At 52.6% G+C, this 44,284-nt stretch carries 30 protein-coding genes; 18 read left to right on the plus strand and 12 right to left on the minus strand.

All coding sequences use genetic code 11. The features are described 5' to 3' along the window. Window positions 1-625: 625 nt before the first annotated feature. The 5 genes from J0A68_RS22065 to J0A68_RS22085 all read left to right on the plus strand — a co-directional run bounded on the left by J0A68_RS22065 (window position 626) and on the right by J0A68_RS22085 (window position 8,424). Window positions 626-2,365, plus strand: a complete 1,740-nt coding sequence (locus tag J0A68_RS22065) for a 3-keto-disaccharide hydrolase (protein ID WP_206580431.1) — start codon at window positions 626-628, stop codon at window positions 2,363-2,365. A 37-nt stretch (window positions 2,366-2,402) separates the two neighbouring features. Continuing rightward, window positions 2,403-4,319: a c-type cytochrome gene (locus J0A68_RS22070; RefSeq protein ID WP_236025723.1), complete on the plus strand. Its 1,917-nt coding sequence runs from the start codon at window positions 2,403-2,405 to the stop codon at window positions 4,317-4,319. 1,277 nt (window positions 4,320-5,596) lie between these two features. Beyond that, on the plus strand, window positions 5,597-6,385 hold the full coding sequence (map, locus tag J0A68_RS22075; RefSeq protein WP_206580433.1) for a type I methionyl aminopeptidase: 789 nt from the start codon (window positions 5,597-5,599) through the stop codon (window positions 6,383-6,385). Between the two features lie 168 nt (window positions 6,386-6,553). Next, the gene (locus tag J0A68_RS22080) at window positions 6,554-7,534 is read left to right on the plus strand and encodes a helix-turn-helix domain-containing protein (RefSeq protein WP_206580434.1); all 981 of its coding nucleotides are present in this window, start codon (window positions 6,554-6,556) and stop codon (window positions 7,532-7,534) included. A gap of 182 nt (window positions 7,535-7,716) precedes the next feature. Then, complete coding sequence (locus J0A68_RS22085; protein WP_206580435.1) at window positions 7,717-8,424, plus strand: DUF4386 domain-containing protein; 708 nt, start codon at window positions 7,717-7,719, stop codon at window positions 8,422-8,424. Window positions 8,425-8,462: 38 nt separating this feature from the next. Here the strand turns inward: J0A68_RS22085 and J0A68_RS22090 are convergent, their stop codons facing one another. The 8 genes from J0A68_RS22090 to J0A68_RS22125 all read right to left on the minus strand — a co-directional run bounded on the left by J0A68_RS22090 (window position 8,463) and on the right by J0A68_RS22125 (window position 21,148). Then, window positions 8,463-9,806 (minus strand): hypothetical protein, encoded by a 1,344-nt coding sequence (locus J0A68_RS22090; RefSeq protein WP_206580436.1) that lies wholly within the window; start codon window positions 9,804-9,806, stop codon window positions 8,463-8,465. Window positions 9,807-9,818: 12 nt separating this feature from the next. Next, a complete protein-coding gene (locus J0A68_RS22095) occupies window positions 9,819-10,574 on the minus strand; it encodes an HAD family hydrolase (protein ID WP_206580437.1) in 756 nt (251 codons plus the stop codon). An 85-nt stretch (window positions 10,575-10,659) separates the two neighbouring features. Next, window positions 10,660-11,994: a glutamate-cysteine ligase family protein gene (locus J0A68_RS22100; RefSeq protein ID WP_206580438.1), complete on the minus strand. Its 1,335-nt coding sequence runs from the start codon at window positions 11,992-11,994 to the stop codon at window positions 10,660-10,662. 22 nt (window positions 11,995-12,016) lie between these two features. Then, entirely contained in the window at window positions 12,017-13,087 is a 1,071-nt protein-coding gene (locus J0A68_RS22105) for a deoxyribonuclease II family protein (protein ID WP_206580439.1), read from the minus strand. After that, window positions 13,084-14,058, minus strand: a complete 975-nt coding sequence (gene gshB / locus J0A68_RS22110) for a glutathione synthase (RefSeq protein WP_206580440.1) — start codon at window positions 14,056-14,058, stop codon at window positions 13,084-13,086. The genes J0A68_RS22105 and gshB overlap by 4 nt, the downstream gene beginning before the upstream one ends. Window positions 14,059-14,152: 94 nt before the next feature. Continuing rightward, window positions 14,153-19,573, minus strand: a complete 5,421-nt coding sequence (locus J0A68_RS22115; protein WP_206580441.1) for an AAA family ATPase — start codon at window positions 19,571-19,573, stop codon at window positions 14,153-14,155. A gap of 3 nt (window positions 19,574-19,576) precedes the next feature. Next, window positions 19,577-20,293, minus strand: a complete 717-nt coding sequence (locus J0A68_RS22120; RefSeq protein ID WP_206580442.1) for a hypothetical protein — start codon at window positions 20,291-20,293, stop codon at window positions 19,577-19,579. A gap of 60 nt (window positions 20,294-20,353) precedes the next feature. Beyond that, window positions 20,354-21,148, minus strand: coding sequence for a gamma-glutamylcyclotransferase family protein (locus tag J0A68_RS22125; RefSeq protein WP_206580443.1), 795 nt, complete (start codon window positions 21,146-21,148; stop codon window positions 20,354-20,356). A 357-nt stretch (window positions 21,149-21,505) separates the two neighbouring features. On the opposite strand from J0A68_RS22125, the gene J0A68_RS22130 reads away from it, so the two are divergent. After that, window positions 21,506-23,656, plus strand: a complete 2,151-nt coding sequence (locus J0A68_RS22130; protein WP_206580444.1) for an alkaline phosphatase family protein — start codon at window positions 21,506-21,508, stop codon at window positions 23,654-23,656. A gap of 118 nt (window positions 23,657-23,774) precedes the next feature. On the opposite strand, the gene J0A68_RS22135 is transcribed toward J0A68_RS22130, so the two are convergent. The 4 genes from J0A68_RS22135 to J0A68_RS22150 form a co-directional block, all read right to left on the minus strand. Further along, on the minus strand, window positions 23,775-24,305 hold the full coding sequence (locus tag J0A68_RS22135; RefSeq protein WP_206580445.1) for an RNA polymerase sigma factor: 531 nt from the start codon (window positions 24,303-24,305) through the stop codon (window positions 23,775-23,777). Between the two features lie 423 nt (window positions 24,306-24,728). Continuing rightward, the gene (locus J0A68_RS22140; protein ID WP_206580446.1) at window positions 24,729-26,948 is read right to left on the minus strand and encodes a hypothetical protein; all 2,220 of its coding nucleotides are present in this window, start codon (window positions 26,946-26,948) and stop codon (window positions 24,729-24,731) included. A gap of 1 nt (window position 26,949) precedes the next feature. After that, window positions 26,950-28,143: a sialidase family protein gene (locus J0A68_RS22145; RefSeq protein ID WP_206580447.1), complete on the minus strand. Its 1,194-nt coding sequence runs from the start codon at window positions 28,141-28,143 to the stop codon at window positions 26,950-26,952. 112 nt (window positions 28,144-28,255) lie between these two features. After that, window positions 28,256-29,362, minus strand: a complete 1,107-nt coding sequence (locus J0A68_RS22150) for a sialidase family protein (protein ID WP_206580448.1) — start codon at window positions 29,360-29,362, stop codon at window positions 28,256-28,258. Between the two features lie 314 nt (window positions 29,363-29,676). On the opposite strand from J0A68_RS22150, the gene J0A68_RS22155 reads away from it, so the two are divergent. From J0A68_RS22155 to J0A68_RS22210, 12 genes are all read left to right on the plus strand, one after another. After that, window positions 29,677-30,927, plus strand: coding sequence for an MFS transporter (locus J0A68_RS22155; RefSeq protein WP_206580449.1), 1,251 nt, complete (start codon window positions 29,677-29,679; stop codon window positions 30,925-30,927). Between the two features lie 6 nt (window positions 30,928-30,933). Next, window positions 30,934-32,109: an AraC family transcriptional regulator gene (locus tag J0A68_RS22160; RefSeq protein ID WP_206580450.1), complete on the plus strand. Its 1,176-nt coding sequence runs from the start codon at window positions 30,934-30,936 to the stop codon at window positions 32,107-32,109. 194 nt (window positions 32,110-32,303) lie between these two features. Beyond that, complete coding sequence (locus J0A68_RS22165; RefSeq protein ID WP_206580451.1) at window positions 32,304-33,248, plus strand: hypothetical protein; 945 nt, start codon at window positions 32,304-32,306, stop codon at window positions 33,246-33,248. Window positions 33,249-33,634: 386 nt separating this feature from the next. Further along, window positions 33,635-33,835, plus strand: coding sequence for a hypothetical protein (locus tag J0A68_RS22170; protein ID WP_206580452.1), 201 nt, complete (start codon window positions 33,635-33,637; stop codon window positions 33,833-33,835). Window positions 33,836-33,916: 81 nt separating this feature from the next. Further along, window positions 33,917-37,300, plus strand: coding sequence for a SusC/RagA family TonB-linked outer membrane protein (locus tag J0A68_RS22175; protein ID WP_206580453.1), 3,384 nt, complete (start codon window positions 33,917-33,919; stop codon window positions 37,298-37,300). A 29-nt stretch (window positions 37,301-37,329) separates the two neighbouring features. Then, window positions 37,330-39,021 (plus strand): SusD/RagB family nutrient-binding outer membrane lipoprotein, encoded by a 1,692-nt coding sequence (locus J0A68_RS22180; protein WP_206580454.1) that lies wholly within the window; start codon window positions 37,330-37,332, stop codon window positions 39,019-39,021. Window positions 39,022-39,361: 340 nt separating this feature from the next. Then, window positions 39,362-40,756, plus strand: a complete 1,395-nt coding sequence (locus J0A68_RS22185; protein ID WP_206580455.1) for a vWA domain-containing protein — start codon at window positions 39,362-39,364, stop codon at window positions 40,754-40,756. A 2-nt stretch (window positions 40,757-40,758) separates the two neighbouring features. Beyond that, a complete protein-coding gene (locus tag J0A68_RS22190; protein WP_206580456.1) occupies window positions 40,759-41,166 on the plus strand; it encodes a hypothetical protein in 408 nt (135 codons plus the stop codon). A gap of 323 nt (window positions 41,167-41,489) precedes the next feature. Next, window positions 41,490-42,065 carry a 2OG-Fe(II) oxygenase gene (locus tag J0A68_RS22195; RefSeq protein ID WP_206580457.1) on the plus strand — a complete coding sequence of 192 codons (576 nt, stop codon included), beginning with the start codon at window positions 41,490-41,492 and terminating at the stop codon, window positions 42,063-42,065. A 91-nt stretch (window positions 42,066-42,156) separates the two neighbouring features. Further along, on the plus strand, window positions 42,157-42,336 hold the full coding sequence (locus J0A68_RS22200; RefSeq protein WP_206580458.1) for a hypothetical protein: 180 nt from the start codon (window positions 42,157-42,159) through the stop codon (window positions 42,334-42,336). Between the two features lie 75 nt (window positions 42,337-42,411). After that, window positions 42,412-43,545 carry an FxsB family cyclophane-forming radical SAM/SPASM peptide maturase gene (locus J0A68_RS22205; RefSeq protein WP_206580459.1) on the plus strand — a complete coding sequence of 378 codons (1,134 nt, stop codon included), beginning with the start codon at window positions 42,412-42,414 and terminating at the stop codon, window positions 43,543-43,545. 118 nt (window positions 43,546-43,663) lie between these two features. Then, window positions 43,664-44,125: a class I SAM-dependent methyltransferase gene (locus J0A68_RS22210; protein WP_206580460.1), complete on the plus strand. Its 462-nt coding sequence runs from the start codon at window positions 43,664-43,666 to the stop codon at window positions 44,123-44,125. Window positions 44,126-44,284: the final 159 nt, after the last annotated feature.

Genomic DNA, 44,284 nt, shown 5'->3' on the forward strand with positions numbered 1-44,284 from the left:
ATCACCGGTTATACATTGGAATTGAAACCAAGAATACCTGAACAACCAAAGAAGAAGAATCCATTGAAAACAGAAATTCTAACTCGATAATTGACAGAATAGTGACAACCATTTTCAGGCATAGTCATAGTATCAAGACGCAAGTATCAAGAAGCTAGAAGCAAGAGCATTGATTTTTGATTTGTGAATTACGTCCCGATGGCTATCCGGATACGAGAGCGAAACAAGGAAAGACTCTTTCTGGTAATTCTTCCGTATTATTTTTTACCGCTTGAGACGAAACCCAAGTCCCCCCAACCCCCTTTTTCAGGAATCCTGCATTCCACTGTATTCGGAATCAAAGGGGGAGTTGCCCACGGATGCTTCCAACCTCCCAACTTCCAACTTCCCAACTTCCAACTTCCCGACTTCCTACCTCCCAACTTCCTGCCTACCGGCGGGCAGGCGCTCAGCCTGACGCCTCGACTTCCAGAACATCGGACATCCGACACCGGACATCGGTCATCCCAACCTCCCCACTTCCCTCACATTTCCTTTGCCGCTCTGGGCTTTCCGAGTTAATTTCCGCCCCAATTAATATACCCAACGATTTATGTTCTCAAACCGAAAACCGACTTGGATGGGAATGGCCCTGATTTTTACGGCCGTATCCGTCCAGGCGCAAACCAAGCTTCAGCTGGCGTCCTTCGAAAACAACAAGGGCAGCTGGTCTGAAGTCGCCAAGGTCTGGGCTGATCCTACGCAGTCCAGTCACGAGCTTCATTCCGAAGGAAAAGGAAGCATCCTCCTCAACGCCCCGACCAAAAAGAAACCCGGGACAGACATCGTCTCTACCGAGAAGTTTGGTGACGGCGAATACACGCTGGTGTACATGATGGCGCCCGGCTCCAACTCCGGGCTCTACCTTCAGGGCCAGTACGAGATTCAGCTCCTCGACAGCTGGGCCAAAACCCAGGTCAAAGCTGGGGACAACGGCGGCATCTACGAGCGCTGGGATGAGTCCAAGCCAGACGGCCAAAAAGGCTACCAAGGCTACGCGCCCCGCATCAACGCCAGCAAGGCGCCCGGCGTGTGGCAAACCCTCAAGGTGCAGTTTAAGGCACCGCGGTTTTCCGCTTCCGGCCAAAAAATCGAAAATGCCCGCATCGTGTCCGCCACGCTCAACGGCGTGACCATCCACGAAGATCTGGAGCTGTTTGGCCCTACCCGTGGCGCAATGCCGGGCGGAGAAGTGGCCGAGGGCCCGATCCGAATTCAAGGAGACCATGGCGCCGTGGCCATCCAGTCTCTGGAAGTGAAGCGCTACGAGACCGAAGCTCCTGTATTTGGAGAGATCTCCTACGAGGTGTATCCGGGTTCTTTCCGCGAATTTCCACAAGTGGATACCTTGAAGGCCGCTTCCTCTGGCAAGATCGCGTCTTTCGACGAGTTTGTAGCCGGCGTGACCAGCTCCTCCCTGAGCAAGTTTGAGGGAAAAATCAACGTGAAAGCTGCCGGGAATTACACCTTCCGCATGTCTGTGCCCAACGGCATGGGAGCCATCCAGATCGGCAACACCACCGAACCAGTGGAGCTTCGAGGCGGCAACATCGTCGTGGAGAAATCCCTGCAGGCAGGGGAGGTTCCCTACGTGATCTGGGTATCCAAGCCGACTGACTGGACTGCACAGGGCTTTGGCCTGACCGCTTCCGCCGACGGCATGTGGGAACAAACCTACAGCATGCCGGCCGGAGCTACTTTCTGGTCTACCGATCCCATCTTGGTGGATACCCGCGAGACTCCCGTATTGCGGTCTTTCATCGAGCTGCCGAGCCGCAAGAAGATCTCCCATGGCATCTCCGTGTCCTCCGCCACCGGAGCGAGCTATTCCTATGACCTCAACAGCAACCAGCTGATCCGCGTATGGAGAGGTGGTTTCCTTGATGCCACTCCGATGTGGGACAGCCGTGGCAATGGCGTCTCCAGACCCGTGGGTGTGGTGACCGAGCTGAGCGAAGGCACTCCTTTGCTCCATAATGCCGACTACAGCGCGGCTTCCAAAGAGTGGCAGGCCAAAGGCTACCAGGTCCTCGGGGACGGAGCCCTGAAGTTTATGTCCGAGTCCAAGGACGGCATCCGACTCAATGACCAGGTCAAGGTGAAGGCCGATGGAAAAGGCATTGACCGTATCCTCGAGCTCAGCGGCAACAGCACCTCCATGCTGGTCTGCGTCGCGCCAGGCAAAACCCTGACCAAAGTGTCGGACAACAGCTATCTGATCGAAGAGACGGGAATGTTCCTTGTTTCTGGCCAGACTCCCCAGGTGGGTGCCGAGGGCATCTTCCTGCCTGTCACCACTTCGCTGACCTATAGCCTGCTGTTTTAATCCTGTATAGAAAGAAAAAGATATGTTTCGATTGAATATGAATTTGAAATCCTTGGCTCTGGGCGCAGCGGCGCTCGGAATGAGCTTTTCTTTGCTGGCTCAGGAGTCTCCCAAGGAAGAGGACTTCTTCAAGATCCTCAAAGTCCCCGCCCCGGAAGGCACCTTGCTGGAAGTGGGCGGCTTGACTATGATGCCCAATGGCAACCTGGCCGTATCCACCCGACGTGGGGATGTTTTCATCGTAGAAAATCCCACTTCCCAGCGTCCTTACTTCAACAAGTTTGCCTCCGGTCTCCATGAGATCCTGGGCTTGGCTTATCACGAAGGCTCCCTCTACATGGTGCAGCGCGGGGAACTCACCAAGCTGACCGACCTCAACTCCGACGGCAAGGCAGATTGGTACGAGACCATTGCCAGCTGGCCGCTTTCCGCCCACTACCACGAGTATAGCTTTGGGCCAAAGATCGCCCCCGACGGCAATTTCATCGTGACTACCAACGTCGCCTTTGGCGATCAGGAATGGTGGAGAGGCGAGAGCAAGGTGCCTTTCAGAGGCTGGACGCTGAAGATCCATCCCGACGGTACCATCGAACCTTATGCCACCGGGATGAGATCTCCTGCCGGCCCGGGTATTCTCCATGGCGAGGTGTTTTACACCGAAAACCAAGGAGACTACATGGGATCCGGAGGTCTTTGGCACCTGGAAAAAGGCGACTTCTCCGGTCACCCTGCGGGACTTCGCTGGTCAGGCTTGGAGGGTTCGCCGATCAAGATCACCCAGACGGAGTTTGATGCCGTGGTTGACCCAATGAAGATTCCACGTCCACAAGGTGGATTTGCCAAGCCGGAAAATGTCGTCGACGCTCCGTTTATCACTTTGGCGGAAGCCGAAAAATCTCTGCCAGCCATCAAGCTTCCGGCAGTTTGGTTGCCTCACGGTATTCATGGTATCTCCAACTCCGAGCCGATCATGATCCCAGACAACTACTGGGGGCCCTTTGGTGGACAGATTCTGGTAGGGGATCAGGGACAAAGCAAGATCATGCGTATCATGCTGGAAAAAGTAAACGGCGTGTACCAGGGTGCTTCCATCGATTTCAGAAGCGGATTCCAGTCCGGGGTGTTGAGACTTGTATTTGCCGAGGACCAGTCGCTGTTTGTCGGCGAGACTAACCGAGGTTGGGGCTCTGCCGGTGACGCAAACGAAGGCTTGCAGCGCCTGGTGTGGAACCGTGAGGTTTCCTTCGAAATGCGCACCGTGAAGGCGAAGCCTGACGGATTCGAGATCGAATTCACCAAGCCAGTGGACAAAAAGTCCGCCGAGGACTTGGCCTCCTACATGGTGTCCAGCTTTACCTACAAGTACTTCCCAGTCTATGGTAGCCCTCCTGTGAAGGCGATGGATCACGAGATCCTGGGCGTGGAAGTGTCCGAGGATGGCCGCAAAGTTCGCATCGCGATCAACAATCCGCAGCAGTACCATATCCACAAAATCAGCCTTCCTGGCATCCGCGAGGCGGTCAACTCCCACGAGCTGGTACACATGGATGCGTACTACACGCTGAACCAGATTCCTTCTGGCGACAAAATGGTGATCAAGCCCAAGCCGGTTCCTGCTCCTGAGCCGGTGAAAGCTGCCGCAGCTGCGCCAAAGAAGCCTGCGACTACGACGGCCGCCAAGCCAGTAGCCAATGCGGTGCCTACCGAGGCGGAGATCAAGACTTTGTTGGCCAAAAACACCTGTACGGCTTGCCACACCAAAGACAAAAAGGTGGTAGGACCTCCCTTTGTGGAGATCGCCAAGCGGGGCTACTCTGCGGAAAAGATCGTGGAGCTGATCTACAATCCCCAGCCTCAAAACTGGCCTGACTATGCAACCCCGATGGCTCCTATGCCGCAGGTGAAGCGTGAGGAAGCGATGAAGATCGCCCAGTGGATCAACAGCTTGAAATAAGCGGCGCAACTCATCAATGATAAAAAGACCGAAGTGGATACGCTTCGTTTTTTTTTTTTTCGGGGTGGACGTAGTTTTCTAGTTTTTGGACCTTTCATGAATTGTGTAATGCCTTGGCCCCCAGTTTGGCTGACAAATCCCCCTAACCCCCTTTTCAAGGGGGAATGCGTCTCTCGGTACTTCATTCGTCCAAAGGCAATTTCCAACGTCACTATTTGAAAACCCTTAGCTGACCTTTTGGACAGACTCCCCCTTTCCCAAAGGGGGCCGGGGGCTTTTTCTCCGCCTGCGCCACAACCGCTTTTTTTTTTGCTGGGGGATCATCCAGGGGCGTAGAGCAAAGGGTTTACCGAAAAGACCACGGAGTGGTCAAACCTTTCAATAGCCTCCGGTGCAACCGGTGGCCCCAAGTGGTTCCAGACGCATCCCAACCCCAACGGGGTTGAACCAATGGTGAATGGTGTAAAAAGTCTTACCCGCAAGTTCGACACCCTTCGGGGTCGGGACGACTGGAGCTGCCTAGATCCATGGGTTGCACCCATGGTTAATCAAGGTTTGACCCCTCTCGGGGTCGGTGATGAGCGAGCATGGGAGGATGTGTGGTTGGCAGCTAAAACTCAACAGTGTGAAGTCGAATCTGGTTTGTATTCCAAAACCGACCCGGAACGGGTCACATGTTCATAGGGTGATTGAGCCTATGATAGGATAGGTGCGACCCCATCGGGGTCGAATGGCTCGGTAATGTCTGCTCCTATAAACATGGCATCCCTTCGGGATGGGACTAGGCCAACTGCGAACTGGAAAGGGTATTGGAGCGGGATCCAGGGGCGTAGCTCTTCGAACTTCGTAGCGGAATTTTAAGGCATTTCCCGGTAGGAGCGTAGCTCTGCCATCTTTCCCTTGTTTGCATCAGTAAAATTATGGCGGATGTCAGGGCTACGCCCCTTGGTTTTCTCAAAACGCAGATTTCCTACCAAGAATGCAGGGCTACGCACCTAAAGCAAGCTAGACTCAGATCTGAGTCCAAGATTGCGCCTCGGAATCGCAAATTCCGAAGATCTGTGCCAAGGCTTTACCGAAAAGACCACAAAGTGGTCAAACTTTTCAATAGCCGCCTGTGCAACCGGTGGCTGGAGTTTCTTAAGTCCGTGGCATCCCTTCGGGGTGAGGCTAGGCCAATTTCAAATTCCGAAAAGCAGAGGTACGGGGATTGGCGGGAGAATTTCTATTTTCATGCTTGAAACTCCTTTTCCCGACGAGAAAAAAACACAAAAAACATGTCCATCACCAAAGAATCCGAACTCCAAGGAATGCAGCAGGTGAGCGAAGCGGTCGCCTATACGCAAAGGGAAATGCAGCGCTACGCCCAGCCGGGAATGACGACCCAGGAGCTGGATGAGTTCGGGGCGCAGTTGCTTTCCTCCTTTGGCGCCAAGTCGGCTCCCTATCTGACCTACGGTTTTCCGGGCTGGACCTGCATCAGCGTCAACCATGAGTTTTGCCATGGAATCCCCTCTCGCAAGAGAATCCTGAAGGAGGGAGATTTGACCAATATCGACGTCTCCGCGGAGCTGGGTGGGTTTTGGTCGGACAACGGCAGCTCCTTTGTACTCGGCGCAGACCGCTATGGCCATCAAGGGCTGGTGGATGCTTCCAAGGAAATCCTGCGTAAAACGATTGACAATATCAGAGCAGGGGTGAAAATCGCCGACATCGGTCAATTGATGGAGAGTGAAGCCAAAAAAAGAGGATACAAGGTGATCAAAAACCTCGGCGGCCACGGCATTGGCAGAGCGCTGCACGAGCAGCCCGACGAGCTGCTCAACTTCAAAAACCGATTTGACCAGCGTCGCTTTAAGAAAAATTCAGTCGTTGCGATTGAGACCTTTATCGCTACCCAGTCTAGCTATGCTGACACCCTCTCGGATGGATGGACCATGGTAGGAGACCGGGGAGGATTCATGGCCCAGCACGAGCATACCTTGGTGGTGACCTCGGGAAAACCCCTCATTCTGACCTCGGGAAAACCCCTCATTCTGACTGAGGGAAATGGCGTTTGGAACTAGTTTTTTCTGACTGGTTTTCCTTCCTGTTTTTTCTAAACTTGCTTTAGACGGCAGCTTGGATTGGCGGATATACCTAGCATTTCTTGTTTTTTCGGGGAAAAGGGTGGTAGCTTAAAAGCTCCGCTCTCAATCGCTGTGTCCCACAGCTGTCCTCTTGACCCGCTTGTCATGCACTTCGTCAGCTCCAATATTTACCGCAAAGCCGTCCGCCTCGCCGAGAGGGAGGGGGTGGAACCCGGGCAATTGGCACATCATCAACCGGAGCTTCGGCGCGGGGAGACCTATGTTCCCATTTCCCTGCTTTTTGAGGTGTATGAACTGGCCGATCGGTTTCTAAAGCCCGGTTTTGGACTGAGGCAGGGGACGCAGCTGGACTCAGAGGACTATGGGACGCTGGGACTTTCCTGGAAAACATGTTGGCAAGCCAAAGAGGTGCTGGAGCGTATCGAGCGGTTCATGGTCTTGGTGACGGATCACGGAAGCGTTTGCTTGGAAGAGAGCGGGGGAGTCACCTCGGTCTACCTCTATCGCGACGCGCATCGCAGGGGAATCGCCGTATCCAACGAAGCTACCCTGGTCATGCTCGTCTCCGTGCTCCGTGAGGTGACTGGACAGCGCATAGATCCGATCAAGGTCCACTTCAAGCATGATTGTGGCCATGCGGACGAGTTGAAAGTTTTTTTTCGATGCCCCGTTTCCTGTGGGCAAAAAGACAATTTGATCCAGTTTCGTAGCAGCGACCTCGCAATTCCCACGCTGAAGGCCGACCGGAGTATTCAGCAATTCCTGCTGTTGCGGATGGATGAGGAGAAACGGGGGATTTATTCCAACGCCGACAGCTTCATACGACAGCTTCAGGAACTGATCGTGGAGGCGCTTCCCAGTGGGATTCCCGGTTTGCAGCAGGTGGCCGAATGGCTGGGCATGAGCCCACGCACGCTGAAGCGACGCCTTGCTGAGAAAGGCCACAGCTTTCGCAGTCTGGTCCATCAAAAGCAGCAGGAGCTCGCAGAGGACTTGTTACGAACTACCAGCCAGTCAATCGGCGAAATATCCTTTCAGACCGGATTTTCCGAGCAAAGTGCCTTCAATCGGGCATTCAAACGCTGGACGGGAAAAGCTCCCCTTGATTTCAGAAAAAACTCCTAAGCGGCTCCTTTGGCCCCAAATGTCAAAACTCTGGCAGCTGCTGTCAAAAAAGCCAGCCAGCCAAGCGCCAACTTTACTCCATAGTTCTTTCCGGGCGGAAGCCAGCGCGCGCAAGGCTTCTTCCTTTTTGGCAAAAATTCTCAGACTTAAACTACGATCCAATGAGACAGACTGAACAACCCATGAGTAAAGGAACACTGCGCCTGATAGGTCTTTTGTACGTTTTGGTGATTGTCTGCGCTGGATTCAGCCAGGGCTATGTGCGCGCCAATCTGGTGGTGCCGGGCGATGCCTCGGCTACCGCTTCGAATATCTTGGGAAGTGAAGGGCTCTTTCGCCTAGGTTTGGCCGCGGACCTGCTCGCCTTCATCATGGACGCGGTCATTTCGGTGTTGTTTTACCAGCTGCTCAAGCCCTTTGGGAAAATCCTCGCCATGACCTCTTCAGCCCTCAGGCTGCTCGCCCATCCCGCCATCGGTTCCCTCAATCTGCTCAACCACTACCTGGCGCTCTATGTCTTGGGCGGGTCGGGGCTCCTTGCTTCCTTCGAGGCGGGGCAGTTGGAGTCCCTGAGCCTGCTGTTCATGCATGCCCACCAATACGGTTATCTCATTGCCGGAGCCTTTTTTGGAGTCCATTGTTTTTTGCTGGGAATCCTGCTCTACCGCTCGCAGGTCGTCCCGCCATTCTTCGCCTGGATGATGGGACTAGCCGCCATCGGATATTTGATGGAGAGCTTTGGAAACTTCCTTTTTCCGGGAAATGAGACTTGGCTTGCATGGGTCGTGGGCCTCTCCGCAGCCTTGGGAGAAGTGGAGCTCGCACTTTTCCTACTGATCAAAGGAGACAGAAGATGGGCAAGCAGGGAGCCAAAAGCGGCTCTGGCATAGGTGCTCTTCCTGCTTTTTCCATCCAAATCCCCAATTCCTCAGCTGCCGATCTTGTTTGGGTCGGTGGGGCCGATGGGGCTGGCACAGGGGTCGTTTTTCACCTTGGCTTCTTGGCAGCGCTTGCAGGCTTCCTCGAAGTTGTAGAGCGGGCTGGGTGGGTTTGGTTTGAAAAACAAATCCATTTGGGCCAAGGCACAGAGTGTCAGCGCATCCTTGGGATCGGGGGGATTCGGTACGCCAGTGCCGCTTTCGTTGCCAAACCACCGCTTGCTGGCCTGGGCTTTGGCATCTTCGGGCTCAAGGTTGGGATTTTCGGTGTAAAGCTTCAGGAAGGTCGCCGCTACCAGATCTTGCGCTTCGTATTGGCGGATATCGGGGATCTGTGACGCATCGGGAGTGCATTTTCCGGTGACCCCGGCAGCGATCATGTGGTTGCCGATCAGGTAGGGCGTTTCGCGTTTGGAATCGGGCCGGACTTTGAATTTGCCCGTCTGCATCACATCGACCAGGGGAATCGAATAGGGAACGCCACTGCTTTCGCCCTTGAGCGTGGGCAGGATGTCGGTGTAGGCCGTCCTAAACCATCCCGGAGCCTGGGGGTCGTAGAGGGGAGAGCCGCAGATCAGCAGAGGCAGGGTGTACTTGCTGTCCTCTGGCCAACCTGGAGGCGTGAGGTATAGCTCCAGCATGGATTTGATGTAGTCCCGGTCACTGGGCCCGTCAAAAAAGGCCGAGGCCATCATGATCGGCATGTAGTCGTTGGGGTACTCGCTTTCCCCGGAGCCCGGTGCCGCCACTGGATTCACGTCGATGAAGGTCTTGTACAGATCCACCTCAGCGGCTGGCACGCCCGCTGCGGCGAGCATCCTTCCCCAGCGCTGCATGGTCATCGCGTTTTCAAACGTGCCCGCCTGCAGCACCGCCCAAGGCGGGTAGTGGAGCAGGAGCAGGCCTTTTTGGCCGATCACGTTTAGCCCGAGTGGGGGGAAAAGCGTCCACTTTGAGGGGCCGTCATAAGGGTTCTTGTTGACCGAATAGTTTGCCATGGGGTTCCAAACCCCAAAGCGTTTCATCAGCCTTTTGCCGCGGATGGCCTTGCGGGAATTGTCCGCGTCGAAAATTTTGACGTGGCGGGCGGCAAAGGTTTTGAGCAGCTCAGTCGGCGTGCTGCCGCTGAGCTCGATGTAATAGTCCCCAGCTTCCTTATACACCCTGACCTCTTCGATCCCGGAGACCCGGTCGGCCGATAGGGAGTTTTGGGTGTAGTGGCGGATCACATCCGCCCTGGTTCGGAAGTTGAGATTTTTGTTGGCGAATTTGGCCGCGGGGAAAAGCTCGTTGAGGGTTCTGACCGGGCCGAGGGAATAGCGAAAAGTGCTCATGGGTTTTGGGGTTTAGCAGTTGGTGGGGGATTTCCATTCCGAGAAATCGGGGATCACGTTCAATCCGGCGGTACTCACCGTATCGCCGGGATTCCAAGTCGTCTTCACCCAAAAATTCAAGGCGTTTGGGAAGTTTTGCAGGAAGAGTGCGGCGTTGCCCGGCTCATTGTCAAAGGTGGCGACGACCTCGCCGTTCAGGGATTTGATCTCCTGCAGGGCCTCCCGTTTGTAGTCCACGTCTGTTTGCGTTTTTACCTTTTTGAGCTTCAGCTCACATCTTCCTTTCCAGAAAGGGAAACCGCGGTTGGTGAAGTCTAGTGCCGTGCCCAAGCCCATCCCGTTTTTCAGTCCGGGATCGCCGATGTGCCTTCCTGTGAGGTAAAAAAGCATCGCTCCGGCTTCCCAGCAGGCGTTGGCAAAGTCCACCGCGCCGGGATTGGGGAGATCGACTGCCGCGTAGTCGTCGGAGAAGAAAGTACTGCCCCAATAGTCGGTGAAAGGCTTCAGGGAGGCCGAGTTGGGATCCAGGCCGGCTTGGGTCAGGGCGGCTGAAACGCTCCAATTCATGTCGGAGAGCTTGAGGCCCGAGGCAATTTTGGCAAAGTCCGGATAGGCATCGCCTTGGTCTGCGGCGAAGTTTTGGATGATGACGAGGTTTCTCCGCGCGGTGGAAAACAGCGTGTCGTCGAGGTCAAAGACGACGATGGGCAGTTTGTCTTGGGAAGTGATGGCGGGGATGACTTGCTGAAGTGGGGATGGATCGGTCATGGGGATGGGGTTTATTTTAAAAAGAAAGTTTACTACAGGTTTAGAATTTACGGGAATCATCCAATAAATCAATGGGATAGCGCGTCTAAATCAAGGGCTCCAAGTCTGCTGGAGATCTGCCTCGTGCGGTGAAAGTCGCTAAAAACGCCTGCAACTTTGCGATCGCTGCCTCCCCGACAAAGGCCGGAGGCAAGGCCCCAAGGCCATCAATCGCCAGCTGCATGAGACTTTGGGAAAGCTCCAATAGTTCCGGGGACGCAAAACCAAAGGACGCTTTTCGCCAGAGCGATTCTATAGCTTCGCCCTTGGGCAAAAGCAGGTCCAGCGTCCGTGCCAGGGCTTGGTCCGAGTAGAGCAGCCCCGTGTAGAAAAAAGCGGGTGCCAATTGCCATTCCTTCGAAAGGGCATCGGAGGTTCGGATCTCCAGAAATCCCTTTGGACGTATTTCGGGATAGAGTAGGGAAAGGTGGTTTTTCAAGTCCGGAAGGCCGGGGTAGAGGCCTTCGATGGGGTTTTCCAGCCAAGATTCAAACGTCGTTTCCTTGGGGAATATACGGTCGCCGAGTCGCTCGATGTGGAGGACGGGCGCTTGCAGCGTAAAGTCCAGATAGGCGTTGACCAGCGCTTCCTTGCTGGGTAGGCTGCTCTTTTTCCCAATCCAAATCCCGGAGCGCTTGGGATCCAGCTGCTGCCAGATGAAACTTCGGTGGGATTTTTTTTCGGTAGGCCTACCTTCCAGCACGGATGAATTGGCGAAGATGGCTGTCGCAAAAGGCACGAGCAAGTTGGCCGCGACAAGACGCTTGATTTGGGTTTGCTCCTCCTTCCCGAAGTCGAGGTTGACATGCAGGGAGCAGGTCTGGCGCATCATCTGGATGCCGTAGGGCCCGATTTCGGAAAAATACTCCTGCAGGGCCCGATATCTGGGTTTGTCCAGCTGCAGCCCGATTTGCTCGGCCCCAAACCAAGGGTTGGTGCCGACTTGGGCGAAGTGGATGCCATGTTTTTCGGTGGTATCTGCCAGGATCTTCTGCTGAAAGTCCAGTTGGGCGATGAGCGCCGGTAGGGAAGAGCAGGGAGGGGTGACCAGCTCGATCTGGCCTCCGGGCTCGTATTGGAAAGAGGCGCCGTAGGGGAATCGGATAGGGGAGAGGGGCTCCTGTGCGAGCGGGCTTTTTCCCCAATCTATGGAAAGGCCCTGCAAGACCTCCTTCAGGCACGAGATCGTCTCTTCGAGGGACACGGGCTTAGCCAGTGTTTTTTCGGCATTGCCAAAGCGGAGAGGAAAAGTCTCCAGCTCCACACCTACCAGCCCGGGGGAAGTGGCAGGCGCTACGGGATAGTCTTTGGGCTCAAAGAGTTCCTTTTGGATGTAGGCTCTGCAGCTTTCAATGGTGAGTTGGTGGAGTTTTTTAACCATGGTTTTCCGAAAAAGTGAAAGCTTAGGATTGGTCGTGATGGGGTGAGGACTCGACGTTTTTCTCTTTGACTTGGATCTGGTCAAGCGCCTGCCACAGCGTCGGGCTTTGGAAGGCCAGTCCTCCGCCACCTCGTTTGTCTTGGCTCAGCTGTCGGTTGATGTCCGAGATCACAATCACGCCAGGCGGCTGCACGGTGGCGATCCCCCACTTGGCATGATCTTTTTCGAAGGGCCAGCTATAGCCTGTCAGGCCGATTTTTCCAAGGTCTATATCCACGATGTCTTCTGTGATCGCTGCGTTTTGCTGGTCGAGGTCGCCAAAGACGGTGCCGCGGCGCCAGGATTCCACATCGATGTCGCAGTTGAGTGTGGGGCCGATGAGGTCTTTCCAAAAGTCCCTGCCCACGTTGCTGCCCCGCGGCGGCTCGCTCCACGATTTGTTTTTGGCGATCAGGTGAAATGGACTCCCCTGCGAAGTAAGAAAACGGAGGTTTGCAGGCTGGGGAGCAGGAGATGGAGCCTCCTTGTTAGCGAATTTACAGAGCGGTTCATCGCTGCTGGATTCGGGCAAGTGGCTGGCGTACACTTGTGCTTCATTTTGGCAATGCAGGATAGCGGCGATTTGGTTGGCTGTGTCGTAGTCTTTGAGACTTACGCAGAGGTAGGTCTGGCCAAACTGCCGCTCGTAGTCCGGAAGGGTTTTTTCGCCAACTACTGGAAATCTTGGCGTGGAATGGAGGAGGTAAAATCCGCAGTCGTTTTTCTTCGAAAAAGCCAGTACTCCCTTGCTGTGTCCCAACGAACCGTTGTTTTGGGGATTGGGATTGGCCTGCGTCGGGGGGATTTCGTCGTTCCAGAGTACATAGCCGCATTCCGGGCCTCCGGAGAAAACTTGGTCCAAAGTCAATCCTAGGGCTGACTGGGAATGGTCCAGTTGGATGGGGGAGAGTGAAAGCTGGCTGGCAGGGGAGGAGTCGGCATAAAGAAACTCAAAGCCTGTGGTGTTTTTTTGAGGGCCGATCTTGACCGGAAGCTTGTAGCTGAGCCACCACTCTACGGCTTCGCCGTTTTGGTTGCTGAGGGGAGCGATCATGTGTCCTTTGGTTTTGCGGCAGCCAATCTCTCCTCCAAAACATCAAACAGTCTCGCAGCGGCGCTGACTTGGAAGATCTTCTCGATCTCCCTCGCTCCGGTGGGACTGGTCACGTTGATCTCGGTGAGGTAGTCTCCGATCACGTCGATGCCGACGAAGAGCAGCCCTCTCTCTTTGAGTTCGGGGCCGATTTGGGCGCAGATCCACTGCTCCCTTTCGCCGAGCTCAAATCCCTCCGCCCGAGCGCCCACGGCCAGGTTGCCCCGATGGTCATCGCCGCCGGGAATTCTCGCAATGCCATATTCCAGCGGGATACCATCGATGAGGAAGATGCGTTTGTCGCCTTTCTCCGCAATCTCGGGGATGTAGGCCTGCGCTTGCACATAGACCGATTCACGGTGGGTCATTTCCTCCAGGATCACATTGGTGTTTGGATCTCCTTCGGAAATGACAAAAATCGACTGTCCACCCATTTTGGAGGTAGGCTTGACGACGATCTTGTGGTGGTGTTCCAAAAATTCGCGGAGCGCGCCGGTCGAGCGGCTCAAAAGGCTGGGGGGACAGCACTGTGGAAACCAGGCCGTAAACACCTTTTCGTTGGCATCACGGAGTCCCTGGGGACTGTTGACGACCATCACGCCCTCCGCTTCGGCTCTTTCGAGGATATAAGTAGCCATGATGTACTCGATGTCAAAGGGCGGATCCTTGCGCATCAGGATGAGGTCGAGCTCTGCCAAGTTTCCGAAGGTCAGTTTTTCGATATCAAACCAAAAGTTAGGATCGTCGGCCACGCGCAGTTTTCGCATCCTGGCTTCCGTACGTCCGTCTCTCAGGGAGAGGTCGTTCAGCTCCATGTACTCGATCTGCCAGCCTCTGGTCTGGGCCTCCAGGAGAAGTGCGAGGGAGGTGTCCTTTTTGGGGTTGATGGATTGGATGGGGTCCATCACTATTCCGAGACGTTTTTGCTTCATATCGCTTAGGTTAAAATGGGCTAGGTTTGCAGTCAAAATTTTACCACTGCAATGCCCTGTTCTGATGTACTCGGTATTCAAAAGGCGAAATCCACTATTTGCTGCTGAGGCTTTCGTAGCCTTTCCAGTCCTGTTGCGGGGGAGTTTTGAGGTAGCGGTGGGCCCGATTGGCAAAAATCTCAAAGACCGGATCGCCTGCCGCTTTCTCCACCCCTTCCGAAAATATGTCCAAAGCCCTGGCGAAGTCCCTTTTGAAATAAGCTTCCATTCCCTGGTCAAGGAGGGTTTGGACGGCTTCTTTCGCCTCCCGTATCGCTGGCTCTTCCGCGTCCAAAACCTCATAGAGGCTCACCGCCAGCGCTTTTCCTTTTACCGCCACCCGATCCACCATACGAATCGAATAGCGCTTGGGATCTTCCAGGGATCGGAAGGTGTTTTCCCCGATCAAAAGCTGCGCTCCATACACCTTGGTCAGCTGCTCGATGCGCGAGGCGAGGTTGACCGTGTCGCCAAGCACGGAGCACTGCATGCGGTCGTAGGCTCCCATGGTGCCCAAGACGAGCGGGCCGGTATTGATGCCGATGCCCATTTTCAGCAGGGGATGGCCTTTTGCAGCCGAGTCGCGGTTGAAAGCCCAGAGTGACTTGGCCATGGAGATCCCAGCATCCACTGCCTGGTGCGCGGGTACGGCAAAAAGCGCGAGGATTTCGTCCCCAGAGTAGGAGTCGATGAATCCTCCAAACTCGGAAATATGCCTTCCCAGACGGCTGAAATACTCATTGAGCAGCTCAATCACCGACTGGGGGCTGAGCAGCTCGACCAGCGGGGTGAAGTTGCGGATGTCCGAAAACAGCACCGTCATGTCCATTGCCACCGACTCTCCCAGCTTGACCTTGGCAATGTCGTCATGGCCCAGATGCTTGAGAAACTGGATCGGCACAAAGTGCTGCTGGGCCTTGAGGAGCTTTTCCTGTTGCTCGTAGATGCGGGCGTTTTCTATGGAAATCGCCGCCTGCGTGGCGAGCAGCTTGATGACTTTCACGCGCTCCTCGGTGAAGGCGCTGTGGGTCAGGTTGTTTTCCAGATAGACGGCCACATTTCCCTGATTGTGGGTGGACAGGGGCACGCACATGATCGAGAGTGGTTTTTGTCCGATGATGTAGGGGTCGGAGGAAAAAGGGTTTTGCTCCCGTGCATTGCCGATGACGATGGCTTTCTTGGTGCGAAGGGCGGTGTTGATCAGTGTGATGGGCAAGAAGGCGGGATCGGCATTTTTGGAGACATGGGCAGGGTGAAACTCCTCCGGATGCTCCTCGTCGTCTTGGGCGACGATCATCAGGCGGTTTTCCTTCTGCTCCACCAGCAGGCCTGTCTTGGCCCCGGCGTTTTCGATGAGGATTTGCAGGGTGGCTTTCAGCAGCTTTCCCAATACCAGCTCCCCGGAGATCACCTGTGAGGCCCGAAAGACGGAGCTCATGTCGAGGAAGTCCGCCTTCAACGTATCGGAAGACAAGGTTCCCTCGGCATTGAGGGTAGATTGGGAAGATTTGGAGCCGCCGTAGGAGCTGGAGCCGCGGAAGATGGAATAGTGCTTTTCCATCTCTTGGGTCTTCCGATAGGCTCCCCATCGGTAGTAGAGGTAATGGGAGGCCAGGAGATAGCCCTCGGCGGCTTTGCCAAGGCCACTTCTGGTCAGGAATCGCGCAGCCATCTCGTTGGCCATGGCTTCGTCCCGGATGAACCCGTTTTGGTTGGCCAGTCGAATAGCCTGCTCGTACAGTGCGAGCGTGTCTCCTACGCTGCCGCTGATTCCGGAAAGCTCTGCTTCCATCAGCAGTAGCAGGTGCTCGAAATTTTCCGGGCAGTTTTCCGCCCACTTGCCCATCTTCTCCAGCGCTTCGTGCATTTTCAGGATCACGGGCTCCCGCTCCTCAAACTCCAGGGAGGGGAGAAACATGGCCCTGACCAAAAAGGAAACAATGTAGAAGCGCACAGACTGGGGCAGGGACATGACGGAAGCCATGAGCTTTTCCTGCTCGATGATGTGGGGCAAGGCTCCCTCAGGATCGTTGTACAGCAGATGAATTTCGGCCTTGTAGATGTGGTAGTTTGCTATTCCGGTCATGAAGTGCCTTTCCAGCATGCCGCTGACGCATTCCATCTCGTCAAAGCCATCGTCGGTGAGGGAAAACTGACCGTGCGTCAATCCCTGGAAGTTTTGCTGCATCTGCAGGAAAAGCGTGCCCGAGTCATAGGAGTCTTGGTATTCGCATTCCTTGACGATCAGCAGGAGCTTGCGCTGCTCACAGGAGGCTGTCTCCAGATCCAGTTTGGGATCCCAAATGATGCAGTCCTGCGCGCTGTAGGCCAGGTACAGCAAGTCTCCCGACTGGTAGCCGGCCTTGATGGCTTTTTGGAACCAGGGCGTCATGCTCGACCAGTGCTCACTCCAATGGTGTACAAACATGGTGTACACATAGATGATCCTGGAGCGGAGGGAGATGTCGTCAAATTTTTCGATCAGGCTCACCGCCAACTCCCCGTATTTGAAGCCTTCGGCGGGATTTTCAAAATATCCGGAAAGCAGCATCGCATAGCCCGCGTAGGCAAAGGCGGTCTCTGGACTATTACCATAGACCAAGGCGATATTGACTGATTTCAACACCAAATAGGGAAACATCCGGCCCGTGCCGGACAAGAAGGCGGCGGGAAAGATCTCCATCAGGAGCTGGCTGGCAATGCGTGCCTTTTCGTCGCTGACGGGTGGGTTGTGGATCAGCTCCGAGACGGGTCTTCCGTTCAGGTTTTTGGCCACCTGCCGGACTTCCTCTGCCACGTCCTCCAGCTCGGGCACTTGGATCAGGTCAAAACCGAGAATGCGGAGTCCCTGGTAGGCTGCTTTGATGGATTCGGGCAGTTTGCCGATGGTGGCGTATTGGCGGGTTCTGACTGCCAGCACCAGCCCCTGCTCCACGGGTGTTTTGGCGTGGCGGAGCATGATTTCGGTCCAGTCGTCCGCATTTTTCCAGTCTCCGGTGAGGTAAAAGCAGCTTTGCAGCTCTTCGCTAAGCCGCCACATCAGCGCATAGTCGCTGGCCCAGGTGTCGGGATCCAGCATTTCGAGGCTGATCTTGAGATAGCCCAAAGCGGCCTCGTAAGCCGAGGAATGTCGGGCTTTGACACCTGCGTCAAGGTTGAGGCGGGCGAGTTCTTTTCTTTCCTTTGGATCGGAGACGAGCCGACGGCCTTCATTGAGGTGACCGACGACGTCGATCAGGGTTTCGTCCAGCTCCTTGGGACTGCTGTGAGCCAGGATGAGCCGGCCGATGGAGAGGTGCAGGGCTTGCTTTTTCTCCTGCGGAATCATGGAGTAAGCCGCCTGCTGGACCCGGTCATGCTGAAAGCGATAGCTGGGGTTTAGCAAGTCTGACAGTCCGTCGTCTTGGGGCTGGGAGGTGTCGGCCCAGTCTCTCTCCGCCACACCGACGAACTTGTAGTCCTCGTTTAGGGGAATGATCATGTTGGCGCGGATGGCCTCGTACAGCTCTGCGGCGGTGGTTTCCATGCTGGCCTCCCGGATGATGGACAGGGTCCGCAGGTCAAAGGACGCGCCGATGCAGGCGGCTAGCTGGAGGATGTGTTGGGTGGATTCGCTGAGTCTATGCTGCCCGGACACCAGGAAGTCAATCACGCTGTCGCTGTTTTCGGAGCTTTTCACCGCCTCCAGATCCCAATCCCAGCGGCCGTTTTTGAGATCGAAAAAGACCACTCCCCGCTCGTGGAGATCCTTTAGAAGTTCGATGGTGAAAAAGGGGTTGCCTCCGGTTTTTTTATACAGAATCGTGCTGAGCTCTTTGGATCTTCCGTTTTCACAGCTCAGCGTATCCTGCACGATTTGGTTCACGGCGTACTGGCTGAGCGGCTCCAGCTGCAGCTGCCTGACCTCGCGCTTCTTTTTGATCTCCTCCAAAGTCAGGGTCAGGGGATGGGTGGCATCTACCGCATTGTCCCTAAACGCTCCGATCAGCAGGACATGGCGAAGCTCGATGGCAGTGACCAGGCGATGGATCAGGTTTAGTGTAGGGATGTCACTCCACTGGAGGTCGTCGAGGAAAATGACCAAAGGATGCTCCTCGGAAGCAAAAACCTTGACGAAATTCAGAAAGAGGATCAAAAACCGGTTTTGCGTCTCCGCCGGGGAAAGCTCCTGTACAGGGGGCTGCTTGCCGATGACAAGCTCCAGCTCGGGAATGAGCTCGATGATCAGCTGTCCATTGGTGTCGAGGGCGGCGGTGATTTTCTTTGACCATTCGTCCAGACGCTCTTTGGGCTCTCCCAAAAGCTGTCGGATCAGGTCTCGGAAGGCGCTCGCCAATGCGATGTAGGGGGCGTTTTGGCGAAACTGGTCAAACTTGCCATGGATGAGGTAGCCCCGTTTTTTTGCAATGGATCGGCCCAGCTCCTGGACCAAGACGGACTTTCCCACTCCCGAATATCCTGATACCAGGCAAAACTCCACCGAGCCATAGCTGGTGTTTTCGAAGTAGGTTTCGAGGCGATTCAGCTCCTCCGATCTTCCGTAGAGTTTTTGGGGTACTTGGAATAGCCTTGAGACGTCCGACTCGGCAAGGGTGACGCTGCTGGCAGTGGCCCCCTTTTGGAAGAGCTCTTGGGCTTTTGCGAGATCCGCTGCCAGCCCAAAACTGCTCTGGTAGCGATCTTCGGCATTTTTTGCCATCATTTTTTCCACGATATCCGAGACCATCTTGGGTACCTTGGGATTGACGGATGAGGGAGCCGGAGGCTGGCGGCTGATATGGCAATGCACCCACTCCAGGGCGTCTTTGGCCTCAAAAGGGAGCCTGCCGCAGAGCAGCTCGAAAAAGGAAATGCCGAGTGTGTAGCAGTCGGTGCGGTAGTCTATGTCCCGGTTCATGCGGCCGGTCTGTTCCGGGGCCATGTAGGGGAGCGAGCCCTCGATATTGTTGAGCAGGGCGACGTCCTGATGCTCTCGGGAGAGCTCGGAGGCGGCGCTGAAGTCGATCAGTCTAATTTCCAGAGTTTTGGGATCGACCAGGATGTTTCTGGGGACGAGGTCTTTGTGGATGACGCCCTTCTCGTGCATTTTGCCGATGCAGTGGACTAGGGGGATAGCGATGGCAAAAAACTGCTCGGCGGGTAGCATGCGCTGCGGCTGCGCCTCGATGTATTCTGCCAGCGAGATGCCAAAGAGCTCTAGGGACATGGCAAGCTTGCCGTTTCCGTATTCGACGAGGGAATGGGCCTGGATGATGCCCTCGTCTTGGAGTTTGCTGATGATTTGGTATTCCCTTCGGAGGCTGGCAAGGTGTTCTTTTTTGGGGTAGGGCTCGCTCAGGGTCTTGAGCGCGACGAGAGCGCCGTCTTTTTCCCTCCGCGCCGAATAGAGGAGGTGGGGGAAAAACTCCCCCAAAACTCCCTCCACGATATACCCTGGAATGGTCTCAGTCTGTAGTCTATCGTGGAGGTTTTTCACAAATCAAACGTTGAAAAATTGAGCGATGGTCCTGTGGTATTCTTCCTGCGCGTCACCCTTCAGCGGATAGCCGTGCCCACAGAGGGCGTGCTCGAAGGGGATCTGCTTCAGTCGGACGAAGTCCTCGGGCTTGGGCTGGCTTTCGTGCAGCCATGCTAGCCCCAGGCCGGCTTTTTTGAAGAAATTCATCTTCTCCATGGTAGGGACGGTGTCCTCGTCGAAAAACTGGTCTGGCTCTATCCAGTTTTGCAGCGAGTCGCAGGCGATCATGATGCCGCCCTCCCGGTCGATGCGAATGATTCCTTCGGGCCGGGCCACCGTCTTGAATTCAAAGAAGGAGGCATTGCCAAAAGGCAGTTCGCCCCCTTCTTTGAGTTTCTTGTCCACGGTCAGCCCCTCCTGCACACGCATGCCCGGCATGGCCCAAAATGTCGCTCCGTAGCGATCCACATAGAAGGGGTCGTCCACCCCGTGCATGTCGCCGATGCGCACCACGTGGGTCACTTTCCCCAGCGTGTCGAGCTCCGCAAGGGCCTCTTCTTTGAGCCGAACGGAATTGATGATGGTCAGTGCTCCGTTTTCCCGGACTATGGTCATGTTGCGACTAAACTGCCACATCGAGCCGAAAAACTCGTTTTTCATCGTTCCGGTGACGAAAAAAACGTCTTCGAATACCTCTTGTATCGGCCCGTGGGGCATGGCTGGGTGGTATTGTTTCATCTTAAAGTCAAGCTAGGGTTTGTTTGGTACTGCTTTTATAAATATCCACATTTTTTTGGGCTAAACCGTATCAAAACTGTATTTGCCTGCATATTCAAACTCCTTTGCATACTCGTTGAGGTAGGCGTTGAGATAGCGTTTGCCCGGCTCGGAGATCTGGCCTTTTTTGATCTCTTCCAGCGTTTCGGTGCCGGTGCTGGTGTCGTGTCTTTTGAGGAAAAAGAGCGTCATGTCCTTTCCCCCAAAAAGCTTGGCGATCACTTGGAGCTTGGGTCGGGCTTTTCCCATGTCAAAAACGAATCCCCACAGCGCGGTCAGGCTGGCATGCGCCGCCAAAGTCGTAGCGCTGTAGTTGGGGAATTCGCCTGCCGGAGGCTGGAAAATCGGATAGTCGTAGTCCGGGAGGAGCTCATGGCGCTCTAGGTCCCGGATGTAGGATTTGCTGAGACCCGCGGCTTTGGCACCCTTGAGGATGATGTTTAGGTAGCGACTGGTGGGAAGACAGGAGTCGTCTATGAAGTCAGGCAGCCCGACGTAGGCCAGCGCTTTGGTCGGGCCAGACGCAGTGTCTACCTCGACTTCGACCCGATCATAGGCCGCTCCGTAGGACTCCATCAGGTCTAGGGACACTAGATCCGCGTCCTGGCAGAGGTGCACGACTCCCTCGACTTGGTCAGTGGGCCGATCCGAAGGCTCGATGTTTCCCATTCCCCCTTCATGCCTAAACCAATGCTGCACGTTGAAGCGCAGGCGCCAGCCGGGAAGTTTTGCTTTGACAGACTGGAGCGGCTCCACTCCCTTGGCACGGAGTGAAATCATGTTGATGTTTGATCCGTAGCCGAAATAGTAAAACATAACAGTGCTGGCTTGTAGTGATCCCCTTGTCAAGTTGTTTGCATTTGGCCGGTTCTGACGATTGCACAGGAGTTTCTATAAAAGTTGCAAGTCTTGAGGCGAAATGGCTGGTCTGTTTTCTTGGACTGGTTAGGCTTTACTGGGTCTATGTACTGTTAAAAGGCTTGTTTTCAAAGGCTAATTGATACGATGACAACCTTGTGGTCAAGTACTGGTAAATTGTATGACTTGGTTTTTAATATAGGATTTTATCCGGATAATTTTACTTAATTTAAGATAATAATAGTTGCCGATGCGGACTTTGCATCGATTTGACTTTGGATTTTTCTCTCATTTTTCACTTAAAATATTTTCCCAATGGCCACTTACCTTGTCAGCAGAAGCGATTCAAACAGCAATTACCAAGTCTGGAGCTTCGACCCATCCCAGCGCGATGCCTTTACCCAAGTCCCTATCTCCAAAAGTGCCAGTTTTGATTCTGGCCTAAACCTGGCTCCCATAGGAGGCTATCTGCTTTCATGGGGAGCGGGGCAGCCGGCCGGCAAAGGGACGGCTTTTCCCTACCGGCTCTTTGAATTTGACCCCAGCTCCCAAGACCCCCTGGCCGGGAATACCGTGCAGCAGGGAAGCTGGTCTTCGGGGAAGTTTTGGGGCTATCGAGGCCACTACTCGAGCAATCCCAATGAGCAGAAGGAGCTCCCGCTGATCTCCATGGGCAACTTCATGTTGTTTTTTGTCGCGGGCGAGGGTAGGGGCACTTACATGCTGTACAATTTTGACCCAAACTTTGTCAACCCGATGAGTTCTGACCCCCTGCCGAGCACCTACACTCCCCAGGGCGGATTTCCTTCCATAGAGGCGGGCCACGAGCTGATTTGTGTCAACAACTATGTGATCGACCGCTACGGCGATGGATCGGATGTGAGGATCTGGAGCTTTGATCCGCAAAACACGGTGCCACTGTCCATTCCCGAAGTGTGGTGCGGCAATTGGGATGGGATAGACTCTCGGCATCAGATCGTGCCGGTGGGGGAAAAGATACTGACCTGGATTCCGGGCAAGCCGACTTTCCACCTTTGGGAGTTTCAGCCCGGGAGCGATCAGCCATTTCGAAAGGTCATCAACCGAGGTACTTTGCCTGACGCGATCAAGGACAGCTCTTCGCTGCTGGCGGTCTTGACCAAGACCCAAAACGTGACGGTGGGCGATCCCCAGCCGGGCACGATCGAGTACATGAGATCCAAGATCAAGCATGTGGTCTACTACACGTTGGAAAGCCGTTCTTTTGACAATGTGTGTGGCTGGCTGTATGAAAAAGACAAGTCGCCAATCAACTTTATCGGTTCCAACAGGCCTTTTGATGGAGCGAGCACCAAGTATTTCAACAAAGACGGCAGCAAGAAAATCTACCAGTCCAAGTTCCAGAATGGACAGCTGAGCAACGACTGGGATCTCTCCGACCAGAGACAGGATCCTTTCCACGACAATTCGGACGGCTTGCACCAGATGTTCTATGACAAGCGACCGGGCTATGCGGGCCGCGCCAAGCCCGACATGGGAGGCTTTGTGAAAAACAACTCCACTGATGATGTGATGCTGACCCTGACGCCGGAGCAGCTGCCGGTCCTCAACGGCCTGGCGGCAAACTACGCCATCAGCGATGAGTGGTTTTGCTCCGTGCCAGGCGGGACGGACATCAATAGGGCCTTTGCGGTGACGGGATCGGGGATGAACCGCCTCGATACGTGGGAAGGCGGGAGCATCTATGCCAATTGGCCCCAGTATCCGCGTCGGCAGTCGCTCTGGAAGCTGCTCTGGAACAACGGTATCAAGGACTGGTCTATCTATAACTCCATCGCCTGGGCGGACAATCCCTTCACCTACCACCTCTACCTCGAGGGCCAAAGCCCAAGCATAGACCAGAGTGCGATGAAGCTCATCGGGGGGATCGAGAGCTTTAAGATCCAGGCCAACTATGGAACCTTGCCTTCTTTCAGCTTTTTGGAGCCGGTATGGATTGCTCCATCCGGTACCTCCTCCTATCATCCAGGAGCGAGCCTGGTGCCGGGTGAGATCACGCTCAATGAGATCTACGAGGCGATCAAGAATGGTCCCAACTGGGAAAGTACGCTGCTGGTCATCACCTTTTCCAAAAACGGCGGCATCTACGACCACGTGGCCCCTCCCTACGGCGCAAAGCCCTGGCCCAACGACCAGCGGGATGGCTTTGGCTTTGACCTGCTGGGGCCGAGGGTGCCTGCGATCATGGTGTCTCCCTGGATCAAGAAAAACACGGTAATCCGCTCGGGTGGGTCGATACCCTTTGACTCGACTTCCTTTGCGGCGACACTGCTGAATTGGTTTGGCATTCCCAAGTCCCGTTGGGGGTTGGGAGACAGAATGGACCAGACTCCGACCTTCGAAAGTGTCTTTCAGGAGACCGTCGCCAGAGCCGATGCCCCGACGCTCACGGTGCCCTATGACAAGGGCTTTCCCAAAGCCCAGTAGGGACCAAAACCGCAATGCCCCCTGCAAGCATTCCGCAAGCAGGGGGCATTTTGGTGTTTGGATGAATCTTGGGTGATGGGTACTAGCTGAAAAAGTCCGGTGTTAAGTTATATCGAGCTCAAAGCAGTTGCTCTCTCAGCATCAGCTTGGCCTTGATCAGGTGGTTTTTTACGGTGTTTTTGGAGATCATCAGCTTGTCGGCGATTTCCTGGTAAGAGAGGTTTTGGAAATAGGACAGTTCGATGACTTTTTTGCGCTGTACCGACAGGCCTTCCAGGGCGTATTCCAGATTGGCAAAGATTTCTTCCTCTTCCGCAGCCGTCATCGTCTCGCTGGTCTGGATACGGTTTTTGTAGTAGTCTTCGATGCGCTCTCGGTCTTTTTTCAGCTTCTTGAAGTAGTCGATCACTTCGTTTTTGGCGATGGTGAATACGTAGGCGTTGATTCCCTCGTCGGTGCAGAGTTTTTCCCTCCTTCGGATGATCTTCATGATGACCTCATGGAAGATGCTCTCCGAGTCGTTGGCGTCCTTGACCATGGACACAATAAATCGCATGACAGGGGCTTTGTAGAAGGTGTACACCGCTTCGATGGCGTGTTTTTCCCCTTTCCTGAATGCTTCAAAAATTGATCGATCAAGTGAGTTCATTGCGAGTGTGTTTTTCTTTCGACTGAAATTTTCAAAAAAAAAGACACAAGTTCTTACGCATATCACGCACATCAGACCTCAATTTGCGAAAAGTTTGATTTTTCCGCGTTACGCTTGGATGTCCTAAAAATCAGAAAGTTGGGTCTGTTTTACCGGAAAATTATCATTCCGAAAATTTAGTAAACAGTCCACTGTGAAAATCCCAACAATCGCGCGAGATATTAACGATTTGTTACCTGACGATTCAATTTCCGACTCGATGAGAGACCGCGCCTTTTTTCGAGTTTGGTTCCTTTTCCGCGATCGCTCGCCACAGCTGGGGACTATGGCAGATGCTTAATGGTGGAAGAGTATGAAAAATTTGGGGCGAAAAAAAGGGAGGCAAGATACCTGCCTCCCGTTCAGTAGTGAAATCCGCCTTGGCTACTCGATGACGCCGAAATACCTTCCCATCCAGTAGGGGAGGAGCCAGATGTCCCCAGGGCTATATTCTACTTTTCCGCCGTTGCCGCCGTCAAGCGAGAAGCGGTTGGCATTGTGGCGTGCGATGCGTGCCTCGCTGGGGGAAATTACTTCTTTGGTCGTTTGGTTGCGGAAGTTGGGCTCCAGCAGCTCGATGTCCTTTCGGTGGCTGTTTTTCACATTCCAACTGATCAGGTCGATGGGGTGCTCTTCGAGAAACCAGACCGCTTCCTCCAGGTCGAAGTTTTCCGGTTGCACCATGGCTGTGAAGATATTCCATAGCCCCTCCTTTTCCGGTCTTTCTGCTTCCCAGTGGTCGACGATGCTTTCCTTGTATTTTGCCTTCAGCTCTTCGTCAAAGGCATAGCGATACAGGCCCCAATAGCCTACAAAGTACATCTCGTCGTCGGAGTGGTTCCAGCCGTCGGAGAGCATCTTGGCCCAGTCGTCGCTGCCGTCTCCGGAGCGGCCGATGCCCGACATGGGACGCATCATGTTTTCCAGATAGCCATACTTGTCCATCAGTTCATAGGCCTTTTCCTTGTACATCTCCTTGCCGGTGAAGTGATAGGCCGTCTGGAGCATGCCGGTGATGTTGGAGGAATTGAGCTTGCGGTCGCCCACGCTGATGGGGAAGCTGTTCACATAGTCGGGATTCCATTTGCCCCAAAGTGTTGGCTTTCCGTCAAAATCGATCAGGTACATGTCATTTTTCACGACATGGGTCATGAGCGCATCGAGCAGCTCGATGGATTTGGCCTTGACCCAAGGATCGTCCACGACCTCCGCCAGCACTCCAAATACAAAGACGTGGCCGATGGCTTCATCCGATGAGGTGGTGGATTTCCAATCCCACTCCGGGTCGGAAGCGTGCTGCCAGCGCTCTGGGTCAGACAGCTGCTCGATGTAGCCGCTGCGCTCAAAGGAGCGGGAGGGGAAGCCTTCCACGGGATTTACCGTGTAGAGGCGCTCCATGGCCAGGAGGGATTCCTTGCAGTTTTGTAGGGCTTCGGGAGATTTGGTGACCGCATAGCGGAAAGCTTCCCCAGCCAGGTACATGGTGGTCCAGAGTCCGTCGTTGTCCGAGTCGGTGAGCAGGGCACTGCCCAGGTTGCCCGGCTCCAGGAGATCGACGGAAGAATTGAACCCGTGGCGGATGTGGCGCTCACGCATCTGCTTGTCCAGGATGGCGGCCTTTTGCTCCAGGGTCATTTCCTCAAAAACAATCGTGCCTAGCCCCTTATCCGTCAGCACATGGGTTTGGTTGCCTTGGACGATGAGGTCTTTGACCAAGTCTCCGGGCAGCCAGCGCTGGCCATAGTAGTAGCTGAAGGCGCCTGAGGCATCTCTCTTAAACGCACCCAAACTGGTGCCAAACCAAAGGTCAGCGCCATCGCTTTGTACCGTGGTGATCTCCGTCCAAGGGAGCTTCTGGTCCAGTGCGCTTTTCTTTTTCCCTTGGATGTCGTAGGTGAAGTAGCCGTTTTTGGTGCCGACGACCAACTGGTTTTTGGCTGGGTGAAAAGCCAAGGCAGTCAGCTGCGCTCCGTCCAGCACTTTGCTGGGGGTTTTGCCGTCGGGGGAAAGGGAGTAGACCGCTTTTTCTGCCAAGATCCAAAACTGGTTTTGGGCCTCGTCATAGACGATATCCAAAACCTCCGACCCCGCAGGCAGCTCCAGCGATTGGGGAGCTTTGCCTTTTTGGAGCACTTGGAGTTTGTTTTTGGCGGCTGCCAAAAAAGTAAAGTCTTTCCCACCGGCAAAGGCAGTCGGTGCGACGAGGGTATGGGGAAGGTAGACCACCCCAGCCCAGGCGTTGCTGAACAAGGCCTCGTCGTCCAGGTACACCAGCTGGTCTTGGTAGCGGTCTATGGCCAGGACTTTCTTGTCCTTCATCGGCAGGTAGGTTTGGTCTGCCACCAGCTTTCCGTCCAGCTGAAACTGGCCTCCATAGGGTTTCAGCAGTCGGTTTCCTTCCAAAATCTGCACGACGCCGTTTCGGTCGCTGGCTAGGCTAAACTGGTGGACGGAGCTCAGGTTTGCGGTGTTTTTCACCGCGTAGTCCTGCAAAAAGGCCCGGTCCTGGTGAACCTGCTTGCTCGGGGCGGCATTCTGCGCCGAGGCTTGCATCCCGACATGGGTTGCCAAAGCCAAGGCCAGCATCAGTGGTTTTTTCTTCATCTTACTTTAGGGATTCAGGATTGATACGCTTATATACAATGGTTTTGCCGCCGGGCTGATGGGCGGAATAGGTGAGGTGGATCGTGCCAGTGCTGTCTTGGATCAGGGAAGGGTAGGAGAATCCGCCTTTTTTGCCGAGGTCATGCTCCAGGTAAAGGGGCTGGCTGGACCAGTTTTCCCCCTCGTCGGAAGAGACCCAAAGGGCCAGCTGGTAGCGTCCGTCATGGATGTCATTGCCAACGAGGATCCATCGGCCGTCCGCCAGCTTCAGCAGCTCCACACTCGCGGTGTTGGGCAGCTGGGTCTTGGTGGCCGCAGACCAGGACTGTCCTCCGTCGGTAGAGAGGCTTTTTTGGATAAAATTCGGCCCATCTCCAGAGTCGCGGAGCATGGCCACGATGTCGCCGTTCTCACGCTGGGCCAAGGCTGGCTGGATAGGCCCTCTCCCCACCAAGGGGAGGCTGGGTCTCCAGGTTTCCCCATCATCCTCTGAGATGGCCATCAGGGAGAGGTTGAACCCGTCCGAGTACAGCGGGAGGATGATCTTTTCTCCCAAGACCAAAGGCTTGATCCGCGTCATCCAGCCGATACTGCGGTATTTGGAGTTTTTGGATGCCTCGACGGTGAGCTTGTCATAGTCGGGCGCATAGGCCGACCAGCCGTGATGGGTGTCGGGAAGTTCTTTCAGCTTGGCCTGTACCTCGGTGACGAATTCTTCCCCGGGCTTCAGGAGGATGTTGTCCTGCCAGTTCCAGATCGGCGCTCCGGCTTGGTTGAAGTTTTTGCTTTTGCGGGTGCGCAGGATAGAGTGCTCCCATTGGTTGCCCAGGACGGCGATCCAAGCCAGGGTGAGTTCGTTTTTCGAGTTGAGGAACAGGACGGGGTTGCAGTCAGGGATGCCCGGTGTGTCGGCCATCAGGAAGGAGGACGACCAGCTATCGGAGCCTTTTGCCTTTCTCGCTCCCAAAATCCGCACGTCATCGGCAGTCCGCTCTCCAGAACCCTGAAACCAAGCCGCCAGCAGGTCACCGTTTGGCAAGGCGACGATGCTGCTGCCATGTGCGTGCTCTGCCTGTGGAGCGAATATTTCCTGGCTGACTTCGGTTTGAACGATAGTCTGAGCCGCGAGTTTTCCGCCTGAAGGCAGCAGCAAAGAGGTAAACAACAGGGAGATGAGTAGGTTTTCGAGCTTCATCTTTAGAATTTATTTTTGAAAGAAATCCCCCTAACCCCCTTTTGTCCCGATAGCTATCGGGAGGGGGAATTTGGGAATTGCCAGATTAATGCGTTGCTGCGGCGGGGATGGGCTACAATCCTTCCACCTTGAATTTCCAGAAGGCGACTTTCTGCCTGTTCCAGGTGTAGGTCATGACCAGGTTTTCCCCGTCGAAAATGATGCTGGGGTAGGAAAACTCCGTTTCTGGGTCTTCGCCTTTTTCGATGGTTTGGTCGAGCGCCCAGGTCTGGCCGTTGTCCAGGGAGATGGCCAGGTTGATGGGGTTTCTATCGCCCCAGTTGCCGGAGACGGGATTGTAGAGGAGGGCGATTTTTTCGCCGCCCAGATGGGCTACTTCGATGGCGCTGTTGTTGTTTGGCAGCTCGGTGAGGTAGATGGGGCTCCAGGTCTTGCCGTAATCCTTGGAGTCGCTGCGGGCGATTTTGCCTCCGGAGGTACGGAGCAGAATGTGGACGTTGCCGGGGGACGATTCCCAGGCCGTGGGCTGGATCACGCCCTCTTCTGGGATGAGTGTGCGGTCCAGCTCGATGAAAGGCGTGGCTTCCCAGGTTTTGCCTCCGTCGGTGCTGCGATCTAGGAAAGCATTCCAAACCTTGTTTTTCTCATTGGAGGCAGGGGCCAGCCAGGTGCCGTCGGAGAGCACGGTGATGTGGTTTCGCACGGGGCCTCTTCCGCCCCGGTCGCCCGGCACGAGCTCGGTAGGCTCAGTCCAGGTTTTGCCCTTGTCCTCGGAGGTTTGCACCCAAGTCTCCCAGTCGTCGATTTCCTTTCCTACCTTGAAATAGAGGTACAGCTTGCCGTCAGGGGCATCGAAGAGCACGGGGTTCCAGTGCGGTTCGTGGCGGATTTTGGCCACCTTCTGGGGCACTTCCCAAGTGTCGCCATCGCCTCGGGCCATCCAGATGCTCACGTCATCGTGCTTTTCATGCGTGCCGCCAAACCAAGCCACGAGGTATTCGCTCGGCCCCACCGCCACGACGGTGGAGGCATGTCCCTGCGCAAACTCGGGGTGGCTGTCAAAGATCTTGCTGGAGCTGATCTGGGTCAGTTTCAGCGAATCGGAAGTGGATTCGGTATTTTCTCCTGTGCTTTCGGACTTGCCGCAGCGTACAAAAAGTAGTGAAATCGCCAGCACGTAGGCGGCAAAGCTGAGCAGGCGGAAGGTAAAACGGTTCATTCGTTTCTATTTTTGGTTTAAATACTAGTGGAGGCCCAATTAGGACTAATCCACTCACATAAAAATGGATTTTGGCCAAAAAAATATTTCGTGCTTGACTAGGATTAATTAATATAATCGGGTCATTATTGGATGTTCAAAATACGATTATCTGCTACTTTCCCGGGAGAATGGGTTTAGTCCCGGAGGCTGCGGACGGTCGTGAGAAGCCAGCACCCATAGCCTGCGGCCCCACCTAGCCAAGCAGTGCCGACCGGCTGGCATCGCTGATGTAAACCCGTAACCAAGCCCTGAAAAACGATCTTTCCTCGCCCATGAAGAAAAGAACCTCCCTGCTGCTGTTGATTTTCCTGATCTTCTTTGTGATCTCGCTCATGTCCAATATCCTCGGGCCGATCATTCCGGATATCATCCAGAGCTTTTCCCTGAGTCTTTCCCTGGCCGGCTTTCTGCCTTTTTCCTTTTTTGTAGCCTATGGGGTGATGTCCCTGCCTTCGGGACTTTTGGTGGAAAAATACCGGGAAAAACCCGTTCTCCTGCTGGCTTTTGCGCTTGCCGCACTGGGAGCCCTGGTCTTTGCCTTCAATCCCCAATTCAGCTTTGCGCTGATCTCCCTATTCGTCATCGGCCTGGGCATGGCCATGCTGCAGGTCGTGATCAACCCCCTGCTGCGCGTGGCGGGAGGGGAGGAGAATTTCGCCTTCAATTCGGTGCTGGGGCAGCTGGCCTTTGGCGCGGCTTCCTTCTTTAGCCCCTGGCTCTACAGCTATCTGGTGCAAAACCTCCATACCGGCCAGGAAGCGTTCCATTTTCAGCTTTTGGAAAAACTCGTGCCCGCCGACCTTTCCTGGGTGTCGGTGTACTATCTCTTTGCCTTGATCGCGATCCTGATGCTCTTGCTGATCAGGGGGGTGAGATTCCCCAAGGTGGAGCTCAAGGAAGACGAAAAAGTGGATCTGGGCCAGTCTCTGAAAGCCCTGCTGGGGCAGCGCAAGGTTTGGCTGTTTTTCATCGGTGTATTCTGCTATGTGGGCTCTGAGCAGGGCATCGCCAACTGGGTCAGCAAATTTCTCCAAGAGTACCATGGGGCGGATCCCGCGACCGTCGGGGCGCAGGTGATCTCCTATTTCTGGGGTCTGCTCACGGTAGGCTGCCTGCTGGGACTGCTCTTGCTCAAGCTTATGGACAGCAAGCATGTGCTGATGCTCTTCACGCTGGGGGCGATCATTGCCTTGGTGACCGGGCTCAGTGCCGAGGGCAAGCTGGTCTTGATCGCTTTTGCGATGTGCGGTTTTTGCCTCTCGGTGATGTGGTCCATCATCATCTCCTTGGCGCTCAACTCGGTCGCCATCGCCCACGGCACCTTTGCTGGGCTGCTGTGCAGTGGGATCATCGGAGGGGCGGTCGTGCCGCTGGTGATCGGTGCCCTCGCGGATGTGATGGGGCTGAAGCTGGCGATGTTTTTCCTGCTGATTCCTTTGGGGTACATCTTTTCCATCGGGATCTGGGCCAAGCCGTTGGTGTCCAACGCGCGTGTGGGATCCATGAAAGAACTTTTCTCCTAAGCCCTCATGTACAAGGTCATCCTACTATTGGACTTCGGAGAGGAATACAGCAAGGCCCTGCTGAAGGGCATCAGCAAGTATTCTTCGGAAAACGGCAACTGGAGCTTTTGCCGCATGCCGCTCTACTACCGGGAGACGATGGGAGTGAAGGGCATACTCGAGTGGGCCAAGGAGTGGAAGGCCAACGGCATCATCGGCCAGCTCTATAACGAGATGGAGACGGGCTTTTACGAGTCGCCTCTTCCCATCATCGCACAGGATTTCAAGGAGCGTTTTAAAAAGATACCCAACATCACCGGGCTGTACCGGCAGACCGGCAGGATGGGCGCGGAGTATTTTTTGAAAAAAGGCTACCAAAACTTTGCTTTCTACGGCTTCAACAACATCGTCTGGTCCCGGGAGCGGGCCGAGGGATTTGAGACGGCGGTCAACAAAGCCGGCTATCAGGTGCACTACTTTGAGCACAAAAAGGCCCGATCCACGGATATCTGGTACTACAAGAGCAAGTCCCTGAGCAAATGGTTGAAGAGCCTCCCCAAGCCCGTGGCACTGATGGCCTGCGACGACAACCAGGGCGTGCACATCACCGAAACCTGCAAGCACAACGACATCCGCGTGCCACAGGAGGTGGCCGTATTGGGTGTGGACAACGACGTGATGCTCTGCGAGCTCTCCGATCCGCCCTTGTCCAGCATAGAACTGGATATAGAAAAGGGCGGCTACGACGCGGCGAGGGCGCTGGACCTGATGATTCAGGGCAGGGTGAAGTTTTACAGGGATATCCCGGTGTCGCCGCTGAAAGTGATCACCCGCACCTCTACCAATATCTACGCTTCATCGGATGACCACGTCGCCAACGCCTTGGATTTTATCCACCGCAATATCGAAACGAACCTGCAGGTGAGCGACATCGTCAAGGAGGTGCCCATGTCCAGGAGGTCGCTCGAAAAACGCTTTTTGGAGGTGACGGGCATGCCGGTGTACAAGTACATTTCCAATCTGAGGATAGAAAAGATGGCCGAGAAGCTGATCAGCTCCGACCAGACGATCTTTGAGATCGCGCTGGATATGGGCCTGCAGGACAGCAAAAACATCGCCCGGCAATTCCGCCAAGTGATGGGCTACACGCCGGTGGACTACCGGAGGGTTTTTGGGGAAAAGAAGAATGCAGCGATAAAGTAGGTTGATTTGAAGTTCGAGATTTGAAATTTGAGGAGTCCATCTTGACCTTGAAGGGTGTACTTTCTAGCTCGCCGATGGCCGAAAAAAAATGAAGGGAGACAGATTTTTTATCAAGCTAAATGAGTTATAGTAAGAAGGGTTCTCTGTCAGGTAGAGTACGAAGGCCTGAGCCATTTGAAATTTTTGTAGGTCTCGTGATTGTTGCGCTGATTGCCTATCTGGCCTATCGTGTCTATATGGCGAGCAGGCTGTTGATTCCGATCAGCGTACTTGCGATTGTAGCTGGAGTGGTCTTTGAAGGGCGAAGACTGTCGGATAAGTGGTCGACTTTCCTACTGAAAGTTTTGGGTGCTTTCGTGTTAAGCTTCTTTGCGTTTCTCCCCTTCAAAAACGAGAGAGGCTATAATCTTGACAACCACATCGAAATATTCCCCTATTACTTTATCCTGATGTTCGCGATCGCTTCAATAGTCGTTCACGGAGACAAGGTGGTGGCCAAGCTGTCGGAAGGGGTCACGCTGCTCCAATCCATTGCAGTGATCTATTGGGTGATCGACTATGGGTTTTTCAACGTCAACAGCGTGCTGTTGAAAGTGGTGATGGTCGTTGGGTTGTTGTTTTCGGTTTACTCTGTTTTTCATGCCTTTACCCATACTGTTTTGACCCGGACGAGCCGGCTGACTCTGAGTATCTGGAGTTCGGTGATCATGATGGTTTTTGCGGTTGACAACGTTTTTAGGGTATTCCAAAACGAGCAGATCGAACGTGCCGCCAATATGACGGAGGGAATATTTGTCGGCCTTCAATTTTTTCTCCTGGGCGTTTCCGCTATTTACTTTATCCAAAATTTCCTCATGCTGGCAGGATTTCTTCCGGGCAGAGGTACCTTTTTCAACAAGCAGTATTTCAGAGAACTGGCCAATCTAAAAAAGGAGCATATCAAAAGGTACTCGGATAGACAGGTGCAAATCCACCATTCCCTCTTTTGTTTGCTGTTTGTGGGGGTCATTTTTTTCTTGAACCACTATTACCAATTCGTTCCCAGGCACATGGCGATTTGGTTGGTGTTCTTTTTCTTTCCCCTCGTGTTGAGTGTTTTTGATTTGCTGACTAGGGTGAGGAGACCGATGTATCGGTAGGGATCAGCTGTGATCCCGGTTTCGACTTTATAGGAGTGGGATTTTCGGTTTTTGTGTATTTCTTGGACTTTCGCTGGCAAGACCTGGGTTCACTCTTTTGTCGAAGTAGGGTCGTAGTACGTGTACCTGACCATAAAAGGAGGTCACTGTCCCACTTCCCGACCGCCGTCTTCCCAGCCTCCCGACTTCCTTCCTCCATGCCTCTTAACGATTTGATAATATCATCGTCTCTGACGGATTAAGGGGTTGGTAATCAGGTTTTAAATGTGTCGATTGGGATTGTTTTTTGACACTTTTTGCCCGAATGCCCGCTCTGGGTCAACAAAAAAAATCGGGGACTAGTCCGTTTTTTGGCGCCCGAGGTATTACCTGTGAATGAGCAAGCTATGGAAAATCCAACTGCATCCGAATTGATCAAAAAGCTGGCGGAAGGGAAGATCAGCCGAAAGGAGTTTGACCTTTTCCTGTCCATGCTGGACGACAGAAAACAGACCGAAAACCTGGATGAGGGCTTCTGGACGCTGTTTGCTCAACTGGTAGACGGAGACGGCCCCGAGTCCACCAAGGGCAACAACCTGAAGAAATAAACAAACGCATCCATGCCCCGAGAGGCATCCGACATCGGACAACCAACAACAAAACACACTTTTACCTAACCTAAAATGCTTATGAAACAAGTCATCTACTTGATCAGACCCAAGATCTTCCGGGGAGCTTCCCTCGCGCTGGTTTTGGGTGCTGTGGTGCTTTCTCCCGTGGAGGGGAGAGCCTTGCCCACCAATTCCAATCTCCCCCTGGAGGAGCTATTCCAAAGCCAGGTGGTGGTGAAAGGAAAGGTCACTTCCCAATCCGACGGAATGGGATTGCCGGGAGTAACCGTCTTGGAAAAAGGAACCACCAACGGTACGGTGGCGGACATCAACGGGGAATACTCCATCTCCGTGAGCTCCGCATCTTCCGTCCTGGTGTTTTCCTACATCGGCTTCAATACCTTGGAAGTGCCTGTCAACAGCCAGTCTACGCTGAACGTGGTCATGGAGGAAAATACCCAAGCCATGGACGAAGTGGTCGTGACAGCCTTGGGCATCGAGCGTGAGAAGCGCTCCCTGGGCTACTCGGTAGGTGAGGTGAAAGGTGACGCCATGAGAACAGTCACCCAGGAAAACGCCCTCGGTTCATTGGCCGGTCGCGTGGCTGGCGTTCAGATCAACCAGACTTCCGGTGTGGGTTCTTCCACCTCCGTGGTGATCCGTGGCGCTACCTCCCTGAGCAGTGACAACCAGCCCCTCTTCGTGATCGACGGAGTGCCGGTGGCCAACTCCCTGGGCAACGTGCGTACCATGGGCGACAGAAACCAGGTCGATTATGGTAACCCCATTGCCGATTTGAGCCCGGACGATATCGAAGACATGACCGTCCTGAAGGGACCAAGTGCCGCGGCACTTTACGGCTCCCGAGCGGGTAACGGCGTGATCCTCATCACCACCAAAAAAGGGAAAAGAGGAGAAGCCATGAAGGTGAGCTTTTCCACTTCCAACGTGTTTGAGACTCCTTACAGATTCCTCGACATGCACTATGACTATGCCAACGGCTCCAGAACGGATCTTTTGGACGAGCGCTCTGCGTACTGGGTAGGCCCCAAACTGGATGTAGGCAATACGGCCGTACAGTGGAACAGCCCGACTGACGCAAGCGGAAACAAAGTGCCTACCGAACTGAGATCCTATCAGGACAACATGAAGAACTTCCTGGAAACGGGTATCACTTCCACCAACGCACTCTCAGTGTCCGGAGCTACCGACAAGGCAGTCTATCGCCTGTCCTACTCCAATATGATCAACAAGGGCATGATCCCCAACACGGACCTCAACCGTCACAGCATCAACATCTCCAATACCTACAACCTGAACTCTAAACTGGCCGTAAGCGCGGATGTCAACATCTCCCGCAACAAGTCAGACAACCGTCCAGCTACGGGTAACCGCGGTGCCAACCCACTCCAGGCAGTGTACGCTTGGTCCCATGTGGACGTCCGCGAGCTGGAGGACTATTGGGTGCCGGGCCAGGAGCAGATCCAGCAGCGCTCCGTCTCTACCAATGACGACAACCCTTACTTCATCGCCTACGGGATCAACAACGGCTTTGTGCGTGACCGGGTCTTTGGTAACATCAAGGCGGAATACAAGTTTTCCGACGCGATCAAGTCCCATGTGAAGATGACCATGGACACCTACAGCGAAAACCGCGAGACCAAAATCCCTTATTCCTACACCAGAGAGCGCAAAGGTGCCTATCACCTGCAAAACCTGGGCGGAACCGAGACCAACGTCGAGTTCCTGACTTCCTACAACAAACGCTGGGAAGGAATCACCCTCAATGTAAGTGCGGGTGGTAACGTGATGCAGCAGCGGTTTGCCGACGATTACATCGGCAGCAAGACCAACGCAGGCTTGATCGTGCCAGGGCTGTATAGAATCAGCAACGTGGCCAATACCGGTCTGAACTACAGCAACTACTCTTCCGAGAAGGCCATCTACTCGTTGTTTGGCGTGGCGTCCTTCGGCTTCAAAGACCAGCTCTACGCAGACATCACTGCACGTAACGACTGGTCCAGTACCCTGCCTGCGGAAAGCAGATCCTATTTCTATCCTTCCTTGTCCTTGAGCTGGTTGGCAAACTATACCTTCAACCTGCCTGAAAGCATCTCCATGCTGAAGTTGAGAGCGGGTATCGCCCAGGCGGGTAACGATACCTATCCTTACGCACTGGAGCAGGTGCTGGGCACGGGCAGCTGGGGTAGCTTGATTACCACCAACTATCCGGGCACGCTGCTAAACCCCAACCTGAAGCCGGAGATCAACACCTCCAAGGAATTGGGCTTGGACATGAACTTCATGGACAACAGGATCAGGTTTGAGGCGACGTACTACTACCAGAAAAACGAAAACCAGATCCTCAACATCCCGACCCCCGAGTCTTCCGGATATTCCCAAAGACAGGTCAACGCAGGTCTGATCTCCAGCCAGGGCTGGGAAGTGCAGATCGGCGCCACGCCTATCCAGAAGCCCAATGGCTTGACTTGGGACGTAAACCTCAACATCACCCGCAACCGCACCAAGCTGGAGTCCCTGACCGAAGGCATGGAGTACATCACCCTCTGGGAGGATAACGGTGGCGGCGCCAGCACCTACGTAGGTGGACAGATCGGTGACCTTTGGAGCCGAGGTTTCGCCACTGTGGAGGACAAAAACTCTCCTTATTACGGATGGCCTATCCTCTCCAACAACGGGGAGTGGATTAGCCAAAACGGTAGAGAAGACAGAAGAAAGGTGGGCAACTTCAACCCTGACGCAATGCTTGGGTTCCAGACCAGCCTGAGCTATGGCAGATTCGCCCTCTCGGCGAGCATCGATACCCGCATCGGTGGTGACTTCATGTCCTTCACCTATCGCTATGCGGAGTCTGACTGGAAGTCTGGCAGACAAAAGGATCTCCTGATCCCCGGTGGCATGTACAGCACCGAGGAGCTGATCAACCTGCTGAAGTCTGACCCAGGCAAATACATCATCCCGCAAAACGGCTTGTACCCAAGAGTGGGCGGCTACTCTGAAGAAGAAGGAGGTATGTTGGTCAACCAAGGCCCTGCCGGATATGACGGAGCCTTCGTCCCTGGCGTGATCATGGGCGAAAACGGCGAATACATCGAGCATCTGGGCGGCCCGGGCACCAAGATCTATCCGATCTCCGATACCTATCCTTGGAGCTACAACCAGGCGATTACCTTCGACGCTTCTTTCGTGAAGCTTCGCGAGCTGGCTCTGTCCTACAACCTGCCTAAGCTGAAAGGATTCCAAAACGCCAGCGTATCGGTCTTCACCCGTAACCTGATGATCTGGACCAAAGCCGACGTCGGAATCGATCCGGAGCGCGCATTCCAGCTGCAGGCTTCCAAGCAGGGTGACTCTGCCAACCTGTTCAGACAGGGTATCGAGTTGCAAAACGTGAACCCTTGGACCTTGCCTTTGGGCTTCAAGTTCAACGCCAACTTCTAATCCACTCGCTCCATTAACAAAAAGAGATTATGAAAAATTGGATAAAACATACCAAAGTACTTTCCCTGGCTACCTTGCTTGCTTTTGGCAGCTGCGAAAGTCTGGATGAGATCAACAACAACCCCAACGGGGTGTCTCCATCCGATGCCAACGTGAACATGCTCATGCCTACCGTGATGGTGGGGGCGGCCAAAAACATGGTGAACCTGGGCTACCAGGATGTCGCCGGGGTCGTGCAGCATACCCAAAAAGACGGCTGGTTTAGCGGTCACAACAGCTACGACTGGGGGCCGATTGACTGGAGTGGGTATTTCTCCCTGCTGAGAACCAACGAGTTTCTGATCAAAAGATCAGACGAGGTAGGAGCAGACTTCCACAAGGCGATCGGTTTGACCATGAAGTCTTTCCTGTTTGGCATGGTGACCGACCTGTGGGGTGATGCGCCTTACACCTATGCCTTGCAGGGCTCCAAGGACGACCTGGACTACCAGTTCCCTATCTACGATTCCCAAGAAGTGATCTACAAGGGCATCATCGAAGACCTGAAGGCCGCTTCGGCGATTTTTGCCAGCACCTCCTCCGCCGCGGTGATCCCTCAGTATGACATCTACTTCGGTGGCAATGCGACCCGTTGGCAGAAGTTTGCCAACTCGCTCCTGCTGAGATACTACCTGAGAGTCTCCGACAAGATGCCGGAGCTCGCCAAGCCGGGCATCGAAGCGATCTACAACTCCGGTATTTACCTGACAGACGCTTCCGAAGACGTGGTCATGGCTTACCTGGGCGCTTCCGCAGACGACTCTTGGCCATCCGCGGCTTCCTATGACGCCGGATCAAACTTCCGAAGACTCAAGCCAGCCAATACCCTGCTCGATCCCATGCTCGCAAACAAGGATCCTCGCGTAGCGGTTTGGTTTAGAAAAGTGCACTGCCAGTGGGTAGAGGACAAGACCCTGACCGTGGCTTACGATCCTTACATCCGCAAAAACGGCGTGATCCAAAACGGCGTGGTGTCCCTAGGCGACAGCCAGTACCTGACCGAGATCGCCGCTGGCAACAAGTTTACCCGCCACTACAATCCGGATATCTTGGGCTACAAGCTGGACACCAGAGAATATGTAGGCCTGCCTACCGGTCTGATCAACCCGTCGGCACACAACCTGAACCCGACTCCGGGTCAGCAGCTGGAAAACCAGCACGTGTCCCAGATCGGTGACGTGTACCGACTGGCCAAGCACGACCTGCTGAAGTCCAGACTGATCTCCACTGCCGAGGTGAGCTTCATCCTCGCGGAGGCCGCGACCAAAGGCTATGCCGTGGGAAGCGCAAAGACCCACTACGAAAACGGGATCAAGGCTTCATTGAAGACTTGGGGCGTGTCCAGCGGATACGATGCATTCATCGCCCAGCCCGGAGTGGCATTTGACGGCACGCTCAACCAGATCCTCACCCAGAAGTGGATCGCAAGCTGGACTTCCGCCACGGAGGCCTGGTTTGACTACAGACGTACCGGCTTGCCAAACTTCCAGGTAGGTCCTGCCTCCAGAGAGCCGGTGATGCCGGTAAGGTTCCCTTATGGCAACAATGAACTGAACTTCAACAACGAAGAAGTGACCACTGCGGTCGGCCGTCTGGAGACTTCCCAGTATGGCGCGGAGATCGGTCCAAACAACCAGTGGGCTAAGCCTTGGATCATCCAGGGGACCAACAAGCCTTGGTAATCATCTGTAAAAGGGTTTAGTTAAAATAGACACCGGGAAAGAATACGTTCTCGGTGTTTTTTTTTTGCAAAAGCTATTTCGGTTCCTCAAAAACTAGCGCCTTTTGCTGTCGAATTGCGATGAGATGACCTAAGTCTGTCAGAAAATGAAGTAACGCTACCTCAGATACTGGGAATGTATTTTCGGTTCCCTTTGAAAATTCCTTAAATTAGAAGTAAGTGATTCTAAATCAGTGTGTCAAGAATCATTGAGGCATTTTTTCATACGTTAAGTATGCTTCAGCCCAAAAACTGGAACAACAACCAGTTGTAACTCATTCTCCACCCAAAATCAACCTGATATGAGGACTATCGTTTTGTTAATTTTGGCTTTTAGCTGGGCTCTCCAAAGTGAAGGAACCGAAAAGGATGATCCTTCCCCCATCATTTTCATCTACGACGCCAGCGGATCGATGTGGGGCCAGTTGCAGGGGAAAAGCAAGATGGAGATCGCCGTGGAGGTATTGTCCTCTTCGGTCAATGCGCTGCCCGATGCCCAGAAAATAGGACTGGTTGCCTATGGACACCGTAACAAGAGCGATTGCAAGGATGTGGAGTTTTTGGTTGACGTGTCGGAGGGCACAAAAAGCGCAATCAGCAGTTCTCTTAGATCGATCAAGCCGCTAGGGATGACTCCGTTGGCCTATTCCGCTGCTCTGGTGATCGACAAACTGAGAACCTCGAAGATGAAAGCTACGATCATCCTGGTCACCGACGGGATCGAATCCTGCGACGGCGACATCTGTCAGGTGGTGGCTGATGCCAAAAAGGAAGGCATTGATTTTCGGATGCACATCATCGGCTTTGGCTTGAAGGCCAACGAGACGGAGCAGTTGCGTTGTGCGGCAGGCGCGGGAGAAGGACAGTATTACGATGCCGCGGACGCAGGTGGGCTGGGAGCAGTTCTCAACGAGGCCACCTCGGAGACTGTTGATAAACCGAAAGGAAATGTTTCCGTCTATGCCGTGAAAAATGGAGTGCCAATAGACGCTTTGGTGACAGCCTACGACCAAGTCGCCAAGCGGGAGCCGATCTCCGTCAGAACCTATCGGGACACCGCATTTTTCTACTTGCCTCCCAGCAAATACAACCTGGAGGCAAAACCCCTGGAGGGAAGTGATGTGAATATGATTACCGTCTCCGGCGTCCAAAGTTTTGATGAAAAAATCATCCATCAGGATCTTGGTTTTGACGGGGGAAAGGTTAGGCTTACTACGACCAACAATGGAGCAAACTGGGACTGTATGATAAAAGTAATAGATCAAGCTGGGAAAGTGGCTGCCTCTTTTCGAACCTACGATAAACCAAAGGAGGCTGAGGTCAATCCTGGTACTTACAAGGTCACAATTCAAGCATTGAGGATCGAAGGATTGAGTACCTATTCCGAAATCGACAGCGTGGAAATTTCTGCCGCGGGAGTTACCCCACTGGCTTATGAGTTTGATTCCGGAACGGCCTTTATCGATGCCAAGGTCAATGGAACATCGGTCGATGCAGTGGTCACCGTGACCGACAGCAAGTCGGGAAAGAATGTCGCTGGTGGCCGAACCTATGATCGGGGTAAGGAATTCCTCCTCAATCCAGGGATCTATTCCGTCAAAATCGTCCCGCTCGGAGAATTCAAGGATAGGAGCCCACAAACGATTACAGTAGAGGTTAAGAAAGGGGAAGCGATCTCCAAGACTTTAAACTTCTAGCGATGAGAAAGTTGTTAAAACCCTCTTGCATTGGCTTTAATATCCTTATGCTGGTGACTTTCCTGATTCTTGGTCTGTTTGTCGGCGGTATGATAGAGTCAGGAAAAGACCATGGACTGGCAGGAGGCGCTATTGTATTGGGTTGGGGTGTGCTGTTTGGTGGGCTCGCTTTTTTTGTGTCTTTTTTTGTCGCCTACTATCTCCCGGTCAAAACTCTCGTAAGGCTAAATTGGACACTCTTGATTTTGTTTTTGGCGAGCTGTGGATATATATATCTGGAAGCTCAGAAGAAACTTGACTTGCAACAGGAAAAAGACCGGCAGCTTCAACCTGCACCCACGGAGCCGACAGCCATGCGATTCCAAGGCTATCCGACACTCGAAAGTTTTCAGCAAACTACTACCGCCTGAGAAGCAAGACGGCTCATTGACTAAGCGAGCTATGGACCTTTGTCCGATAGCTCGGACTGTGGACTGTGGACTTTTTTTACCTACCTCTTTCAAAAACTAAAGCCTTTCCCTATTTTCAGAAAACCAAACCGCTAGGATCGCACTAAAATCTGTTTATGAAGAGAGACGGATTTTTCTGGTCTTGGAAGGTGGGGAAGATCGGGATTGATCTCGGGGAATAGGAGGAGAAATAAAAAATAAAAGGAGACAAAGTCTCCTGTATCGAACCGAAACTAGAGGTAACAGGTGTAAAAAGTGAAGCAATAAGCGAGTTAGCCTCAATTATGAAAGCAACGGAAAAAGATAAATACCTACATTTTGTAGCACCTTTTGAATATATCATCCAAGAGAATTTTTTGGAAGGTGTTGCGTTTCGTCTATTACAAGAGAAAGTTAGCGAGTTAAATTGGATAACAGATAGTAACGAGTATTTCGTGCAGTCTGTTAGTTCTTCGCAATCAACAATAGAAATTCTTGAACATTACTTACTCTCACCTCATTTTGACATCTTTTATAGAAAGGATTTTATAGAATTTTTGTCTATTTTATTTTCCACAAAACTTTCTTTTTGCTCTCATACTGTTTTTCATCAAATACAACAAGGTGGTTTCAATGCTATTCACAATGATGTGAATGACTTTGGTGCTTTGCTACGTCTAATTTTATATATCAGCCCAATAAATAATTATGAAGGCGGGAAACTTCGATTGCATTTTTCAGATGCTTTAAATACGATTGCTACAGAGTACAAATTTCAGCCTAATAGCCTATTTGGATTTAAAATTTCTCAAAACTCATATCATTCTGTTGAAAAAGTTGAAAGAGGCAACCGTATTTGTATGGTTGTAACATATTCATAAACTTTTGGTGTGAATGATACCCCTACCTCAACGGAGTATTAGGATTGTAACCTGCAATAACAAATATTAATCAAAAAAATTTCTATTTCTTATGAAAGAAGTTTCAAGACCAAAATCTTTCTCACAGGTAAATGTAAAAAATATGCCTACCGAGAAAGTCAATTCTGTTTCAAATCCTATTTTGAAAAGAATTGCACAGTCAGTGAATGCGAATGTTCAGGGTGTTGAGCATCAAAATCACAATAGCGGAGGAGGACATAGCCGCTCTTAATTAAAAAGGTGGGGTTTGTATATTTGACAAATCCCACCTTTTAACTCAACTTGAAATCTCATAAACTTTCATATTATGATACCATTTCACTCATTTATTTTTAAAGTAGCGAGCAGATGTAATTTAAACTGTTCATATTGCTATGTCTATAATCTTGCAGATACTACTTGGAAAGAACAACCTGTTTATATTTCCGAAAAAACATTTGAGTTATCTTGCATAAAAATTCGTGAACATTGTGAGTCTCATAGTAAAAAAGAAATTTCAGTTTCCTTTCACGGAGGCGAACCATTGCTTATTGGTGCTAAAAAACTACATAAGTTAGGGGGAATTATAAAATCTGAATTAACTGAAAGAGGGATTTATGTAAATTTTGGAATGCAAACTAATCTCTTGCTTTTCAATGAAGAAATTGGCGATTTTTTTCTTGAACATAAGGGTTCTATTGGCGTGAGCATAGATGGTCCCCCACATATCAACGATATTTACAGAATAGACCACAAAGGGCGTGGCTCTTCAAAGATTTTAGAAAAAAAAATGCAATTATTGACATCATCTACATACAAGTCTGTTTTTTCAGGTATTTTATCCGTTGTCAATGTAGATACAGACCCGATAGAAGTAATAAAATATCTTCTCTCTTTTAATCCACCAATGATTGATTTGCTATTTCCTGATGACAATTATGACAGATTACCAAAAGGGAAAGAGAAAAGTATTAAAAGTACTCTAATTGCAGATTGGTTAATTTCAGTGTTTGACTTTTGGTTTTATAGCGAAAGCAATACCAAAATAAGAGTTTTAGAAAACATTGTCAAACTTATAATTGGTGGAAATTCAAACGTTGAAAGTATAGGTACATCACCTGTTGATTTTATTTTTATTGAAGCCAATGGCGATATTGAAATTTTAGACACCTTAAAAAGCACCTATAATGGAGCAACTAAGATACAGTACAATATCCACGATAACGACTTTAACGAAGTTGCAAAACATTCACAAGTACGTTCAAGACAACTTGGAGTAGATGTTTTGTGTAATACCTGTAAGAATTGTAATTTGGTAGATGTGTGTGGTGGTGGGTATCTTCCTAACCGTTATTCATCAATAAACCAATTTGACAACCCAAGCATTTACTGTGCTGATTTACAAAAGATAATTAATCATATTTATCAAGTTATTGAAAAGGAGTTTTCTTATGGTGAATGATGATTTTTATCAAAATAATAGGCTTTTTTACAAAAGCAAATATTGGCGATGCGAGCATCAAAATTTGTGTTACCCAAATGGTTTTTTGAATTATCCCAAAAAAACATATGACTATTTTTTGGAAGTACTTCATTCTTTTGATACTACTAACAATCACTATAAAATATTGGATTTAGGTTGTGGTAATGGATTACTACTGAAACATCTCTTAGATAATTCATACCTTGAAATAGAACCTTTTGGGGTTGACTTTTTGGAGAATTCAATCTTGCAGGCAAAAAATTTATTACACAAAGAATTTCAGTCTAATTTTATTTGCTGTAATTTTATTGATTATGATTTTAGCCATTTCCCGTATGATTTTGTATTTTTAGACCCTTATCATTTGCAACAAAATGAAGTTGAATTTATAACAAAGGTACTCAAACATACAAAAACAGCAGTTATTTTTTACACCTATTATGATGTACTTGAAAATCTAAAATATAATTCAGTCAAAGAATTCCCTATACTAAAACCTTTTATGCTTGATAGTTTTGAACATCAAGAAATGTCTTTTGCTATTTTGCATAAAAAGTGAGGTATTGCACAAAACGAACAAATAACTGAGGCTAACAACTAGGTTTTCTTTGCGTCCGCAGGACGAACAATGAAACCGATGTTGCACGGAACCGGGGAGGTTCCTATGGGGATTGAGTCGGGATTTTTGGAGCCGTTTGAGTAGGCTGTTCAGGTCAAA

Source organism: Algoriphagus oliviformis, from assembly GCF_017254915.1.
In the GTDB taxonomy this organism is placed as follows: Bacteria; Bacteroidota; Bacteroidia; order Cytophagales; family Cyclobacteriaceae; genus Algoriphagus; species Algoriphagus oliviformis.

What these genes read in the sequence shown, in the direction of transcription:
- J0A68_RS22100 (WP_206580438.1), bottom strand. Translation starts at nt 11,994, where the DNA reads ATGGTTAAAAAACTCCACCAACTCACCATTGAAAGCTGCAGAGCCTAC.
- J0A68_RS22090 (WP_206580436.1), bottom strand. Translation starts at nt 9,806, where the DNA reads ATGAGCACTTTTCGCTATTCCCTCGGCCCGGTCAGAACCCTCAACGAG.
- J0A68_RS22150 (WP_206580448.1), bottom strand. Translation starts at nt 29,362, where the DNA reads ATGAACCGTTTTACCTTCCGCCTGCTCAGCTTTGCCGCCTACGTGCTG.
- gshB (WP_206580440.1), bottom strand. Translation starts at nt 14,058, where the DNA reads ATGAAGCAAAAACGTCTCGGAATAGTGATGGACCCCATCCAATCCATC.
- J0A68_RS22195 (WP_206580457.1), top strand. Translation starts at nt 41,490, where the DNA reads ATGAAAGCAACGGAAAAAGATAAATACCTACATTTTGTAGCACCTTTT.
- J0A68_RS22185 (WP_206580455.1), top strand. Translation starts at nt 39,362, where the DNA reads ATGAGGACTATCGTTTTGTTAATTTTGGCTTTTAGCTGGGCTCTCCAA.
- J0A68_RS22160 (WP_206580450.1), top strand. Translation starts at nt 30,934, where the DNA reads ATGTACAAGGTCATCCTACTATTGGACTTCGGAGAGGAATACAGCAAG.
- J0A68_RS22175 (WP_206580453.1), top strand. Translation starts at nt 33,917, where the DNA reads ATGAAACAAGTCATCTACTTGATCAGACCCAAGATCTTCCGGGGAGCT.
- J0A68_RS22130 (WP_206580444.1), top strand. Translation starts at nt 21,506, where the DNA reads ATGGCCACTTACCTTGTCAGCAGAAGCGATTCAAACAGCAATTACCAA.
- J0A68_RS22135 (WP_206580445.1), bottom strand. Translation starts at nt 24,305, where the DNA reads ATGAACTCACTTGATCGATCAATTTTTGAAGCATTCAGGAAAGGGGAA.
- J0A68_RS22080 (WP_206580434.1), top strand. Translation starts at nt 6,554, where the DNA reads ATGCACTTCGTCAGCTCCAATATTTACCGCAAAGCCGTCCGCCTCGCC.
- J0A68_RS22065 (WP_206580431.1), top strand. Translation starts at nt 626, where the DNA reads ATGGCCCTGATTTTTACGGCCGTATCCGTCCAGGCGCAAACCAAGCTT.
- J0A68_RS22070 (WP_236025723.1), top strand. Translation starts at nt 2,403, where the DNA reads ATGAATTTGAAATCCTTGGCTCTGGGCGCAGCGGCGCTCGGAATGAGC.
- J0A68_RS22085 (WP_206580435.1), top strand. Translation starts at nt 7,717, where the DNA reads ATGAGTAAAGGAACACTGCGCCTGATAGGTCTTTTGTACGTTTTGGTG.
- map (WP_206580433.1), top strand. Translation starts at nt 5,597, where the DNA reads ATGTCCATCACCAAAGAATCCGAACTCCAAGGAATGCAGCAGGTGAGC.
- J0A68_RS22205 (WP_206580459.1), top strand. Translation starts at nt 42,412, where the DNA reads ATGATACCATTTCACTCATTTATTTTTAAAGTAGCGAGCAGATGTAAT.
- J0A68_RS22190 (WP_206580456.1), top strand. Translation starts at nt 40,759, where the DNA reads ATGAGAAAGTTGTTAAAACCCTCTTGCATTGGCTTTAATATCCTTATG.
- J0A68_RS22170 (WP_206580452.1), top strand. Translation starts at nt 33,635, where the DNA reads ATGGAAAATCCAACTGCATCCGAATTGATCAAAAAGCTGGCGGAAGGG.
- J0A68_RS22120 (WP_206580442.1), bottom strand. Translation starts at nt 20,293, where the DNA reads ATGAAACAATACCACCCAGCCATGCCCCACGGGCCGATACAAGAGGTA.
- J0A68_RS22140 (WP_206580446.1), bottom strand. Translation starts at nt 26,948, where the DNA reads ATGAAGAAAAAACCACTGATGCTGGCCTTGGCTTTGGCAACCCATGTC.
- J0A68_RS22145 (WP_206580447.1), bottom strand. Translation starts at nt 28,143, where the DNA reads ATGAAGCTCGAAAACCTACTCATCTCCCTGTTGTTTACCTCTTTGCTG.
- J0A68_RS22200 (WP_206580458.1), top strand. Translation starts at nt 42,157, where the DNA reads ATGAAAGAAGTTTCAAGACCAAAATCTTTCTCACAGGTAAATGTAAAA.
- J0A68_RS22095 (WP_206580437.1), bottom strand. Translation starts at nt 10,574, where the DNA reads ATGACCGATCCATCCCCACTTCAGCAAGTCATCCCCGCCATCACTTCC.
- J0A68_RS22125 (WP_206580443.1), bottom strand. Translation starts at nt 21,148, where the DNA reads ATGTTTTACTATTTCGGCTACGGATCAAACATCAACATGATTTCACTC.
- J0A68_RS22155 (WP_206580449.1), top strand. Translation starts at nt 29,677, where the DNA reads ATGAAGAAAAGAACCTCCCTGCTGCTGTTGATTTTCCTGATCTTCTTT.
- J0A68_RS22105 (WP_206580439.1), bottom strand. Translation starts at nt 13,087, where the DNA reads ATGATCGCTCCCCTCAGCAACCAAAACGGCGAAGCCGTAGAGTGGTGG.
- J0A68_RS22180 (WP_206580454.1), top strand. Translation starts at nt 37,330, where the DNA reads ATGAAAAATTGGATAAAACATACCAAAGTACTTTCCCTGGCTACCTTG.